The organism is Streptomyces sp. NPDC026062 (genome assembly GCF_055568375.1).
Map to the genome: position 1 here is coordinate 1 of NZ_JBVHOQ010000015.1, position 57,671 is coordinate 57,671.

The window sequence follows — 57,671 nt, forward strand, 5'->3', positions numbered from 1 at the left end:
CATCGCGACCCGCTACGACAAGACCGCCGAGTCCTACCAGGCAGCCGTCACCCTCGCCTCGCTGCTGATGTGGGCGTGACACTTTGACGACAACTCCTAGGACCGGCGGTGAAGGTGCGATGTGGTGCGCGTTCACTAACGTGCCGGGCATGACCAGTCGAGAGCCGGCGCGCAGCCGCGAACAGCGCAAGCAGGATGTGCTCGATCACCTGGAGAAGGACACGGACGCCTGGGTGTCGACCGCCTCGGCCGAAGGAGTGCCGACCCTGGTACCGCTTTCGTTCGTGTGGGACCGGGAGACCTTGCTGATGGCTACCCGGCGCACCAACCCGACGGCGGTCAACGTGACGCCGGACGGGCAGGCCCGGATCGCGCTGGGCCCCACCCGCGATGTGGTCCTCATCGACGCGAAGGCGGAGCTCATCGAGGGCGCGGACCTTTCCGCGGACTCGGGCGACGCCTTCGCCTCGAAGCTCGGCTGGGACCTGCGGGGCCGCTCCGCCTGGGTATACCTGCGTTTCACGCCGTACGCGGTACGGGCATGGCGGGAGGAGAACGAGCTGGCCGGCCGCGAACTGATGGCCGACGGCCGGTGGCTGGAGTGAACGCGCCGTCATGACCGCCCCACCGCCCGCAGTCCCGGCCCGGAACCCGTCACCGCGATCGCACCGTCCCGGTCCGTACGGAGCACCACCGCTCCCCCGGATCTGAGCGCCTCCACCGTCCGCGCGGCCGGATGCCCGTACGGGTTGTCCCGGCCCACGCTCACCAGCGCGAGCCTCGGTCGCGCGCTGCGGAGCAGCTCCGCGTCCTGGTGCGCGGAGCCGTGGTGGGCGACCTTGAGCACATCGACCTTCGGCAACACGGGGAGGCTGCGCAACAGACCCTGTTGGGACGGGGGTTCGAGGTCGCCCAGGAGCAGCAGCGTGATCCCGCCGGTCCGCACGAGCAGGGTGACACTGGCGTCGTTCGGTTCCTCCAGTACGGGGCCGGCAGCCGGGCCCGCCGCAGTGGTCGTGCTTCCGGACGGCCACAGCACCTGCCATGCGAGCGCCCCGATCCGGCGTTGCTCACCGGTTCCGGTGTCCGCCACGGGGATGCCGGCAGCCCCGGCCGTTCTCCTGACGAACGCGGCCTGCTCCGGAGGCTCGTCCAGGCTCGTCGTCTGAATCGCGCTCACCGCTCTGCCCCGCAGCACTCCGGTCAGGCCGCGCACATGGTCGGCGTGGAAGTGGGTGAGCAGCAGCAGCGGGACGCGGGTGATGGCCAGGTCGCGCAGGCACCGGTCGACGAGCCGGGGATCGGGTCCGGCGTCGACGACCACACCCGCGCCGGGCCCTGCCGCCAGCACCAGGGCGTCCCCCTGGCCGACGTCGCACATGGCGAACGCCCAGCCGGGCGGCGGCCATCCGGTCAGCACCCGGGTCAGCGGCACCGGCCGGAGTACGGCGAGGACGAGCAGCAGTGCGGCGGCCGAACAGAGCCAGGGACGGCGTCCGATGCGGCGCGCGAACAGCACCAGGAGCACGGTCAGCGCGGTCAGCAGCAGCGCTCCTGGCAGCCCGTCGGGCCAGTCGGCCTCCGCCCCGGGGAGCGCGGCTCCGGTCCGGGCCACGGAGGCGATCCACTCCGTCGGCCACCCTGCCACCCGGGCAAGCAGCTCGGCTCCCGCCATGGTCACCGGCGCCAGGGCCAGCACGGCGAACCCGAGCACCGTGGCGGGCGCCACCGCGAACTCGGCCAGCAGATTGCAGGGAATCGCCACCAGACTCACCCGGGAGGCGAGCAGCACCACGACGGGCGAGCACACGGCCTGCGCGGCTGCGGCGGCGGCCAGCGCCTCCGCCAACCGCGTTGGCACCCGCCGCCGTTGCAGCGCTGCGCTCCACCGCGGGGCGAGAGTCAGCAGGGCGCCGGTGGCGAGCACCGACAGGACGAAGCCGTAACTGCGCGCCAGCCACGGGTCGTAGAGCACCAGCAGCAGAACTGCGGCGGCCAGCGCGGGAATCAGCGATCTGCGCCGCCCGGTACCGATGGCCAGCAGTGTGATCAGGCCACAGGCCGCGGCTCGCAGCACGCTCGGTTCCGGCCGGCAGACGAGGACGAAGGCGAGGGTGAGTCCGCCGCCGAGCAACGCGGTCCCCCGCAGGGAGATCCCCCACACGGGTGCCAGTCCGCGGCGCTCGGCACGCAGGGCGCTGCCGGGCGGCCCGATGAACAGGACAAGCAGGATCGCCAGGTTGGCACCCGATACCGCCATGAGATGGGTGAGGTCGGTCGCCCGGAACGCCTCCTGGAGTTCCGGTGTGACGCGTGTGGTGTCGCCGACGACCAGTCCGGGCAGGAGCGCCCTCGCGTCGGGGCCGAGACCTTCCGTCGCCGCGCGCAGGCCCGCGCGCAGTCCGCCCGCCGTGCGCTGGAGCCGGGTGGGTGGGCCGATGACGCGAGGCGGCCCCTTTCCCTCGGCGCGCAGCACAGCGGTGGCGCGCCCCCCGCCGTGCAGTGGCGGGGCCAGCCGGCCGCTGACGCGCAGCCGCGTGGAGGGAAGCAGGCGCTGCCACTGCGCGGCAGCGCCTTCGGGTGTGACGATGACCAGTACCGGCGTACGCAGCCGGACGGCCGTGCCGCAGGGGTTCACCAGCCGGACGATCTCGGCGTCCAGGAGCAGGGAGACGGGGGTGCTGTGGTCACCGCGCACCCGGGGGGTCGTGCGGCGGGCATCGGAGGTGAGGGTGATCTCCGCGTCGATGCGCGCGAACTGTCCGGCCAGCCCCAGTACCGGTCCCTGCCGCGCATCGGCCCTGTGCAGACCGGCGGAGGCCGCCCCGGCCGCCGCGCAGAGCAGCACCGCCGCGGCAGCTGTCGTGTGCAGCCGCCATCGGCCACCGCCGTCGCTCTCCTCCCGGTCCTTGCGGTCCTTGCGCACCGCGCGTGCTGTGTGCGTCGTGTGTGCTGTGTGCGTCGCTTGAACCGCGTGTACCGCGCGGGAGGACAGGAAGCCCGGTACGGCCAGGAGGATCATCGCTGCGGCGAGGCAGAGCACCACCCCCGCCGTCACCCAGTGGCCGGGCACGTCCAGGGCCGACGCGGCACCAGCCCAGGCGGCCAGGGCCGGCGGGACCAGTCGTAGGTCAAGGGGCCCTTCCTGCCGCGGGTGGGAGCTCCCCAGCCGACGGCCCGATGCCGTGTGGACGTCCTGCGTGCTCACGGTCGCACCAGTGGCCGGAGATCGGTGAAACGACGGTCACCGATGCCGCTGACCTCGCGGAGCTCGTCGACGGAACGGAAACCTCCGTGCTGGGTCCGGTAGTCGACGATGTGCTGGGCAAGGACGGGGCCGACGCCCGGCAGGGTGTCGAGCTGATCCACGGTCCCGGTGCTGAGGCTTACCGGCCCGGCGGCGGCAGTTGGGGCGGCGGCGCCCGGACCGCCCGAGGCAGCCGGACCGCCCGAGGCAGCCGGGCCGGGCGGGGCGCCCACGATGATCTGTTCCCCGTCCAGGAGGACCCGGGCCCGGTTGAGGCTGTCGAGGTCCACACCCGGCCGGGCGCCGCCCGCCACGCGCAGTGCGTCGGCGACCCTTGCCCCGGCCGGCAGCCGGTGGATCCCGGGTCGCCTCACCTTCCCACTCACATCCACCACGATCTGCCCGCCCGGCCCGGTGGCGGGTGGCGTCCCGGGAGACGGCGTCGGCACGCCGGCCCCGTCCGCCTCACCCCCGCCGCTGCCCGCTTCCGCCTCCGCCAAGGGCGAGTGCGCAGCCTCACTCACGCGCTCCGGAGCAGGTACGGACGCTGGGCGCGCGACCCAGAAGTGCGTCGCGGCAAACACCGCTGCGGCGACCAGGACGACAGTGAGCGCGGCCAGGGTCCTCGGCTCCAGGCCGCACCTGAGCTGGAGCCACAGCGGAAGCCGCTCCCGCAGTCCGGGAAGGACCCGCCGCAGCCAACCCTCGCTCGCCCTCCCCGGAACAGGAACCTGAACAGGAACCGGAACAGGACCGACGGAGGAAGCAGGTGCGTCCGCCACCGCGGAGGCAAGGGGTAACGGCACCTTCCCGGACGCGGGCGTGGGCGCAGGCGTGGGCGGAAGCGTGGACGCAGATCCGGACGCAGGCGCAGGCCCATACGAAGACGTGGACGCAGATCCGGACGCAGGCGCAGGCGCGGGCAGGGGCCCGGGTGCGCTCAGGGGCGACGCCCTGGTGGAGAAGGGAGCCGCCGAAGGCGGATCCACCGTTGAAGAGCGAGCATCCGTCGCCGCACCCGCCACGACCGTCACACCCGCAGCCACCGCCGTACGTGCCGCCACCGCCGCGCCGCCGGGTGGCGTACCCCCGCCTGCCCCCACCACCGGCCGCGCGACCCGCCCCCCGTAGCCGCCGGCCATCAACGCGTCCGCCCGGCTGCGCGACGCCGCGGCCGCAGCGGTGCGCCTTCTCGACCGCCTCCCTCGGCCGGGCCCGGTGCCGGCACCGCTCCGGGCACGACCGTCCGAGACGGGAACACGCCCCGGCCCGCTACCGGCTCCGGCCCCGGACCGGGGCCCGCCGAAGCGGCCGATGCCGATACCCGTAGGGCTACCGCTGCCACGCCCGCCGCTGTCGACACGGCTGACATGGCCGACACGGCCGACGACGGCACGATTGATTGCACGATGTGATCGGGAAGCCATGCCTCATGACGCTAGGCACTTCCGCCAGAACCCGCTGAGCACGCCCAATTCCGGTGGAAAACCTGACCGTTGTGCATAACTCCACCACTCCGAAGAGTGAAGACAGCGGAGACAGCGGAGACAGCGGAGATAAGCCGACAAAGACCAGGACGCCAGAATTGAATCGGCGAGAGAGGAGTCGGCCGACCGAATCAGCGAGGCGAAATCACTGCTCCCAGCAGCCCAGGGCCGGTGTGGGCGCCGATCACCGCGCCCACTTCGCTGACATGCAGATCGACCAGGCCCGGAACACGCTCACGGAGCCGCTCGGCCAGTCGCTCGGCCCGCTCCGGGGCCGCCAGGTGGTGCACCGCGATGTCCACCTGTCCGCTGCCCGCCCGGTCGGCGACGATCTCCTCCAGCCGGGCGATGGCTTTCGAGGCCGTCCGTACCTTCTCCAGCAGCTCGATCCGGCCACCGTCCAGCTGAAGGAGCGGTTTCACGGCAAGCGCCGAACCGAGCAGGGCCTGCGCGGCGCCGATCCGGCCGCCGCGGCGCAGATAGTCCAGGGTGTCGACGTAGAAGTAGGCCGCCGTGCCCGCCGCGCGCTTTTCGGCGGCGGCCACCACCTCGTCCTGACTGCCGCCCGCCTCCGCGGTCTCCGCCGCGGCCAGGGCACAGAACCCGAGGGCCATGGCGACCATCCCGGTGTCCACCACGCGCACCGGCACCGGTGCGTCCTTCGCCGCGAGGAGGGCCGCGTCGTACGTGCCGGAGATCTCCGCCGACAGATGCAGCGAGACGATGGCACCCGCTCCCGCGTCGGCAGCCGCGCGGTAGGCGGCGGCGAAGACCTCCGGGCTGGGCCGTGAAGTCGTCACGGAACGGCGTTTCTGCAGGGCCAGCGCGAGGGAGCGGGCCGAGATCTCGGTGCCCTCCTCCAGCGCCTGGTCGCCGAGAACGATGGTCAGCGGCACTGCGGTGATGCCATGCCGCTCCATCGCCTGGGGCGGCAGGTAGGCCGTTGAATCGGTGACGATCGCGACATGGCGGGACATGAGCGGGAGATTACCTGCCGGGAAGGCGGCTCGGCAGTCCGACCCCGCCCGAATGATCAGTTCCGGTCGCTTCGGACCGCATCCTGCCATCCCCGTTCGCCCGACCGGTCCCCGGCCGTTCCCGCCAACAACGGCCAGGAAGATCCACTACGTCGGACGGACACTGTCGGTTCACGTCCGGACGGACACTGTCAGTTCATGTTCCGCGACCTTGCGCCAGTTCACGTTCCGCAACCGTGCGCCAGTTCATGTTCTGCGGCCGTGCGCCAATCCGTGGTCTCCGGGTGTGCGTCAGTTCGTGGTCTCCGGCCGTGCCGTCTTCCGCCACGGATATCCCGCCCGCAGCCGGGAATCCGGTGCCGTGATGCCCTGCGGAGTCGCCTCCGACGCCCCCTCGCCGCCCGCCGGGTCCCCGGCCGGCGGCTCCTGGACGCGGTCCGCCGGACGCCCCGGTACGGGTTCCTCCGTCGTCCAGTGCCGCAGCGCCCCGGCCTCCACGTCGATCTGTGTGTTCAGCGCCGCCAGATCGTCCTCGGCGAACTGCCGGGCCCGGTCCCGGGCCGCCCACCGCAGCGAATCCGCGGCGTGCGTGATCCGCTCGGTGCGCTCCCTCAGGCCGGGCAGCAGCGAGGCGACCGTCGCCTTGTCGGGTTCGCGCTCCAGCCGCTTCAGATCCTTGTCCAGCTCGCGGCCGTGCACCCCCAGGCGCTCGAACAGCCCCAGCGACTCCGAGAGCGAGGTGTCCTCCACCACGCCCAACCGCAGCGCCTCCTGCGTGGCGCGCATCGAGGTGCGCAGCGAGAGCCGGAGCTGCGCCAGCTCGCGGCCGACACCCACCTGCCCATAGCTCTTGGCCCGCAGCGTGGTGTCCTCCACCGTCCGGCGCGCCTGGGTGATCGTGCGGTCCACGCCGCGCGTGGCCGCACCGATGACCTTGACAGCCACGTAGACGCCCAGCGCCATGAACGCGACGACGAGCAGCCCCAGGATCAGGATCACGGCTTCCATGAGCGCCCCTCGGATGGTGTGACGGCTGACTGCACGGTTTCACCCTCCCCTCCACCGTAAACGGAACAGGCAGGCTGCGGGTTCCGTTGGAACCCCCAGCCTGCCCGTAAGGGAAAGCCCTCACACCGTCAGGGCGACTGCTGCCTCAACCACGACCACGGCCCCGAACACGGCCGCAACCGCAACCACGGCTGTCGGCATCGACCAGGCACAGCGCCCGGCCACGTCGACCAGGAATGTCGACCAGGCAGCGACCAGGCACGTCGACTAGGCCGGAACGATGTTCACCAGCTTCGGCGCCCGGACGATCACCTTGCGGATGCTCGCCCCGTCCAGTGCCGCGACGACGGCCGGGTCCGCCAGGGCCAGCGCCTCCAGCTCGGCGTCCGTGATCGACGGGGGGATCTCCAGGCGAGCCTTGACCTTCCCCTTGATCTGGACGACGCAGGTCACGGTCTCGTCCACCACGTACGCCGGGTCGGCGACCGGGAAGTCCTGGTGCACGACCGACTCGGTGTGGCCCAGCCGGCGCCACAGCTCCTCGGCGATGTGCGGCGCCAGCGGCGCCACCAGCAGCACCAGCGACTCGGCGACGGGGCGCGACAGCGGGCCGCCCGCCTTGGTCAGGTGGTTGTTCAGCTCGGTGACCTTGGCGATGGCCGTGTTGAAGCGCATCCCGGCCATGTCCCCGCCGACACCGTCGATCGCCTTGTGCAGCGCGCGCAGCGTGTCCTCGCCGGGCTCGGTGTCGACGACGGTGACCTCGCCGCTCTCCTCGTCGACGATGTTGCGCCACAGCCGCTGCAGCAGCCGGTACTGACCGACGACCGCACGGGTGTCCCAGGGGCGCGACACGTCCAGGGGGCCCATGGCCATCTCGTACAGACGCAGCGTGTCCGCGCCGTACTCGCCGCAGATCTCGTCGGGCGTCACGGCGTTCTTCAGGGACTTGCCCATCTTGCCCAGGACGCGGGAGACCTTCTCGCCCTCGTAGTAGTACGCCCCGTCACGCTCCTCGACCTCGGCCGCCGGGACCGCGATGCCTCGGCTGTCCCGGTAGACGAACGCCTGGATCATGCCCTGGTTGTACAGCTTGTGGAAGGGCTCGGCGGAGGAGATGTGGCCCAGGTCGTGCAGCACCTTGGACCAGAACCGGGCGTACAGCAGGTGCAGTACGGCGTGCTCGGCACCGCCCACATACAGGTCGACGCCACCGGTCGGCCGGCCCTCGCGCGGGCCCATCCAGTACTGCTCGATCGCCGGGTCGACCAGCTTGTCGGAGTTGTTCGGGTCCAGGTAGCGCAGCTCGTACCAGCAGGATCCGGCCCAGTTGGGCATGGTGTTGGTCTCGCGGCGGTACTTCTTCGGACCGGCACCGTCGCCCAGGTCCAGCGTGACGTTGACCCAGTCGGCGTTGCGCGACAGCGGGGTCTCGGGCTGGGTGTCGGCGTCGTCCGGGTCGAAGGTGCGCGGCGAGTAGTCGTCGACCTCCGGCAGTTCCAGCGGCAGCATCGACTCGGGCAGCGGGTGGGCGATGCCCTCCTCGTCGTACACGATCGGGAAGGGCTCGCCCCAGTAACGCTGACGGCTGAACAGCCAGTCACGCAGCCGGAAGTTGACGGTGCCCTCGCCGACGCCGTGCTCCTTCAGCCACTCGGTGATCCGGGCCTTGGCGTCGACGACGCCCAGGCCGTCCAGCGAGATCTCGTCGTTGGCGGAGTTGACCAGCTTCGCCTCGTACGAGCCGAACGCGTCCTCCCACGTCGAGGCGTCCGTGCCCCGGTCGTCCGACGGCTCGACGACGCAGCGCATCGGCAGCTCGAAGGCGCGCGCGAAGGCGAAGTCACGCGCGTCGTGCGCCGGCACGGCCATGATCGCGCCGGTGCCGTAGCCCATCAGCACGTAGTCGGCGATGAAGACGGGAATCTGCTCGCCGCTGACCGGGTTGGTCGCGTACGCGCCGGTGAAGACGCCGGTCTTGTCCTTGGCCTCGGCCTGCCGCTCCACGTCGGACTTGGCGGCGGCCTGCTTGCGGTACGCGGTGACGGCCTCGGCCGGGGTGGCGTGTCCGCCGGTCCAGACCGGGTGGGTGCCGTCGGGCCAGGCGGCGGGGATGATCCGCTCGACCAGCTCGTGCTCGGGCGCCAGCACCATGTAGGTGGCGCCGAACAGGGTGTCCTGGCGGGTGGTGAAGACGGTGATGGCGCCTGCGCCGTCGACGGGGAAGTCGACGCGCGCGCCCTCGGAGCGGCCGATCCAGTTGCGCTGCTGCAGCTTGATGGCCTCGGGCCAGTCCAGCCCGTCCAGGTCGTCCAGCAGCCGGTCCGCGTAGGCGGTGATGCGCATGTTCCACTGGCGCAGCTTGGCCTTGAAGACGGGGAAGTTGCCACGCTCGGAGCGGCCGTCGGCCGTGACCTCCTCGTTGGCCAGGACGGTGCCCAGGCCGGGCGACCAGTTGACGGGCGCGTCGGAGGCATAGGCCAGCCGGTGGTCGCTCAGGACGTCGGCGCGCTCGGCGGCGCTCAGGGCGCTCCAGTCACGGCCGTCCGGGGTCGGGCGCGCGCCGCTCTCGAACTGGGCGACCAGTTCGGCGATCGGCCGGGCGCGGTCCGCGTCTCCGTCGTACCAGGAGTTGAAGATCTGCAGGAAGATCCACTGGGTCCACTTGTAGTACTCCGACTCGATCGTGGCGAACGAGCGGCGCTTGTCGTGGCCCAGGCCCAGCCGGCGCAGCTGGGCCGTCATGTTCTCGATATTGGCCTCGGTCGAGATCCGCGGGTGTGTGCCGGTCTGTACGGCGTACTGCTCCGCGGGCAGGCCGAAGGCGTCGAAGCCCAGGGTGTGCAGCACGTTGTGGCCGGTCATCCGCTGGTGACGGGCGAAGACATCGGTGGCGATGTAGCCCAGGGGGTGGCCCACGTGCAGCCCCGCACCCGAGGGGTACGGGAACATGTCCATGATGAACTTCTTCGGCCTGGCGGCCAGCTCCGGGTCGCCCGCCAGGTCACCGGTCGGGTTCGGCGCCTCGTACGTACCCTCGGCATCCCAGAAATCCTGCCAGCGTGCCTCGATGTCGGCGGCCATCGCTGCCGTATAGCGGTGCGGCGCAGCCACGTCGGCTGCGGAATTCGTCTCGCTCATGATCCTCAAAGCTCCATCGATCGTCATCTGCCGGCGCCCACGTCTACGGACACTCGTCTACGGAAACGAAAAAGCCCCTCGCACAGGAGGGGACGCCGCGCTGATGCCGACCAGGCATTCTCACCGGTCGGGACTGATCAGCGCGGCTCGCTAAGCAGAAGGCGTACGGCACGCATGGCGTCAGGGTACCGCACGGACCCGGCCCCCATCCGGGCACCGCCGATCCGTGGACACGGCCGGCGGACAACACCGCGGCCATCGATCCGTGGACGACGCAACAGGCGACCGGCCCCGCAGCTACCGATCCGTGGACGACGCAACAGGTGACCGACACCGCGGCCACCGATCCGTGGGCACGACAGGCGGCCGGCCACGCGCCGGAACCACCCGACCTCCGTACGCCGCCGAAACCACCCGGCCTCCGTACGCCGCCGGAACGGCTGACGCTCCACTGCCGGCGGCCGTCGGCGGCACAGCACCGCTTCCGGCGCCGTTCTACCCGACCCCCGGCCGGAGAGCCCTGGATCGCACCCGGAGATCTCGGTGCGCTCCGCGCCGGCCGAGCGGGGCCTGTCCGACGGGCGCGGCTTACCGCTACGGGCCCGGGTGGTGCGGACCGCCGGAGCGCATGATCTCGGGATGACGTCGTCCATTCCGAGTGGCGGGAAGCTTGCCCTGGACCGGACGCTCCACCGGGGCCGCGGCCTCTGCGTGGACCTCGTCCCGGAGCTGATCAGGCTGTGCCCCGACGGATACCCGGCACTCGCGGACGCCGAGGTTCCGACGCATCTGCGCGGACGCGCTCAGCGTGCCGTACGCCGTTGCCCCGCCCTGGCACTCCGGGCCGAACAGCAGGCCCCGGGTCGAACAGCAGGCTCCCGGACGGCCGGCGCCATCTCCGGGCACGGGCCGGAAGGCGCCGGGCAACGGCCGCAGTTGACGTGACGGCCGCCTTGAAACGCACAACGACGGGCGGGCCATCCGATTCGGATGGCCCGCCCGTCGATCTTCACTGTGGAGCTAAGGAGAATTGAACTCCTGACCTCCTGCATGCCATGCAGGCGCTCTACCAACTGAGCTATAGCCCCGCGTTGTCCTGCCCGGTCTCCCTGGCGACATCGAGAACATTACCGGTCACCCCTGCCGTCCACCAAATCGATTCCGGCAGACCCGCCCCCGGCCCCTCTCGGACACCTCCCAGCCCCCTCTCCACACTCTCTCCCGCCCTCCGGCTCCGCGCCCTCTCCGCGCCCCCTCTCCGTCCCTACCGGCTCCGCTCCCGGCGGTTCCGCCCGATCCGGTCAGGCGGTGGCGAAGGAGTAGAAGCGCTTGAGCGTGCAGTGCTCCTCCAGCAGCCGTCCGTAGATCGGCTCCCCCTCCAGCTCCCGGTAGGTCTCGATGGCGTCACCTTTTATGACCAGCGCCCGTGCGCATTCCTCGCACCAGTACTGGTAGTCGGCGTTGACCGGGTCCATGTCCCTGACGATGGGCGTACCGCTGCCGCACCAGTCGCATTTCCGCCTGTGCGCACCCATGCGTCAGCTCCGACTGCGGCCGCGGGCCGTACACAGGGAGACGGCCCCCGCGAGGCCACCGGACGTTCGGCGTCGGAGGAGGGCGGCGTCGGCCGGCGAGAAAAGCACGGCCCGCAGAAGAAGCACGGCCCGCGGGAAGTGAACGGCTCGTGGGAAGTGAACGGCCTGCGCGAGACAGCTGACCCGTGGGAGACGAGCGGCGTGCTGGAAACGAGCGGCGTGCTGGAGACGAGTGGCCGGGAGCGGGCGGGCGACGCCCGTACGGCCCGGGTGGAGGAAGGGCAGGTCCGGGACCTCGTGGCGGCTCGCAGGCATCGCACACTCCTCCCCGTTCGGTCCGTCTCCCCTCCGGCGGTCCGATTCTGCCATGACCCCGCAAGGGGGTCAGCCCGCCGACGATCCCATCCTCCACCGAGGCCGCGGGAACAGGAGGAACAAGCGGTGACCGACGGCCTCGCACACCCGGCCGATGGCTACCTACCGCCGCCGATGACTACCTGCCGCCGCGGCGTGGGACATACGCAAGGATCCCGCCCCCTGATGGGGACGGGATCCTGATTGTGGAGCTAAGGAGAATTGAACTCCTGACCTCCTGCATGCCATGCAGGCGCTCTACCAACTGAGCTATAGCCCCGCTGTTCGCTGTGTTTCCCTGCGTTTCCGCCCTGCGAACAAGAAGAACTTTAGCCTGTGACCAGCCAGAAAGTGAAATCCGGCCGAGGCCGCCCGATGACGCCCTGCGGGCGCCGCCCGGGGACCCGGTCAGGCGTCGTCTCCGAGCACCGGTTCGGGCAGGGTGCCGGCGTTGTGTTCCAGCAGACGCCAGCCGCGGGCTCCCTCGCCCAGCACCGACCAACAGCAGTTGGAGAGTCCGCCGAGCCCTTCCCAGTGGTGCGCTTCCAGACCCAGCAGCCGGCCGATGGTGGTCCGGATGGTGCCACCGTGGCTGACGACGACGAGCGTGCCGCCTTCGGGCAGCTTGTCGGCGTGCGCGAGCACGACGGGGGCCGCCCTGTCGGCGACCTCGGTCTCCAGCTCACCACCGCCGCGCCGCACGGGCTCGCCACGCTTCCAGGCCGCGTACTGCTCGCCGTACAGCCCCACGATCTCCTCGTGGGTCAGCCCCTGCCAGGCACCGGCATAGGTCTCACGCAGCCCCGGGTCGTGAACGACGCCGAGCCCGGTGACCGCGGCGAGTTCGGCCGCTGTGTCCGCGGCCCGCCGCAGATCGGATGCGACGATCGCGTCCGGCTTCAGGGAGGCGAGCAGCCGGGCGGCCCTGCGGGCCTGCCCGACGCCTTCCTCGGTGAGATCGATGTCCGTGGAGCCCTGGAAACGGCGCTCCAGGTTCCACGCCGTCTGGCCGTGCCGCCAGAGGACGATCCTGCGGCCCCTGCCGCCTCCGCTGCCGTTCAGCTCTGCTCACCTTCCGTGCCGCCGGTGAGCTGTGCGTGCTCCTCGGCCTTGCCTCGGGTCTTCACCGCGTCCTCGGGAAGAGCGATCTCGGGGCAGTCCTTCCACAGGCGCTCCAGCGCGTAGAAGACGCGCTCCTCGCTGTGCTGGACGTGGATGACGATGTCGACGTAGTCGAGGAGGATCCAGCGGGCGTCGCGGTCTCCCTCACGGCGGACCGGCTTGGCGCCGAGCTTCTTCTGAAGCTGCTCCTCGATCTCGTCGACGATCGACTTGACCTGGCGGTCGTTGGGGGCCGAAGCCAGCAGGAAGGCGTCCGTGATCGACAGCACGTCGCTGACGTCGTACGCGATGATGTCGTGCGCGAGCCGGTCGGCGGCCGCCTGAGCGGCGGCGTTGATGAGCTCGATGGAGCGGTCCGTGGCGGTCACATGCAGGCTTTCGTCGGCGGTCAGATCAACCTATAGGGTCTCACGGACCGCCGACAGCCCACGCAGTCATCATCCGAAGACCGTTCAGGAGTCGCCCGGCGGCCTCCTGAGCCGCTGCGGAATCACCATCAGCGGGCCCGCGAGCAGGACGGAAACGGCTGCGGGGCAGTCCCGGGAACTGTCCCGGGACTGCCCCGCAGCCACTCCTGGACCGGACCGGCGGACCAGGAGCGGGCCCGCCGGCCGTGCCGCCACCGACCTACTTGATCTTGTAGTCCTGCCCGATGACGACGGACACGTCCGCGTTGCCGGCCGTCTTGCCCTTCTTCGCCGCGCTCGCCGGCAGTCCGAGGGTCGAGGCGACCTCGGTCGCCTTCTTCTTGTCCGCCTCGTCCTTGTAGATGACCTCCGAGGCGGCCACAGCGTCGGACTTCCCGCTGTTGACCACGGTGTAGCCGCCGTTGACCAGCTCGATCCGGGCGGACTCCGTACCGCGGCCGGTGCCCGTGGCGTCCTTGACGCCGACCCGTACCGCCGCGTCCGCGGCCGGGGCCTTGAACGTGCCGCCCAGGATGTCCTTGACGACGCTCTCGGTGGCCGCCTCGGTGAGGGTGCCGTCGCCCTGGACCGGCAGCAGCGCGGTCTTGTAGTCGCCGATCTTGGCGTGCTCGGCGAGCTTGGCCAGGGAGGCACCGAGGTCCTGCTCGGGCAGGGAGGGGTCGAGGATCTGAGCCAGCGTCTCGACGGTGACCGTGGCGGCCTTCGGATCGTCGGAGATCTTCCGCAGCACTCCGCGCATGACCTGCCCGAACCGCATCAGCTGCCTGGCCTCGGCCTCGCCGGGACCGCGGTACGTGGCGTAGGCGACGGCCATCGGTCCGCTGAGCGTCTGCGCCTTGCCCTTCTTCACCAGGGGCGCGGCCCCCTTCTTGGCGTCGGGAACAGCGGTGTCGGTGTCGACCTCGATGTTGCCGACCAGGTCGACGAGGTTCTCCAGATACGGGGTGTCGAGCCGCCATGTGCCGCTGATCTCGGTACCGAGCAGCGATTCGATGGACTCACGGGTTCCGGAGGTCCCGTCGTCGTCCACCGATTTGGCGAGCGTGGTGGTGGCGCCGTCCTCGTCGGCGACGACCAGCGAGTTGGGCAGCAGAACCGTGGTGCCCTGCTTGGTGGTGACGTTGTCGACGAGCAGGGCCGTGGACGTGCCGCCCGCCTTCGTGTTGTGGAGGTGGACCACGATGACGTCGCGCCGCTGCGGACCGGTCGCCGTGGTGCTCTCCTTCTCCGACGCGGAGAGACCGGGGATCTTGTCCGCCGACCACAGGTAGCCGGCACCGCCGAGCACGACGAGTGAGGCGACGACGATCAGCGCGACCATCCGGTTGCGACCGCGGCGGCGTGCCTCCTCGCGCCGTTCGCTGCGGCTCTCGGTGAACTTCAGCCAGTCGATGACGTCTTCGGAGTCCTCGTCGGGCTCCTCTATGAAGGAGAACTGCTCCGTGCGGTAGTCCCGGTCACCCCGGCGCGGCCCCGGAACGCCCGCCTCCGGCTCTGCGGGCGGCTGCGGTTCGGTGGCCCGCTGCTGTTCGGGGGCCCGCTGCGGTGGTGCGGCGGCGGGCGCCTGGGCCTGCTGCGGGATGCCCCACTGCTGCGTGGTGTCGACAGCGGCGGGCTGCTGGCCCGTGTCGTAGCCGTAGCCGCCGTCGTATCCGTAACCCTGCTGCGGGGACTGCTGCTGGGGCGGCTGCTGGTGCTGGGGCGGCTGTGCGTACGGGTCGTACTGCTGCGGAGGCGCGACGGGCTGCTGCTGTTGCTGCTGGGCATACGGGTCATAGCCGTACCCCTGACCGGTCTGCGATGCCTGTGACGTGTGTGACGCCTGCTGCGGAGGCTGCTGGGCCTGGTGCGGCTGGTGCTGCTGCGCGTACGGGTCGTACTGCTGCTGCCCGGGCTGCTGCTGGTACACCGGCTGCCCGTATGCGTCGTAGCCGACGATCTGCGGCTGCTGGTAGTACGGGTCGTACGGATTCTGTCGGTCGTTCACCGGTGCCCCTCTCCGTGGCTCATTCGCCGCGGTACAGCTGGCGCTTGTCGATGTAGCGGACCACACCGTCAGGAACCAGGTACCAGACCGGGTCCCCCTGGGCGACCCTCACACGGCAGTCGGTGGACGAGATCGCCAGTGCGGGGACCTCCACGAGGGAGACGCCCCCCTCCGGCAGCCCGTCGTCCGTCAGCACGTGCCCCGGCCGCGTCACCCCGATGAAGTGGGACAGCGAGAAGAGCTCGTCGGCATCCCGCCAGGTGAGGATCTGGGAGAGCGCGTCCGCGCCCGTGATGAAGAAGAGGTCCGCGTCGCCGTGGACCTCGCGCAGGTCCCGCAGGGTGTCGATCGTGTACGTGGGGCCGTTGCGGTCGATATCGCTGCGGCTGACCGAGAACTGCGGGTTGGACGCGGTCGCGATGACCGTCATCAGATAGCGGTCCTCGGCCGGGGAGACCTGCTTGTGGCTCTTCTGCCACGGCTGCCCGGTCGGAACGAAGATCACCTCATCGAGGTGGAACTGGGCGGCCACTTCACTGGCCGCCACCAGGTGTCCATGATGAATCGGGTCAAACGTCCCGCCCATCACGCCGAGTCGGCGTCTTCCGCGGCCGGTAGGCACTTCCTGCTCTCCCATGCGTGCAGAGCCTACTGGCACAGCTGTACGCCTCGGTCTCAGCGGTCGCGGTTGAAGCGCGTGGTAATCCACAGAAGGAGGAGAAGCGCGACAAACGCACCGCCACCGGTGAGGAGCGGGCTGAGACTTTCGTGATTGCCACCGTGCTCGCCCTCGGCGGCGACGGTGACCAGCTGGTGTGCGGTGCTCGTGAGGCTCATCTTCGGCAGGACCTATCGATCGGGAGTCGGGGGGAAGACGTCGCGGACATCGTATGCGGGTGCCCCGGGCACGCTCACGCCGACTCAGTCGTTGTTGTCGTCGTTGCGGTATCCGCGCAGCAGGAACCAGGCCAGCAGCGCTGCTCCGACGAGCGAGACGATCAGCACGATGCGGATCGTGTTGCCCGGCCCCTGTTCCTCGGATGCGGCGGCGAACAGAGCAACGGTGTGCGGCATGTCGGGCGTCTCCTCAGTTGTCCACAGCCCCCCGCACACCGTAGCCCCAGCACCTACGCTGGGATTTGTCAGGGGGCGAGCGATGTCTCGTACGAACAGGGGGCCCATTCATGACCGACGGCAGCCACGAGAACGACGGCCAGGTGCCGAGCAGGCAGCGCAGGCGTTTCCCGGGAATCTCCTCCCGGGCGTACGAACACCCGGCCGACCGCTCGGCGCTGGTGGCGCTGCGGAAGCTGAGTGGCTTCGACACCGTCTTCAAGGCCCTGAGCGGACTGCTGCCGGAGCGCAGTCTGCGACTGCTCTTCCTGTCGGACTCCGTCCGGGTGAGCGACGCGCAGTTCAGCCATCTCAACGACATGCTGCGGGACGCCTGTTACATCCTGGACCTGGAGAAGGTCCCTCCGATGTACGTCAGCCAGAACCCGCAGCCCAACGCCATGTGCATCGGCCTGGACGAGCCGATCATCGTGGTGACGACGGGTCTGGTGGAGCTGCTCGACGAGGAGGAGATGCGGGCGGTCGTCGGCCACGAGGTGGGACATGCCCTCTCCGGCCACGCCGTCTACCGCACGATCCTGCTCTTCCTCACCAATCTCGCCCTCAAGGTGGCGTGGATCCCCCTCGGCAATGTCGCGATCATGGCGATCGTCACCGCGCTGCGCGAGTGGTTCCGCAAGTCCGAGCTGTCCGCCGACCGGGCCGGGCTGCTGGTCGGCCAGGATCTGCGGGCCTCCATGCGCGGGCTGATGAAGATCGCCGGCGGCAACCACCTCCACGAGATGAACGTGGACGCGTTCCTCGCCCAGGCCGACGAGTACGAGAAGGCCGGCGACCTGCGCGATTCCGTCCTCAAGATCCTGAACGTGCTCCCCCGTTCGCACCCGTTCACCACGGTGCGCGCGGCCGAGCTGAAGAAGTGGTCCGAGACCCGCGACTACCAGCGGATCATGGACGGCCACTACCCGCGGCGCGACGAGGACAAGGACACCTCGGTGACGGACGCCTTCAAGGAGTCCGCCTCGCACTACGCCGATTCGGTGCGCAGCAGCAAGGACCCGCTGATGAAGCTGGTCGGCGACATAGCGGGCGGCGCGGGGGACCTGGGCGGCAAGCTCCGCGACAAGTTCACCGGCGCGGGCGGCGGCGCCAAGGGAAGCGGCGCGGCCGGGAGTGACGCTACGGACGGCTCACAGCGCCCGCCGAGGCCCGGGGACCCTGAGCCCGGGACGGCGGGGAGCTGACGGCCAGCGTCCCGCACAGCGCCGCGGCGGGCCGGCCCTCCTCGTACGGGTCGGTGCCCGCCGGGCCACCGTCGGCCGCCCTTCCACCCGCGAGCAAGGGCCGCAGGGCCCCGGTGGTGTCATCGGTGCAGGACTGCGGTCCTGCCTGGACGTAGCTGGTCCGCACCTCCAGCCGGTGGAGCCGCAGATCGTCCCGGTCGAACCGGAAGCGCATCTCCCGCCGTACGGTGAACAGCGAGGCACCGGCCGCCTGTTGGGGACCCGTGACGGCCGGGCGGAGCACATAGGCGAAGGTGTGGTCCGACACCACCTCCAGGGCGTCGGCACCCGCCTCGCCGTAGCGCAGGGTGCCCCGTACCCGGATCTCCGGATCGGCCGTGACCTCGTCCGGATCGAACCGCACCAGCCAGCCGGACGCGGCGTGCTGCCCGTCGTCGCGCGGGGCGCTCATGCTCCGCTCGAACTGAGTCATCTGGTCCGGGTCGAGCAGTGACTCCACCGGCCGTACGACGCGCCCGCCCAGGACGTCGGGGTCGAGCGAGGAGGCCACCAGATAGTCCTTCGCCGTGGCCAGGGCCGCGTACACCTGGCTGTCGGAGAAGTTCTCCGTCCGTCGGGTCACCGGAAGGCTGATGCCCGCGCCCCCTTTCGGGAACTGGGCTGCGGGGCTGCCCGCGAAGAGTGCGGCTGTGGTGCCGGCGGGCACCGCGCCGCGCGGCGCCAGCGGGACGATCGTCATCCGCAGCGGCTCGGCCCGTCGGGTGACGGGGTTCTGGTAGGGGTGTCGGAGGCCCATGAAGACGGCGGCTCCGAAGGCCAGGGCGATCAGGACGACCAGGGCGAGCGCGGCCCGTGAGCCGTTGCGGGCAGCGCGGCCCGGCAGGCTCCGGACGGCACGGGCGTGCTCCCCCATACGCTCCTGGGCGGAGAACTCCTGCAGCCGGGCAGCCTTGACGAACGACTCGTCGAAGACCAGTGACCGGTACTCGTCCTCGCTGCCGCTCGCACTGTTCTCCGCCGGGCCTTCGGGGGGATCTCCGCGGTCTGCCATGACTTCTCCCGACTCCACGCCACCGACCGGGGCCGAAACGGTGCGCCCCGTCCGGCCGAAAGGCTCCGGGCAGGGCCTGCCCGTCATGCATGGGCATGCGCGGACAAGTGAGAAGCCCCCTCTTCGAGCGGGTGAGGGGTCATATCTTCAGAGTAGGTCGATTGCGGCTGAGGTAAACGCGGCGACGGGCGGGAACTGCCCCGAGGGTTCCCCCGGCCGGGCGGACCCCGACCGCAGACGTCGCAGCGCCCGGAGGCGCGCGCGCCGTGTGGCGGCGGCCCCCGGACGGCACAGCGCACGCGTCGGCGTGCGGCAGCGGCCCGGGACAGCTACGCCGAGCGGGTGAGGGCGTGCGCCTCACACCCCCAGGCAGGGCCTGCGCGTCACACCCCCGGGCAGGGCCTGCGCGTCATACCGTCCGTGTCAGGGTGCGTGAGGGACGGCGGAGAGCATCGGGCGGGAGTAGCCGTCAGCGGCGGACGGGGCCGCGGTGGGCCCGGGTGCGCTGTCCACACCGCTCGTGACCGGTGGCGGGACCTGATCCTGCCGGTCGCCCGAGGTGTTGCGGTAGACGGCGCTGAAGGCCAGCGCCACCATGCCCACACCCATCAGCACGGCCAGCAGCCAGGCCACGGGCCGGTGCCAGCGGGCAGCACCCCGGTAGGGACGCAGAGAGCCGCCGTGCCGGCCGTAGGGCCCGCCGTCGTAGAAGTCGTCATCCGCGCCGAGCGGGTCGCCATAGGCGCCCCTGCGCCCGAAGCCGTCGTCGTAGAGGTCGTCGTCCAGCGGTCCGCCACCGGACCGGGCCCGGTGGGCCTCGGCCTCGGCGCGCGCCTCGGCAGCAGCCAACAGCCGCTCGACGGCGGTCGGTTCATGGAACTCGGCTGCCCGGACGAAATCCTCGTCGAACACCACGGAGGCGAAGTCCTCGTCCGCGCCCCCGCGGTCGTCGTCGGGCTCCCAGCCGTTCGGGAACGGCCTGCCCCCCACGTCGTCCGGCACAGCCTCAGCCTAGACCCGCGGGGTGGTTTTGGGCAGGGCGACGGCGCATCCGCCCCCTCGTGCGGTCACCTCACATGGCCGTCGCCGGTCACGATGTACTTCGTGGACGTCAGCTCCGGCAGCCCCATGGGGCCTCTGGCGTGCAGCTTCTGTGTGGAGATACCGATCTCCGCCCCGAAGCCGAACTGGCCGCCGTCCGTGAAGCGGGTCGAGGCGTTCACCGCCACCGTCGTCGAATCCACCAACTGGGTGAAACGGCGGGCCGCGGCCTGCGAGGTCGTCACGATCGCCTCGGTGTGGCCGGAGGACCAGAGCCGGATGTGAGCCACGGCCGCGTCCAGCGACTCCACGACGGCCGCCGCGATGTCGTACGAGAGGTACTCGGTCTCCCAGTCATCCGGTGTCGCCGCCACCACGGTGGCCTTGGACCCCTCGGCGTACTCCAGGACCCGCTCGTCCCCGTGCACGGTCACCCCGGCCTCGGCGAGCGCGTCCAGGGCCCGGGGCAGGAACGCGTCGGCGACGTCCTTGTGGACCAGGAGCGTCTCCGCGGCGTTGCAGACGCTCGGGCGCTGCGCCTTGGAGTTGACCAGGATGGAGACGGCCATGTCGAGATCGGTCTCCGCGTCCACGTACACATGGCAGTTGCCGGTACCGGTCTCGATCACCGGCACGGTGGACTCCTCGACGACGGTGCGGATCAGCGAGGCGCCGCCGCGCGGAATGAGCACGTCGACCAGGCCGCGCGCCCGCATGAGCTCGCGTACGGAGTCACGGTTCTCGCCGGGCACCAGCTGCACCGCGTCGGCCGGCAGACCGGAGCCGCCGACAGCGTCGCGCAGTACCCGGACGAGTGCGCTGTTGGAGGCGTAGGCGGAGGACGAACCGCGCAGCAGCACGGCGTTGCCCGACTTCAGGCAGAGGGCCGCCGCGTCCACCGTCACATTGGGCCGGGCCTCGTAGATGATCCCGACCACGCCCAGCGGCACCCGGACCTGACGCAGATCGATGCCGTTGGGCAGGGTCGAGCCGCGCACCACCTCGCCGACCGGATCGGGCAGCGCCGCGACGTCCCGCACATCGGCCGCGATGGCCCGGATCCGCTCGGGAGTGAGGGTGAGCCGGTCGACGACCGACTCGCTGGTCCCGGCCTCGCGGGCACGCGCCACGTCCTCGGCGTTGGCCGCGAGGATGTCGCTGGTGCGCACTTCGAGCGCGTCCGCGATCGCCAGCAGCGCGTCGTCCTTCGCCGCCCGCGGAAGTGGCGCGATGTCGGCGGCCGCGGAGCGGGCCCGGTAGGCGGCCTGGGCGACCGGGGACATGTTGTCGTACGGCGAAAGCGTGGTCATGCCCGCAGAGTAGTGCGCACGCTGCGGGCATCCGGCACGTATCCCGTGATGCGAGACGGCCGTCCGGGGACGGCGGCCGGGTCAGTACGGGTGCACGCCCACCGGGGCGGCCGGAGGCGGCCCGTACCCCTCGGCGATGCGCTGGTGGTACGTCTCGCGGTCGATGACCTCCAGGCCCACGATCTCCCAGGGCGGCAGCCCCGCGCTGGACCGGTGCTCGCCCCAGAGCCGCAGGGCGACGGCCGCCGCGTCGTGCAGGTCGCGGGCCTCTTCCCAGTAGCGGATCTCCGCGTGGTCGTTGGCATAGCGGCTGGTCAGCAGGAAGGGGTGGTCGTGCGCGAGCTGTTCGAGGCCGCGTCTGACCTCCTTCAGCGGGAACTCGGCGCCGGAGACACAGAGCGTGATGTGCCACAGCTTCGACTGGGTGCGTTCAGGGCCGCCCAGCCTCGGTTCCGGCCCGGTGGTCCGCTCGTCCCTCCGGTCCACGGGCCTGCTTCCGTCGAAGCCGGCCCCTGCTCCGACGCTGGTCAGGGCGCGACCACCCGTTCCTCGGGGCGGCGCCCCCGGGCGCGCTCGTCTCACCGGCGCCTCCTGTGAATATGTTGCTGTGCTGTGTACCCCGCAGTGTCCCTGCTACAAAGTGGACCAGTCCTCGGCCCGGCGTGGGGCGGTTTTCGTGAAGGTCTCTGCCCGAAGGCTGGACTTTCAGCCGTTTCAGGGGCCGGTCAGGTGTGGAGAAGGACAAGATCGTCCCTGTGTACGACCTCGCGCTCGTAGGCGGGACCGAGTTCGCGGGCCAGGTCGCGGGTGGAGCGGCCGAGAAGCTGCGGGATCTCCTTGGCGTCGAAGTTGACGAGCCCGCGGGCGACCGGCCGGCCCCGCAGATCGCGCAGCTCCACCGGGTCCCCCGCGGTGAACTCGCCCTCGACCGCGGCGATCCCGGCCGGCAGCAGCGAGCTGTGGCGCTCCAGGACCGCCTGCACGGCCCCGTCGTCCAGGGTCAGCGAACCCTGCGGGGTGGAGGCGTGGGCGAGCCACAGCAGCCGGTCCGCGGAGCGGCGTCCGGTGCGGTGGAAGTAGGTGCCCGTGTCACGGCCCGCCAGTGCGTCGGCGGCGTGGCTCGCCGAGGTCAGGACGACCGGCACACCGGCTGCGGTGGCGATCCGGGCGGCCTCGACCTTGGTGACCATGCCGCCGGTCCCGACGCCCGCCTTGCCGGCGCTGCCGATGCTGACCCCGGCGAGATCGGCGGGGCCGGTGATCTCCGCGATGCGAGTGGTGCCCGGGATGCTCGGGTCGCCGTCGTAGAGGCCGTCCACGTCGGAGAGGAGGATCAGCAGATCGGCACGGACCAGGTGGGCGACGAGCGCGGCCAGCCGGTCGTTGTCGCCGAAGCGGATCTCGTCGGTGGCGACGGTGTCGTTCTCGTTGACGATCGGCAGCGCGCCCATGTCCAGGAGCTGGTCCAGGGTGCGGTAGGCGTTGCGGTAGTGGGCGCGGCGGCTGGTGTCGTTGCTGGTGAGCAGGACCTGGCCGACGCGGACGCCGTAGCGGGCGAAGGAGGCGGTGTAGCGGGCGACGAGCAGCCCCTGGCCGACACTGGCGGCGGCCTGCTGCCGGGCCAGGTCCTTGGGCCTGCGGTGCAGGCCCAGCGGGGCGAGTCCGGCCGCGATGGCGCCGCTGGAGACGAGGACGACCTCCCGCTCGCCGCCGCTGCGCACCTTGGCCAGCACGTCGACGAGTGCGTCGACCCGGTCGGCGTCGAGGCCCCCGGCGGCAGTGGTGAGAGAGGAGGAACCGACCTTGACCACGATCCTGCGGGCCTCCGTGACGCCCTGCCTGGCCCCTGACACGTGCATCCCCCATGGTTCGCCTCGCTGGACCCCGCAATCTACGCGAGCGCGGAAACCGGCGCCTTCACGTTCCGCACCGTGGACCCCGTTTCGCCCTGATCCGTACCGTTCCGTATCTGTTTCGCGCCACAACTCGTTGCAGGAGACGTCGGCTCCACGGCCGAACGACCGGCGAACTCCAGGAACAGGACGTGATCGCATGCGCCAGCTCTCCATCCCCGGGGCCTGGGTGCACGAGCCCGAGGTCATCCCGGACGACCGGGGCAGCTTCCACGAGTGGTTCAGGGCCTCGGATCTCGGGGAGGCCGCGGGGCATCCGCTGGGGCTCGCGCAGGCCAACTTCTCCGTCTCCCGCCGGGGCACGCTGCGCGGGATCCACTTCGCCGACGTGCCGCCGGGCCAGGCGAAGTACGTGAAGTGCGTACGCGGCGCCGTGCTCGACGTGATCGTGGACATCCGGACCGGCTCACCCTCCTACACACGCTGGGAGGGGGTCCGGCTCGACGACACCGATCACCGGGCGGTGTACCTCGCCGAGGGGCTCGGCCACGCCTTCATGGCGCTGACGGACGACGCGTGCGTCCTCTATCTCTGCTCCGAGGGTTACGCTCCCGGGCGCGAGCACGGCATCGATCCGCTCGACGCGGACCTGGGTATCGCCTGGCCGTCGGAGATCGCGCCGCTGCTGTCCGGGAAGGACGCCGGGGCTCCGTCGCTGGCCGAGGCGGAACAGCAGGGGCTGCTTCCCTCGTACGAGGAGTGCGAGGCGTACTACGCGCGGCTGCGGGCGGCCGGTCCGCCCCCGGCCCGCCGGCCTCTCGCCCCGGCCGGCCTCTGATCAGGAGCGGTCGGGGACGGTCGGGGACGGTCGGGGACGGTCGGGGGCCGAAGGGCCGGAGGCCCCGCGGGGGTTTCGGCGGTGAGCGGCGGAACCGGCCGGGCCGGCCGGGACGTGCGGCTCAGCGGGGCGCTGCGGGCCGTTCCGCGGCGAGCAGCGCCGGGAACGCCTCGTCCAGTGCCGTGCGCCAGTCCCGGATGGGCTCGATCCCGGCCGCCGCGAACCGCCGCTGCGCGAGCACGCTGAACCCGGGCCGGGGGGCCGGGCGCACGAAGGCCCCGCTGGTGGTCGGGCGGACCCGGGCCGGGTCCGCGCCGAGCAGCCGGAAGATCTCCCGGGTGAAGCCGAACCAGGTCGTGTCGCCGCCGCTGGTGCCGTGGTAGACGCCGGCCGGGGCGGTGCCGTCGAGGGCCGCCTGTCCGAGCCGGACGAGCCGGCCGGCCAGATCGACGGTCCAGGTGGGCTGTCCGCGCTGGTCGTCCACCACGTCGAGGGTGTCCTTGACGCCCTCCAGTCTGATCATCGTGCGGACGAAGTTGGCACCGCCCGCGCCGTAGAGCCAGGCGGTGCGCACGACGTAGCCGGTGTCGGGGAGGGTCGTCAGCACGGCGCGTTCGCCCGCCAGTTTGGTGCGGCCGTAGGCGCTGCGCGGGTCGGTGGGATCGTCCTCGCCGTACGGCCGGGCGCTGTCCCCGGCGAACACGTAGTCGGTGGAGACGTGGAGCAGAACGGTGCCGTGCTCGCGGCAGGCCTCGGCGAGGACGGCGGGGCCGGTGCCGTTGACCCGCAGAGCGGCTTCCTCCTGGCTCTCGGCGTCGTCGACGGCGGTCCAGGCCGCGCAGTTGACCACGACCGAGGGGCGGTGGGCGGCGAACGCCTCCCGGACGCTGCCGGGGTCGGCGATGTCCAGGGCCGCGCGGTCCGCGGCGACCGGGGTGATGTCCTCGTGAGCGAGCGCGGCCATGAGGTCCTGGCCCAGTATTCCGGCGGCCCCGGTGACCAGCCAGACCGTACTCACAGGACCGCCCTCTCCTTGAGCGGCTCCCACCAGGAGCGGTTGTCGCGGTACCACCGCACGGTCTCGGCGAGGCCGGTGCGGAAGTCCTTGCGGGGCTCGTAGCCGAGTTCCTCACGGATCCTGGTGCAGTCGACGGAGTAGCGCCGGTCGTGTCCCTTGCGGTCCTCGACGTAGGTGACGTCCGTGTCCCAGTCCGCGCCGCAGGCCTCCAGGAGCAGTCCGGTGAGCTCCTTGTTGGAGAGCTCGGTGCCGCCGCCGATGTTGTAGACCCGGCCCGCGCGGCCCTTGGTGCGCACGAGTTCGATGCCCTGGACGTGGTCGTCGATGTGCAGCCAGTCGCGGACGTGGGCGCCGTCGCCGTACAGCGGGACCGCCCGGCCGTCGAGCAGGTTGGTGACGAAGAGCGGGATGACCTTCTCGGGGAAGTGGTGGTGCCCGTAGTTGTTGGAACAGCGGGTCACCCGCACGTCGAGTCCGTGGGTGCGGTGGTAGGAGAGCGCGATCAGGTCACTGGACGCCTTGGAGGCGGAGTACGGGGAGTTGGGTGCGAGCGGTTCGCTCTCGGTCCAGGAGCCCTCGTCGATGGATCCGTAGACCTCGTCGGTGGAGACGTGCACGAAGGTTCCGACCCCGGCCCGGTGCGCGGCGTCGACGAGGGTGTGGGTGCCCACGACGTTGGTACGGACGAACTCGGCACCACCGTCGATGGAGCGGTCCACATGCGACTCGGCGGCGAAGTGCACCACCTGGTCGTGCCCGCTCATCAGGGTGCCGACAAGCTCCACGTCGCAGATGTCGCCCCGCACGAACGAGAATCCGGGACGGTCGCGCACCGCGTCGAGGTTGGCCGGATTTCCCGCGTAGGTGAGCTTGTCGAGCACGGTGACGGCGATGTCGCCCGGGCCGTCCGGGCCCAGCAGCGTACGGACGTAGTGGGAGCCGATGAAGCCGGCGCCGCCGGTCACCAGGAGATGGGTCGTCATGAGGAGATCTGCACCTTGCTGTGGTCGCCGAGGACGAGTCGGTGGGCGGACGGGCTGCGGGGTGCGGGGGTCACCTCGACCTCGTGGCCGATGAGGGAGGCCTCCACCCGGCGGACACCGTCGATCGAGGCGCCCCGCAGCACGATGGAGTACTCGATCTCGCTGTCCTCGATCCGGCAGTCCTGGGCGACCGAGGTGAACGGCCCGACGTAGGCGTCGCCGATCACCGAACGCGCGCCGATGATGGCGGGGCCGACGATCCGGCTGCGGGTGACCCGGGCACCCGGCTCGATCCGGACCCGGCCGATGATCTCGCTCTCGTCGTCGACGTGGGCGCCCCGGGTGCACGGCTCGACGGTCTCCAGCACGGTTCGGTTGACCTCCAGCATGTCGGTGACGTTGCCGGTGTCCTTCCAGTATCCGCGGATCGTGGTGGAGCGGACATCGCGCTCCTGGTCGATCAGCCACTGGATGGCGTGGGTGATCTCCAGCTCGCCGCGCCAGGACGGGCGGATCGAGCGGACGGCCTCGTGGATGACGCGGGTGAAGAGGTAGACGCCGACGAGTGCCAGGTCGCTCTTGGGCTCCTCGGGTTTCTCCTCCAGGGCCACGACCCGGCCGTCCCCGTCGAGTTCGGCGACACCGAAGGAGGTCGGGTCGGGCACTTGGGTCAGCAGGATCTGGGCGTCGGGCCGGTCCGCGCAGAACCCCTCGACCAGACCGGCGATCCCGCCGACGATGAAGTTGTCGCCGAGGTACATGACGAAGTCGTCGTCGCCCAGGAAGCGCTGGGCGATCAGGACCGCGTGCGCGAGGCCGAGCGGCTCGGACTGCGGGATGTAGGTGACGTCGATGCCGAACCGGGAGCCGTCGCCGACCGCCGCGCGGATCTCCTCCTCGGTGTCGCCCACGATGATGCCGACGTCGGTGATGCCGGCTTCCGCGATGGCTTCGAGCCCGTAGAACAGCACTGGTTTGTTGGCCACCGGGACCAGCTGTTTGGCCGAGGTATGCGTAATGGGACGAAGCCGGGTGCCTGCCCCGCCGGAAAGTACGAGAGCTTTCACAGTTCTGCCCCCACGGTGAGTCGGGCGTCCTGTCGCAGCAGCTGCGACCTACCCGGGTGACCCTAGTCAGATCCAGGCTCCCAACCGCGCCGAAACAGCTCCGTCAACCCACTTACCGACTCATCCGGAGGAAAAGCGAAGGCCCCCCGTAACCATTCGGTTCAATTTCGCACGCCATTGCCGAAAAAAGCTGCCACACATACGAGCGACATCGAACTCCATATCGAATTCCATGAATTCCGCACCCCTCCCCCACCCCCTCGCCATCAGTAATTACTTCAGTCATTCTTTCCACCGTTCCGAAAGAGCGACAGGGCGACGGAGGCGGGCGGGCACGGGCGACGTCCCCCGCATGGACGCAGTCGCGGACGCGGGTGCCGTAGACGGAGACCGCCGAGGAGAACACCGGGCGACCGGCTCCGGCCGCGGGCGGGCGTCACCCGCATGACACGCACGCCGACACGTCCGGCTCCGCCCGTAACCGTCCACGCCATTCCATGCGCCCCTCCTCCGCATGCGACTCCGCCGAAAGGCGTGCACAGCTCTACCTAAAGGTTCACGCTATGTTCGCGCACATCGAATCGGACAAAAAATAGGATCAGTATTATCGTTCGCTATGAAGCCGAGGCGAACACGGAGCCGCGGCGGTCGGATGCCCATCAATTACGCTGTTCAGGTGTTCAGGTGCTCCACCATGATTCCGCAATGCGAATCGGCACCTTCGCACGGACCTCACAAAAGGATCTCTGGACTGGTGAAGGATGCCTCGACTGACACTCATCGTGCCTGCTTACAACGTGCAGGGGTATGTCCGGGAGTGCCTCGACTCCGTGCTGCGACAGGACTTCACCGACTTCGAAGTCATCGCGGTGGACGACTGTTCACCGGACGGCTCAGGCGCCATCCTCGACGCGTACGCGGCACGTGACACACGGGTCCGGGTCATCCACCTCAGCGAGAACGTGGGGCTGGGACACGCCCGTAATGCCGGAATCGAGCAGGCTGCGGGCGACTACCTGATCTTCCTCGACAGCGACGACACCCTGACGCCCGGATCGCTGAGCGCCATCGCCGAACGCCTCGACGCGACGGACGACCCCGAGATCCTGATCTACGACTACATGCGCAGCTACTGGGACGGCCGGCTGCTGCCCAACCGGCGAGCCGCCCTCCTCCGCGGCGAGCCCGCCGTGTTCACCCTGTCGGAGCGGCCCGAGCTGCTCGATCTGCTGCAGATCGTCTGGAACAAGGCATACCGCCGCGATTTCGTCGCGGCACACGGCTTCCGCTTCCCGTCCGGGTACTACGAGGACGCCCCCTGGACCTACACCACCCTGATCGCGGCCGAACGCATCGCGCTGCTCGACCGCACCTGCGTGCTCTACCGGCAGCGGCGCGAGGGCGGAAATATCCTGCGTACGGTCAGCCGGAAGCACTTCGACGTGTTCGCCCAGTACGACCGCGTATTCGCCTATCTGGACGCACACCCCGAACACGACTCCTGGCGCCTGGCGCTTTTCGGCAAAATGGTCGACCACTATCTCACCGTGATGGAAAAGCCGGGCCGCCTCCCCCGGAATGCGCGGGCCGACTTCTTCCACCGGGCGGCCGCCGACTACCGCCGTCGGCTGCCCGCGGGGTTCGAGCGGCCCGGCGGGGGCCGCGGGTACAAGTACGCGCTGCTCGGCAGGGACTCCTATCTGGCCCTGACGGGTGTCACCCGGGCGAACCGGGTCCGCAACCGGGCGCGGGCGCGCAACAGCGAGCGCGTCAACCGGGCCAAGCGGGCCGCGATGCGGCTGCTCTACCGGTCCCAGCTACGGCTGCCCATCGACGAGAACCTCGCGGTGTTCTCCGCCTACTGGAGCCGGGGCTACGCGTGCAACCCCGCGGCCATCGACGCCGAGCTGGCCCGGCTGGCCCCGCACATCCGCCGGGTCTGGGCGGTACGCGCCGAGCACGTGAGCCGGATGCCCGAGGGTGTCGAGGTGGTCGTCGTCGGCTCCCGCGAATACTGGACGGCGCTGGCCCGCGGCAAGTACTTCGTCAACAACGTGAACTTCGCGGACGCGCTGGTCAAGCGCGAGGGCCAGATCCACCTGCAGACCCACCACGGCACCCCCCTGAAGACGATGGGGCTCGACCAGGCCGACTACCCGGCCTCCACGAGCATGAGGATGGAGGACCTGCTGCGGCGGTGCGACCGCTGGGACTACAGCCTTTCGTCCAACAACTTCTCCACCTCGGTGTGGGAGCGGGTGTATCCGTGCTCCTACACCTCGCTGGAGACGGGCTATCCGCGCAACGACGTGCTGGTCCGCGCCGGAGCGCCGGAGGTCGCACGGGCCCGCCGCGGAATCGGTGCGGCGGACGGCTCCACGGTCTTCCTCTACATGCCGACCCACCGTGAGTACCAGAAGGAGTTCACCCCTCGGATCGACCTCGCGCAGCTGGCCGAGGAGCTCGGGCCCGACGTCACGCTGCTGGTACGGGGCCACTACTTCTACCGGCCCTCAGGGCGGCTCGCCGAACTCCTGGCCGGCGGCCGCGTGATCGACGTCTCGGCCCACCCGAGCGTGGAGGAGCTCTACCTCGCGGCCGACGCCCTGATCACCGACTACTCGTCGGCGATGTTCGACTACGCCAACCTCGACCGGCCGATCGTGATCTTCGCCGACGACTGGGACACGTACAAGGCCGTCCGGGGCAGCTACTTCGATCTGCCGGCCGAGCCCCCCGGCGCGGTGGCCACCAGCCAGGAGCAGCTCACCGACATCATCCGGTCCGGCGCGTGGCAGAGCCACGAGTCCGCCGCTCTGCGCAGCACCTTCCGTGAGCGATTCTGCGACTTCGACGACGGCCGGGCCTCGGAGCGCGTCGTCCGCAGGGTCTTCCTGGGCGAGGAGGACCTCCTTCCCGTCGTACCGCTCGCCGACCGCGGGACGGCGCCCACCCCAGCCCAGGCGCTCGAGCTGTTCGAGCGGGTCTGACCCGAAAGGAATCCGCAGCCATGGCCCCTCGTCTCAGCGTCATCGTGCCGATCTACAGCGTGGAGCAGTATCTGCCCGCCTGCCTGGACTCGCTGGCCGCGCAGACGCTCAAGGACCTCGAAGTCATCATGGTGAACGACGGGTCCCCCGACGGCTCGGCCGCCATCGCGGCCGCGTACGAGGCCCGCGACCCACGATTCCGGCTGGTCAGCAAGGAGAACGCGGGACTGGGTGCCGCCCGGAACACGGGACTCGGACTGCTCGCGCCCGAGAGCGAGTTCATCGCGTTCGTCGACAGCGACGACATGATCCCGCCGGACGCCTACCGCCTCATGCTGGCAAGCCTGGACGAGAGCGGTTCGGACTTCATCACGGGCAATGTGCTGCACATCAACAGGACCAAGGTGTGGCAGTCCCCGATGCACCGCATCCTCGCGGGCGGCGCCGTCCAGCGGACCCATGTGTCCGTGAACAGGAAGCTCCTCAACGACAAGATCGCCTGCAACAAGGTCTTCCGGCGCTCGTTCTGGGAGAAGCACGGGCTGGCGTTCCCCGAAGGGGTGCTCTACGAGGACGTCCCGGTCATCGTGCCGGCCCAGTTCCTGGCCGAGGCCGTCGACATCATCAGCACCCCCACGTACTACTGGCGGCTGCGGGAGGGCGAGGGCACCCCGTCCATCACCCAGCGCCGAACCGAGCCGAAGGCCGTACGCGACCGTTCGGCCGCGGTGGAGTCGGTGAGCCGCTTCTTCGGCGCGCAGCCCGGGGAATTGGCCGCGACGCTGAAGCGCGAGTACGACCGCACCGTCCTCAAGGGCGATCTGCGGATCTTCCTCAATGTGCTCCCCGAGGGGGACGAGGAGTTCCGCGCCGAGTTCCTGCGGGTCATCAACCGCTTCCTCAACCAGGTGGATCCGCAGGTGGTCATGGAGCTGACCGCAACCCAGCGGGTCAAATGGCTGCTGGTGCGCAAGCACGCCATGACCGAACTGGTCGAGCTGATCAACTCCGAGCGGCGCGGCGACCCGATCGAGATCGAGGGGCGGATCCGCAAGTACGCGAGCTTCTCCGCGCTGGACCACCGGGCCGGCCTGATACCGAAACGAGCGCGCCGGATCGACCCCGACCTCACGCCCCGTGCCCCGCTCCAGAAGGTCACCTGGGAGAACGGCAGGCTCCGGCTGTCCGGCCACGCGTGGATCGACCGGATCGACCAGTCGACGAAGCACAGCGCCGTCAAGGTTCTGGCGCTCAAGAAGCACGGCTCACGACGGCGTACGGTGCTGCCCCTGCGCAACGTCTACAGCCCCGAGTGCACCGCGCTGTCCCCCCGGAAGCAGAACAACTACGACTGGGCGGGCTGGGAGCTGCTGTTCGACCCCGCGAAGCTCCGCAAGGGCGGCCGGTGGGTGGAGGGCACCTGGCACGTCGGCCTGGGCATCGCCTCGGCCGGACTGGTCCGCAAGCGTGCCGTGCACGCGAGTGGAGCGGGCGCGGCCAACCACGCGCCGTACCAGTGGCTGGACGAGGACCACCGGCTGCTCCCCAACACTTCCACGGGGACCCTGAAGCTGCGTGTCGAGCGGGTACGCGCCCTGATCACCGGGCACCGTGCCGTGGACGAGAGCGTCGAGATCGAGGGCAGGATCCGCGTCCCGCTGGCGGCGGACGAAGCGGTCGGTCTGGAGGTCTCCAACCGCAAGAGCGGCGAGGTCATCTCCTACCCCGCCGTCCTGGAACCCGGTCCGGACGGCCACGCGTCCTTCCGGGTCCTGGTGCCGCTCAAGGATGTCGCGCTGCTGCCCGAGCACCAGGACATGGCCGACGAGGGAACCGCTCCCGAGGGGGCCCATCCGGCCCTCGCCTCACGGCGCAACTGGAGCACCGAGCTCGTCGCCACCGCCCCCGACGGAACGGAGCGCCGCTTCGGCACCGTGGTCCGTGACGGACTCGCCGACCTCCAGATCCGGCTCCCCGCCACCCTCGCCCAGGCCGCCGAGCGGAACGAACTCGCGCTGATCGCGGGAAGCAACGGCTATCTGAAGTTCTCCGGACGCCCGGTCCAGGCCAGGATGACCGAGGTACGGATGGCCGAGGGCGAGTACACCGTCCGGGGTTCCATGCCGGACGGTCTGCGCGAGGCCTCCTTCCTCATCAAGGCACGTGACTTCTTCGACGAGAAGACCGTGCCGCTGCGGGTCCTCCCGGACGGTTCGTTCGTCGCCGGGTTCACGCCCTCGTCCATGCCCGGCCCCAACGGCCCCCGCCCGCTGAAGAGCGGCCGGTGGAACTTCTGCCTCCGGCCCGGGGACGGCAGCCCCGACGTCCCCTTCGTCATCGACCGGCTGGCCGTGCCCTCCTTCCCGGTCTCCGGCGAACACGCAGGCCGGGAGTACCACTTCGAGTCCCGCTGGTACGACTTCCCCCAGCTCCAGTGCCCCTCCGACCTGACCATCCTCGAACGCGGCCGCTACCGGCAGGACAGGCTGCACCGCGAGGTGTACGAGGCCGGCCGCGAGAAGCCGCTGCGCGACGCCGTGCTGTACATCAGCTACAACGGCAAGCAGTACTCCGACAGCCCCCGCGCCATCCACGAGGAACTGCTCAGGCGCGACGCGGACGTACAGCACCTGTGGCTGGTCAGGGACGGACAGGTGAACCTGCCGCCCACGGCCGCGAAGATCCGCTTCTGGGGAGCCGAGTGGTACGACGCGCTGGCGCGCTGCCGGTACATCGTGACCAACGCTCATCTCCCGCACTGGATCGAGCGCCGGCCGGGACAGGTCATCGTCCAGACCTGGCACGGCACCATGCTGAAGAAGATCGGCCTGGACATCGACGCGCCGAAGTTCAATCCGCAGTACCACGCCCAGCTCCAGCAGGAGTCGCGCAGCTGGAACATGCTGGTGTCCTCCAACCGGTTCAGCACCCCGATCCTCAAGCGGGCCATGGGATACGACGGCGAGATCGTCGAGACCGGCTACCCCCGCAACGACTACCTCTACGCACCCGACCTCCAGGCACGGGCCAAGGAGATCAAGGCACGCATCGGGCTGCCGGACGGCAAGAAGGTCGTGCTCTACGCCCCCACCTGGCGCGATGACCTGGCGCACCGGCAGGGGCAGTTCAAGTTCGATCTGCGTCTGGACACCGGGCAGGCGCGGGAGCGTCTCGGTGACGATCACATCCTGCTGATCCGTCGCCATTCCAACGTGGTGGACAGCATCCCCGGGGCAGGCAACGGATTCGTCTTCGACGTGTCCGAGTACCCCGACATCGCCGATCTGTATCTCGTCGCCGACATCATGGTCACGGACTACTCGTCCGTGATGTTCGACTACGCGCACCTCAGGCGGCCGATGCTCTTCTTCACCTACGACCTGGAGCACTACCGGGACCAGCTGCGCGGCTTCTACTTCGACTTCGAGAACGACGCGCCCGGCCCGCTGATCGGCACGTCCGAGGAGCTGATCGACGCGATCCGCGACATCGACGAGGTGGCGTCAGCACACGAGGAGCGCTACGAGCGGTTCCACAGGCTCTTCTGCGACCTGGACGACGGCCATGCCTCGGGCCGGGTGGTGGACCGGATGCTGGAGAAGGCGAAGGAACTCGCCGACGAACGCGAGTAGCGAGCGGCGCGAACAGCCGCGGCGGAGGGCCGCCGCACACGCGGAAAGCCGGGCACGGCCGGATGATCCGGCCGTGCCCGGCCTTCAGGAAGCCCGAGCCCTTACGCGAACGGGTCGAACTCCTGGTACTCCTTGCTGGCCTCGTCGCGCTCCGACTCGCGGTCGCGGCGGCGCTGAGCGGCCGGACGCGGCTCCTCCAGACGGTGGTCCTCGCCACGGCGGCCGAGCATCTCCGCACCGGCGCTCACCGTCGGCTCCCAGTCGAAGACGACCGCGTTGTCCTCGGCGCCGATGGCCACGCCGTCGCCCGCCCGGGCACCGGCCTTGCGCAGTTCGTCCTCGACACCGAGCCGGTTCAGCCGGTCCGCGAGATAGCCGACCGCCTCGTCGTTGTTGAAGTCGGTCTGGCGCACCCAGCGCTCCGGCTTCTCGCCGCGCACCCGGTAGATGCCGTCGTCCTCCAGCACCACGGTGAACCCGGCGTCGTCGACCGCCTTGGGGCGGATGACGATACGGGTCGCCTCCTCCACCGGCTTGGCGGCACGCGCCTCGGCGATGACACCGGCCAGTGCGAAGGAGAGCTCCTTGAGGCCGGTACGGGCGACCGCCGACACCTCGAAGACGCGGTAGCCGCGGGCCTCCAGGTCCGGGCGGATCATCTCCGCGAGATCCTGGCCGTCCGGGATGTCGATCTTGTTGAGGACGACGATGCGGGGCCGGTCCTCCAGCCCCCCGTAAAGCTTCAGCTCCTCCTCGATCATGTCGAGGTCGGAGAGCGGGTCACGGTCGGACTCCAGCGTCGCCGTGTCCAGTACGTGTACGAGCACCGAGCAGCGCTCGACGTGCCGCAGGAACTCCAGGCCGAGGCCCTTGCCCTGGCTGGCGCCCGGGATCAGGCCCGGTACGTCGGCGATGGTGTAGACGGTGGAGCCCGCGGTGACCACGCCCAGGTTCGGGACGAGGGTCGTGAAGGGGTAGTCGGCGATCTTCGGCTTGGCCGCCGACAGAACCGAGATGAGCGAGGACTTGCCGGCGCTCGGGTAACCCACCAGGGCCACGTCGGCGACGGTCTTGAGCTCCAGGACGATGTCCCGGCTCTCGCCGGGCTCGCCGAGGAGCGCGAAGCCGGGGGCCTTGCGGCGGGCGGAGGCCAGCGCGCCGTTGCCGAGGCCGCCCCGGCCGCCCTGGCCGGCGACGAACATGGTGCCCTGGCCGACGAGGTCGGCGAGCACATTGCCCTCGCGGTCCAGCACGACGGTGCCGTCCGGCACGGGCAGGATCAGGTCCTGGCCCTCCTTGCCGGTGCGGTTGTCACCGGCACCGGGCTGGCCGTTGGTGGCCTTGCGGTGGGGGTGGTGGTGGTAGTCGAGGAGCGTGGTGACGGCCTGATCGACGATCAGGGTCACATCGCCGCCACGGCCGCCGTTGCCGCCGTCCGGGCCGCCGAGCGGCTTGAACTTCTCACGGTGAACGGAGGCACAGCCGTGGCCTCCGTTACCCGCGGCGACATGCAGCTCGACGCGGTCCACGAAGGTGGTCATGGGTGAAACCTCCAGTTACATACATGAAGAAATGTCTCGCTCGTGCGCCCCTGTAGGAGCAACACGCGAAAGGCGGACCCACTTCCCGTAACAGGAAGTGAGGTCCGCCTCCACGTCATACCGCTCGACGAGCGCCGAAAATCAGCCGGCGATCGGAACGATGTTCACGACCTTGCGGCCACGGTGCGTGCCGAACTCGACCGCACCGGCGGCGAGGGCGAACAGCGTGTCGTCGCCGCCACGGCCGACGCCCGTGCCCGGGTGGAAGTGGGTGCCGCGCTGGCGGACCAGGATCTCACCGGCGTTGACGGCCTGACCGCCGAAGCGCTTCACGCCGAGCCGCTGAGCATTGGAATCGCGCCCGTTCCGGGTGGACGATGCGCCCTTCTTGTGTGCCATGTGTTCTCAGTCCCTTACTTCGCAGCCGCGGGGATACCGGTGACCTTGATCGCCGTGTACTGCTGGCGGTGACCCTGGCGACGGCGGTAGCCGGTCTTGTTCTTGTAGCGAAGGATGTCGATCTTCGCGCCCTTGTGGTGGTCCACAATCTCGGCCTGGACCTTGATGCCGTCCAGCACCCACGGGTCGCTGGTCACAGCGTCGCCGTCGACAACGAGCAGGGTAGAGAGCTCTACCGTGTCGCCAACATTGGCGGTGGGAATCTTGTCAACCTCAACGATGTCGCCGACAGCAACCTTGTGCTGGCGACCACCGCTGCGCACGATGGCGTACACGCGGATCTCACTCTCACTCGAAGCGGAAACCTCTGAAGCCAGCAGCTCACACGGGTCCGGGGACCCGTGATGATCCGGATTGGACGAGCGGCCTCTCCCGGACGAGCGGGAGGTGAGTGCTCAGAGGTGTGGCGAAACAAACGCCGAGGGTCAAGATTACGGGGACCTGTACAGCCCGGTCAAACCGGGCTCCGTTCCCGGCCCGGGGTCAGGCCGCGATGGCTCCGACGTAGTCGGCGTAGGCGTCCCGGATCCCGTCCGGGGACAGGTCCAGATGCTCCAGGATCGTGTAGCGGCCCGGTCTGGTGCGGGGCGCGTAACCGACCACCGAGACGAATTCGTCCGCGCTGAACCCGATCTCCTCCGCAGTGACCGGCAGCCCGTGGCGCCGCAGCGTCTCGGCCATCCGTACGGACTCCTGGTGCGCGCCGCGCAGATGCATCGCGAACGCCGCGCCCAGACCGCACTGCTCACCGTGGCTCGCCGCCCGCTTGGGGAAGAGCAGGTCGAAGGCGTGGTTGATCTCGTGGCAGGCACCGGAGGCAGGACGGCTGTCCCCCGCCACCGACATCGAGATGCCGGTCAGCACCAGCCCCTCGGCCAGCACCTGGAGGAAGGCGTCGTCCCCGAGAGCTCCGGGGTGGCGCAGTACGGCCTCGCCGGCCTGCCGGGCCATCGCGGCGGCCAGTCCGTCCATGTCCTCGCCGTTGATCCGGTGGGCGAGCTCCCAGTCCGCCACCGCTGAGATGTTCGAGAGCGCGTCGCCGATCCCGGACCGCACGTACCGGACCGGCGCCTCACGGATGATGTCGAGGTCGATGACGACGGCGATCGGGTTCGGGACACCGTACGAGCCCCGGCCCGCGTCGTTGTCCAGCGTGGCCACCGGTGAGCACAGCCCGTCGTGGGACAGGTTCGTCGCCACGGCTACGAGCGGCAGCCCCACGCGCGCCGCGGCGAACTTCGCACAGTCGATGATCTTGCCGCCGCCGAGGCCGACGACGGCGTCGTACCGGCCCGACTTCATGGCCTCCGCGAGCTTGACGGCGTCGTCCAGCGTGCCGCCGCCCACCTCGAACCAGGAAGCACCGGGCAGACTGTCCGAGAGCCGTTCGCGCAGCGCCCGTCCGGAGCCCCCGCTGATCGCGATCGCCAGCTTGCCCGAGCCGGAGATCCGCTGATCGGCGAGGACGACCGCCAGATCGGACAGAGCGCCGGCCCGGATGTCGACGACGACCGGAGCGGGGATCAGCCGGGTCAGTACTGGCACGCGATCTTCCTGCCCTTGGCCAGGTCCTCGTGGTTGTCGATCTCGACCCAGTCGACCTCGCCGATCGGCTCCACGTCGACCGTGAAGCCGCGGTTGACGAGCTCCTGGTAGCCGTCCTCGTAGTAGAGGTCCGGGTCCCGCAGATACGTCGTCCTCAGCGCGTCGGCCAGCTCCTCGGCCGCGTCGCCCTCGATGAGGGTGACGCCGATGTACTCACCGGTGGCCTCGGCCGGGTCCATCAGCTTCGTGATCCGCCGTACCCCCTTGCCGGGGTCGACGACAACCTTCATCTCCTCGTCCGCCAGCTGCTTCACCGTGTCGAGGGCGAGAATGATCCTCTTGCCCCCGCCGCGCGCGGCGAGCAGGGTCTTCTCGACGGAGACCGGGTGCACGGTGTCGCCGTTGACGAGGATCACACCCTCCTTGAGGGCGTCACGGCCGCACCACAGGGAGTAGGCGTTGTTCCACTCCTCCGCCTTGTCGTTGTCGATCAGCGTGAGCGTGACACCGTACTTCGCCTCCAGGGCGGCCTTGCGCTCGTACAGGGCTTCCTTGCGGTAGCCCACGATGATCGCCACATCGGTCAGACCGACCTCGGCGAAGTTGCCCAGGGTCAGGTCGACGACGGTCAGGCTCTCCTCGTCCCCCTCCGGTCCGACCGGCACCAGGGCCTTGGGGAGCGTGTCGGTGTAGGGGCGCAGGCGCCGGCCCGCGCCGGCCGCCAGAATCATGCCGATCATGAAGGTTCTCCTTGCAGATGAACGCGGGGTGGGGGGAGCGGCAGGCGCCGGAACGCAGCAGGCCGGTCCCCTGGGGGGACCGGCCCGACTGCGTCAAAGCGCGGTGCGAAGAGGTCAGACCTCGTCGGCCGAAGCCGTGACGCCGGACGACGACTGCTCGGCCGCCACCGTCTTCTTCGCCGCCGCCTTCTTGGCCGTCGTCTTCTTCGCGGCGGTCTTCTTGGCCGCCGTCTTCTTCACTGCCGCCTTCTTGGCCGTGACCTTCTTCGCGGTCTTGCGGGCCGCCTTCTTGGCCGGTGCCGGTTCGGCCTCGGCCTCGGCTGCGGGCTCCGGCGCGGCAGCGGGCTCGGCGCCCGTCACCACGACGACCTCGGCGTCCACGGCGCCTGCGGGGGAACCCGCGGGCGCGGTGGCCTTACGGGTCGCCCGGCGCCGGGCACGCGGCGGTGCCGGCTCCTCGGCGGGGGCCTCGACCGGCGGCGCCTCGACGACCGGGTCCTCGGCGGCAACCGGGTCGGCGGCCGGCACCGGCTCCTCGGCGACGGGAACCGCGACCGGCTCGGCGGCCGGAGCGGGCGAACCCGCCGGGGCGGTCGCCTTACGGGTCGCCCGACGGCGCGTACGGCCCTGCGGCGCCTCGGCCGGGACCTCGGCGACCGGGGTCTCGGCCACGGGCTCCGGCTCCACCACGGGCTCCGGTGCCACGACCGGCTCGGCCACCGGGGCCGGGGCGGTCGCGGACTTCGGTGCCACGACCGGCTCGGCCACCGGGGCCGGGGCGGTCGCGGACTTCGGGGCACCGGCCGGGGCCGTCGCCTTACGGGTCGCCCGGCGACGGCCACGGCCGCGTGTGGCGGCTGCCTCGGCCTCTGCCGCGCTGCTGTACAGCTCCTCGTCCGCGACGAACTCCGGCTCGGGAAGCGCCACCGGAGCGGCCACCTCGGCAGCCACCTCGGCCTCGGTCTCGACGTCGGTGTCCGTCTCGGAGACCTGCTCGTGGTCGTGGTCGTGGTCGTGGCCCGAACCGCCGCGGCGCTTCTTGGCACGCTTGCCGCCGCCACCCGCCGATGTGGGCTGCTCCATGTGCACGATCACGCCACGCCCGTTGCAGTGGACACAGGTCTCGGAGAAGGACTCCAGCAGACCCTGGCCGACCCGCTTGCGGGTCATCTGGACCAGGCCGAGCGAGGTGACCTCGGCGACCTGATGCTTCGTACGGTCGCGTCCCAGGCACTCCAGCAGACGCCGCAGCACCAGGTCCCGGTTGGACTCCAGCACCATGTCGATGAAGTCGACGACGACGATGCCGCCGAGGTCGCGCAGCCGCAGCTGGCGCACGATCTCCTCGGCCGCCTCCAGGTTGTTCTTGGTGACGGTCTCTTCCAGGTTGCCGCCCTGCCCGGTGAACTTGCCGGTGTTGACGTCGACGACGACCATCGCCTCGGTCTTGTCGATCACCAGCGAGCCGCCGCTCGGCAGGTAGACCTTGCGGTCCAGCGCCTTCATGAGCTGCTCGTCGATCCGGTACGTCGCGAAGATGTCGACCTCGGAGGTCCACCGCGAGAGCCGGTCCGTCAGGTCGGGCGCCACGTGCGAGACGTAGCCGTAGATGGTCTCCCACGCCTCGTCACCGCTGACGATGACCTTGGAGAAGTCCTCGTTGAAGATGTCGCGGACGACCCGGACGGTCATGTCCGGCTCGCCGTAGAGCAGCGTCGGCGCGTTGGAGCTGCCGCTGCTCTTCGACTTCTTCTGGATGTCCTCCCACTGCTGCTGGAGACGCTCGACGTCGCGGCGCAGCTCGTCCTCGCTCGCGCCTTCCGCCGCGGTACGGACGATGACGCCCGCGTCCTCGGGGACGATCTTCTTGAGGATGGTCTTGAGCCGGGCGCGCTCGGTGTCGGGCAGCTTGCGGCTGATCCCGGTCATCGAGCCCTCGGGCACGTAGACGAGGTAGCGGCCGGGCAGCGAGACCTGGCTGGTCAGGCGGGCGCCCTTGTGGCCGATCGGGTCCTTCGTCACCTGGACGAGGACGGACTGGCCGGACTTGAGCGCGGTCTCGATCCGGCGCGGCCCGTGAGCCATGCCGAGCGCCTCGAAGTTGACCTCACCGGCGTACAGGACGGCGTTGCGGCCCTTGCCGATGTCGACGAAGGCGGCCTCCATGGACGGCAGGACGTTCTGGACCTTGCCCAGGTAGACGTTGCCGACGTAACTGGTGGCCTGCTCCTTGTTGACGTAGTGCTCGACGAGCACGTTGTCCTCAAGGACGCCGATCTGGGTGCGCTCGCCGCTCTGGCGGACGACCATCACGCGCTCGACGGCCTCGCGACGGGCGAGGAACTCCGCCTCGGTGATGATCGGAACCCGGCGGCGGCCCTGCTCGCGGCCCTCGCGGCGGCGCTGCTTCTTCGCCTCCATGCGGGTCGAGCCCTTGATGGACTGGACCTCGTCGAAACCGGTGCCGGGCTCGCGCTCCTCCTTCTTGCGCGGCTCCCGGACCTTGACGACGGTGCGCTCCGGGTCGTCCGTGCCGTTCTCGGCCTCGGACGAGGCGTCACCGCTGCGACGGCGGCGACGGCGGCGGCGCCGGCTGCTGCTCGATCCGGAGGCGCCGGACTCGTGGTCGTCCTGCTCGTCGTCGCCCTCGTCCTCGGACTCCTGAGCACGCGTCTGCTCGTCGTCGGAGTGCTCGGCGGCGTCGTCCGCGTGCTGCTCGGCGGCGTCGTCCTCGGCGGACTCGCCACGACGGCGGCGGCGGCCACCGCGACGGCGACGGCGCGACGGACGGTCGCCGTACTCGTCGGTCTCCTCCCCGTCCTGCTCGGCGTCGCTCTCGTTCTCGGGCTCTTCCTCGGCCTGCTCCTGGACCGGAGCGGCGGCCGGGGCGGGCGCGGCGGCGGGCTCGGCCTCGGCGGCCTCACCGCGACGGCGGCGACGGCGGCGCGAACCACCCTGCGGCGCGGCCTCGGCGGCCGGCTCGGCGGGAGCGGTGGTCTGCTCCTCCACCGTCCCGGTCTCGTCCTCCAGCTCCTCGTCCTGTGCGACGGGGGGCTGCGCGGCGGCCGCGGCAGCCGCGGTCTCCGGGGTCTGGAACATCGGCTCGGCGAAGACCGGCGCCTGGAACACGGCGACGGCGGGGCGCGTCGCCCGGCGGCTCTTGCGCGCGGGCTCCTCGGCCTTGCCGGTGAACTCGGGCCGGCCCGCGGCGGCGGTGGCACGGCGACGCTGACGGCCGCGCGGGGCGGCCTCCTCGACCTCGGTGCTCTCGGCGGCCAGCTCCTCCACGGCTTCCTCGGGCAGGCTCTCGCCCGGCTGGGTCTCGGTGCGCGCCTCGACGGCCTCCGTGACCTGCGGGGCACCTGCGGGAGAGGTCGCCTTGCGGGACGCACGCCGACGGCCGCGCGGGGCCTCGACAGGCTCGGCCGGCTCTGCGGGCTCGGCCGTTTCGGTGACCTCGGCCTGCTGCGCCGGCTCGGCGGCGGCCTCGGCCCGGGCGGCCTGCGGCGCACCGGCGGGCGCGGACGCGCGGCGCCGGGTACGGCCACGGGGCGCCTCGGCGACGGCGGGCTCGGCCGCGGCGGGCTCGGCGGCCTCGGCCGCGACGGCCTCCTCGACGATCTCGGCCACCTCAGCGGCCTGCGGCGCACCGGCGGGCGCGGTCGCCTTACGGGTCGCGCGACGACGCGCACGCGGCGCGGGCTCCACGGCCTCTTCCTCGGCCGGCGCGGCGGCGGCCGGCTCCACGGCCTCGGCGGCCTGCGGCGCACCCGCGGGGGCGGTCGCCTTACGGGTCGCCCGACGACGCGCACGCGGCGCCTCGACCGGCGCGGCGGCTTCTTCCTCGACCGGCGCGGCGGCCGGGGCGGCCGGCTCCACGACCTCGGCGGCCTGCGGCGCACCGGCGGGCGCGGTGGCCTTGCGGACGGCCCGGCGGCGCGCACGGACGGGCGGCGCGGCCTCGGCCTCGGTGGTGTTCTCCGTGCTGGCTTCCGACACTCCGGCGTCAACGGCCGGTATGGCCGGCCCCTCGGCTCCGGCCTGTGCGCCGGCCGTCGGCGGGCCCGCCGGGCGGGAGGCCGCGCGGCGCCTGCGGCGCGGCGGCAGCTTGTCCCCGGGGGCGTTGTTCTCTTCTGCGTTCCCGGCCGTACCGGGTTCGATGGACTGAGGCATGCGGGCGGTTCTCCCGTCGGGCTCCCGGGCGCCGCGCCTGATTCCGGTCCGGCACGGTCCGCGTGTGTACGCGGTACCGCCGTCCGGGGCGCGGGCGCCGCACGGGAACTGAATGTCTGGCTCGCCGGTTCCGTACACCTGGTGTGCACGGCCTGGCGAAAGTCTTATGGGTCAGCGCGCGGCCCGGCCCAGGTGGCTCCCGAGTCCGAGGGCTGCGCTACAACGACCGCCTTACGCGGAACCCGCACCCTCGGGCGCTGTCGCGGCGGCGGTCCCGGTGGCCGTGGGTAGAGCGGCCGGGGCTGCCTCGCGGTCAGGCGCGAGCGGGTCGGTCACCGTGCCGGACTCCTCGTCGAAGAGCCCCTGCGCCAGCCTGGTCACCGCTGCGGGGACCGGCGGCGCCAGGTCGGCCACAACGCGGAGACCGGACAGGACGTCGTCAGGCCGAACGGCAGGTGTCACGTGCCGAACAACCAGCCGCAGTATCGCACAGGCCCTGTCCCCGGGCCTATCAGGCTGATGATCAAGGGCCTGCAGGTCGACGACGGCCGACCGGGCGTCGAAGCTCCGCATGCCGTTCTTCGTACGGCGCTCGACCTCGACACTCTCCGCCGCGTTGAACGCGGCGACGGCCTTCTCGGCATCCTCCACGGCGACCCCGTTCAGCCGCATCTCCCAGATGGAGGCGGTGAGCCGGTCGGCGAGACCCGAGGTACGGGCCTCGACGGCGTCGGTGATGTCGAGACCGTCCGGCAGCGAGTCGTTGAGCAGTTCGCGCAGAGTGCCCGGATCACGGGCCTCGGTGAGGGCGATCTCCAGGAACTCGGCCTCGCTGCCCGTACCGGTGGGCGCGGCGTTGGCGTACGACACCTTGGGGTGAGGGGTGAAGCCCGCCGAATAGGCCATGGGCACCTCGGAGCGGCGCAGCGCCCGCTCGAAGGCACGCTGGAAGTCACGGTGACTGGTGAACCGGAGGCGGCCGCGCTTCGTGTAGCGCAGTCGGATGCGCTGCACTGCCGGTGCGGGCGGCGGGCCTTCGGGCTGTCGCTTGCCCAGTGGTTCTTCTCCTCGGTGCGGAGCGGACGCGGTGGAACGCCGCCCTCGAAATACGGGTGGCCCCGGGGTGTCCGGTCCGGCTCACCCCTGCCGGGCGGATTTCTCTTTCCGCAGGGAGATCTCTGGTTCGGACGCCGCGCTGGGCACGATCGTTGTACTACCCAGAGTACGCGCAGACAGGCCTTCCAGTTCCCGGGGCCGGGGTGCGCGGGGCGCGCCCACCAGCGCCCGCCATGCGTCGCGCCTGGCCTGCCGCACGGTCTCGCGGGCCGTGCGCAGCGTCTGCCGGGCCGTCCGGCCCACCGCGAGGACGGCGCGCCGGGCGGGGGCGAGCACGGCGTCGCGCAGGAAGTGCCCGACCGGGGTGCACACCGTGCGGTAGACCCAGGCGGCCGGCGCCCCGACGAGATGCCACGCCAGCCAGGCCAGTGCCCGGCCCACGGCCCGCGAGATGAACCCGGCGATCCGCCAGGCGACGCCGAACGCGGCGGCGATCTCCCGGGCGACGGGGGTCAGGATCCGCCGGTACACCCAGGCCACCGGGGCGACGAGAACCACCGCGACCAGCCAACGGACGCCGTCCCACAGCCCCCGGAAGCCGGCTCCGATGCCACGGATCAGGGTGCCGAGGAGCCAGCTGATGCCATGCCCCAGCGGGGTGAGCAGACGCCGGTACGTCCACACCAGCGGCAGCACGATCAGGTGCTCCACGGCCCATGCGGCCGCCGACCCCAGCGGCTTCAGCACATACCGCCGCAGAAGGGCCGCGGGCGCGACGAAGAGGGCTCCGAGCAGCCACCTCAGCGCGGTGCCGATGCCATGTGCGGCGGGGAGCAGGAGCGCCCGGTGCACCCACTGCAGCCCGTGTCCCAGCGGGGTGAGCATCCACGCGTACAGCCATGCGAGCGGAACCCCGATCCCGTACCGCACCCCGGGCACCACCGCGTACCGCCACAACGCAACCCACGGCCACACGAACACCGCCGCAGCCACCCACACCAGCCCATGGCCCAACGGCGTCAGCACCCGCGCGTACAGCCAGCTGGCCGGAGTCATCACCAGGGCCTCGAAGAGCCACGCGAGCGCCCGGCCCAGCGGGCGGAAAAAGGCCAGGTCGGCCGCGCGGGCACCGGCGACGAGTGCGTCCCACACCAGCCGGACCGGCAGGACGAGGACCAGGACGACGATCCGCACCGGAATTCTGACGAGCGTGGTCAGACAGCCGTCGCCGCTCTCGTACTGGGCGGGCGCCTGGTGCTTTCCGTATTCCATGCACTCCATGACGCGAAGGCCCGGCCGGGGGTTTCTTCCGTTCCAGTGGTCGTCGCAACACCCCAGTTCAGGGGATGCGATGGACTTCAAGATCCGGGAGATTCGGACGGCTCAAGGGCCGAAGAAGCTGCTGCGTGAGCGGGAGACATACTTCCGGCTCATGCAGCAGGGCTTCAGCAACGAGCACGCGTGCCAGATCGTCGGCGTCAACTCGAAGACCGGGCGCCGGTGGCGCAATGGTCGCAGCGCCGACCGCAAGCAGAAGGCGGCACCGCCGGTTCGACCGGTAGTGCCGCCTTCCGGCGCGTCCCGGTACTTGCACGAGGCAGACCGGATCTACATTGCCGACCGGCTGCGGGAGAAGGCATCGGTCCGTGCGATAGCCGCCGAGCTGGGCCGCAGCCCGTCCACGGTCAGCCGGGAGATACCTCGCAACCGCACGGACGGGACCCGCGGCCAGTGGCACTACCGGCCGTTCACCGTCGCCACCGACGTCCCGGTCCACTTCTGCGACCCCGCCAGCCCCTGGCAGCGCGGTTCGAACGAGAACACCAACGGCCTGCTGCGGCAGTACTTCCCCAAGGCCACCGACCTGACGGTCCACACCCGCGACGACCTGGACGCCGTCGCCGCCGAGCTCAACGGCCGCCCACGCAAAACGCTCGGCTGGGAAACCCCAGCCGAGCGCCTGCATAAACTGCTCGCGGCCTGATCAACACGACCACGTGTTGCAACGACCCCTAGAAAGCGCCTTTGGAGGCTGCGGCCCGCAAGGGCAACGTCGGTGGGCGGCCGTCCGTCTTGGATGACGACAAGCTCGCCGTAGCCCGTGCCCGGCACGCCAAGGGCGACAGCGTCACGGCCATCGCCAAGGCTCTGGGAATCGGCCGCGCCACGTTGTACCGCCACCTCGGAGAGAGCGCCTGAGACAGGCGCACAGGGACACAGACAGGCCCCCGGCATCACGTCGGGGGCCGCTGTCATGCGCGGCCTGTCAGGCACTGACCTCTGAGTGAAGGGGAACCGGTGGCCGAACGCCCGTGAGTGACTCCGCCCGAGCGAGAAGGTGCGGGGCCAGGTCCGGGTACCAGCCACGGGCTACCGCTTGCAGCATCTCCGCCAGGGCCGCAAGCTCTCCGACTCGGCCGGCTGGGGTGTCCAGGACCGAAGCGAACTCCAGGCGGATGCGGTCCGCCACATCGGGAACGAGCAGGCTGTTCGCGTGAAGAAGACCCGCGTCGTAGCCGTAGGGCACCAGGCCCCACCGCTCCCAGTCCAGCAGGGTCAGGGGCATGGTCGTGAGGTTGCCCCAGTGCAGGTCACCATGACCGGTCACCCGCTCCACCTTGGCCGGGGCAGGGATGCCGAGGAACTGGGGGAAGGCGCGTTCGATCCACCCGTCCCGGACGGTGACCTTTACTCCCTCCGCCGCAGCGAGCATGGCCAGGGCTCGGCGCAGGTCGGCCCACCACTCGGCAGGCAAGCCGGGGTCGCGGTCCAGGTCGGCCCGCTCCGGGGACACGACGGGGTGCGTCACGTAGTCGAGGACTTCGGCCTCGAAGGCCCACTCCCCGTCAGTCCAGTCGTGCACCTCGTAGAGGCGCGGGCGCGGGACCGCGTCAGGCACCAGCAGGGAGGCACCCACGATGCCCTCTCCCTGCTTCCTGCCTTCGTTCCTCCTGGCCGTCCGGCCCACTCGTAGCCACCGCTCCCCCGCCTGCCGACCGAGGGTCACCCCTTGGAACCCCCAGGCCAGCGGACCCGTACACGTGAGACCCAGAGCCTTCGCCGCCCTGTCGTGGGCAGCCTCCATCAGGGTCTGTACGTCCTCACTCGGCGGCGAGTTCATCGGTCACCCTCCTCAGTTCCTCGGCCGTCAGCGGCGCAGCCAGAGGCTTCGCCGCATCGTCCCAGTGTTCGCGGGTGCTCGCGGAAGTCAGGACGACATCGAGGCCGGGGCACGATCCGGCAGCCAGCAAGGCAGCGGCTGCGGCCGACAGGCCGGGACGGATGAAGTTCACCAGATCGGGTGTCATGGCATCCAGCAGTTCGCCGCCGTGCAGAGGGGCGGAGCCGAACGTGATCAGCCCCGCGTCCTTCGCCTGCACCAGCGGTCCGCCGCCGCCGAGTGTCTGTCTGATCAGGTCGTCCATGATCAGGCTGACGGGCGTCTGCAACCCCGTGAAGTGGTGCTCGGCGGAGCCCGCCGCCTGTCGGGCGAGCGCAAGCAACTCGGGAACCGTGAACGCTTCGGAGGTCAGGCCCGTCCAGGTGGCGACGCCGTACCCGTCGATCTTGCCCGCATGGGCGAACTCTTCCAGCGCCGTGAAGGCTTCCCGTACACGCCGGTGCAGAGCGGCACGGTCGAGGCCGCGCCCGTGGTGCTCGGGGTTGTGCACGAACACCAGGTCCACGCGGCTGAGTGTGGCCAACGAACGCTCCGTCTGCCAGCGAACGAAGCCCGGTTCAAGGCTGTACCGGCTGGCCGTCTCTTCCCGGGTGAGCACGCCTTCAGCCAAGGCGGTGCGGCCTTGCTCCTCCGTGAAGAACCCTGTCTTCGTGGCCACCCGAACGGTGGGGTACTCGCCGAGAACCGAGCGCAGCGCCTCGTGTGCTCCCCCGTGGGCGTAGTTGGGTGCCGTATCCACCCAGGGGCTACCAGCAGCCAGGGCGGTGCGTGCCGCCTGACTGACGGCACGCACGCGGTATGTCCCCAGGGAGAGAGCGGCAGTCACAGCGCGGTCCCCACGACCGCGACGGCGTGGCCCTCGACGAGGGCCGAGACCAGCTCGGCCACGTCCTTGATCTCCAATCCGGCGGAGTCGGCCATCTCCCCGAGCGTGGTCGGCAGACCGGTCAGCAGCGTGCCAGGACGGGAAGGGCCGAATCGGCGAAGTCCCAGGCGGTACCGGCCGCCGAGAACGTGACCGTGCTGTGGGTGGGATTCGCCGTCAGGCGGCCCCGAGGGGCGGTCAGCTTGACCGTGATCTCAGCACGTGCGGGCAGCCCGTCCACGTAGGGCAGCGAGGGAATGGCGTGCCCCAGGTCAGTCGTATCGATGGACTCCGCCCACCGCTCCACCAACCAGGGATCGGCCAGTTCGTTCAGCACCTCACCGCGTAGCGCGGCGATGAAGTCGGAGTGCTCACTCAGTGAGGCAAACCGCGGGATGTCCTTGCGCAGCGCGAGGGACGACCGGAGCTGATCCACGACCCAGAGCATGAGGTCCGCGCCGGTGTGCGGGACCATGCCGAACGTCAGGTGCATCGATTCCGTCCCCTGGTCAGCCGTGACCGCGTGCCACCAGCCGCGCGGCAGGTAGAGCACATCGCCGGGAGCGAGCACGATGTCCGCCACCGGGTCACCCTCGGGAGTCTCCGGCGACTCCACGTCCCGGAAGGTCGGAGCCTCACGGGTGGAGCCGTACAAGCGCCACCGCTTCGAGCCATGGACCTGCACCACCACGACATCGTGGTCGTCCCAGTGCAGGCCGAAGCCCTCCCGATCGGTCCAGGACGCGTACGCGTTGGCCTGCACGGACGTGCCGAGGAACCGTTCAAGACCTTCGGCAGCCGCACCCACGACGGGGTGGATCTTCTCGACCGCATCGAGAACCAGCGACGCCCCGTCCCTGAGCTGGGCGTGGAAGTCGGCCGGCTGGATGCGCGACCAGGTGACCGCGCGGCGGTTCGTGGTCGGGATCGCGTAGCGGTGAAGGGGGACCATCTCGCCGTCGACGGACAGGCGCAGCCGAGGCGGCTCCAGTCGTTGCGTCGCGATGATCCGGTTCAGGTCGTCCCAGGAGAACAGACCCGCCGTGTCGGCGGTGCTGGGGAAGTGCGCGTAGGAGCGGTGGTACGTCTGGGCGAGGAACGTGTCCCCGCCCAGACGCCCCGCCCACGAAGCGGCATCAAGCATCGTGGGCAGCCCCGTCAGTCGTTGCCGTCAGAACGCCCGCTACTGACGTCCGACTCCTGCTCGGCACGCGTCCGCGCGGCCACGATCTTGCGCTTCGCGACGAGCAGGCCACCCCCCTCGGGGGCCACCGATCCGGTGTTCTCTTCCACCATCGGACTTACCTCTCTACTCGGAAACACCCGCCGGGAATCCGGCGGGAGGAAATGGGAGGGCAGCAGCCTTCGAGGCCGCCACCGCGTTGCAAGGGCTCCGGCGAGGAACACGGCCGAGCCGCCGAGGACCATGGCCAGGCAGAGCGGACCTGCGTACCAACCGAAGCGGCGCAGCACCCAGTTCCGTAAGCCAGACCTCACGCCGTCCTCGGCTCGATGTCAGCCGGGCGGAGCGACGTGGCGGACAGCGAGTCGTGCCCCGTACAGCGGGCACACCCGCAGGGCGGGTATCGGCCCGGGTCGGACAGGATGACGAACGGGTCACCCTCCCGAACCCGGGTGCTCTGCTGCCAAGTACGACCCGAGTCGCGGGATACCCGAAGGCTCATGAGAACGCGGCGATCAGTGCCGAGGTCCACGGCCCGAGTGGAGCCGAAGCCATCGTTCGCCATGCCGTTCTGCGTTCCCATGTCCGCACCCTTCCGCAGGTTCTCGCCCGTGCCGCTTGCGACAACCCCAAGGAAACCGCCGGGAGTCCGGACCCTCCACGGCATCAATGCGGCAGTCTTGACGCAGATCCGTGCACGGCAGCGACGTAGGTTCAGGTCATGGGAAGGGGCCGCCATGGGACTGGCGGAACGGCGCAAGACCCTGGGCTACAGTCAAGAGAAATTGGCTCAGTTACTCGGGGTGGACCGAACAACGGTCGGACGCTGGGAGAGCGGCAGGATCGAACCCCAGCCACCCCAGCGACGGGGCTTGGCCAATGCCCTCGAAGTCACTCTCATCGAGCTTGACGCCCTCCTGCCGCAGCCACGAGCCGCCAGCCAGGAGGCCACAGGGCAGCAGTCCAGTGACCATCCAGGCGCGGGAGACCCCGACGACATGATCCGCCGCGAATTCCTCCGCATCCTCACAGTCAGCGGAGCACTCACCGCCTTGCCTCTGGATGAGGCCGAAGCCCTCACGGACGGGGTGCGCAGGGGCGCACCATCCGACTTCGCACGGATGAACAGCCACCATCGAGATCAGCAGTGGCCACGCTTCCCGACTGTCCCGAGAGCAGAAAGGCCGGTTCGTCGCGACCTGCTGGACCGCTCAGATGTTCAAGCACTTCGAGGACCCGAAGCCCGGCTACGTCGCCGACTGGCCGGACCTCCCGAAGTGGCAGCAGGAGACCGACGCCGACATCTTCGAGGCCATCGAGAAGGCTGCCTCCTGATCCTGGCCGCTTGAGACAGCCCCCGGAGCGAGCGGTGCATACCCACCGGACCGGGGGCTGAGCCTTACCCAGGACCGCCACGCGGACGCCTGCCGGGCGAACAGCCCCCCGAGGGTGGCCATCCGACGCGGCGGGTGCGTACAGCCCCTCTCGCAGCCGGTGAGCCCGCCTCACTCAGGACAGGCGAGAGGCGCCCGGCTGTGACTGCCCGGACGCCTCTGTTCAGCTACACCCACTCGACCGCCGAGACGATGCCCGGATCTTGCCGAGGAGCAGGGAGCGGCGTGCGCCGCACAGGGCGAGAAGCCTGCTCCCGCTCCTTCGTCCCGAGCCCTCTCAGGATCTCGGAACTCTCCGCCTCGCTCATGCCAGCGAGCGTCTCAGCCATCCTCTGGACGGCATCGCCGCTGGTCACGGCTACTTCTTGACCTCAAGCGGGAGCAGCTTCTTCCCCGTCGGTCCTACTTGTGGCCATGTGTCGAACTGAGGGCACACTCCACAGTCGAAACACGGCGTCCAGCGGCAGTCCTCGACCTCGGTCTCGTCGAGCGAGTCCTGCCAGTCCTCCCAGAGCCAGTCCTTGTCGAGGCCGGAGTCCAGGTGGTCCCAGGGCAGGACCTCCTCGTACGTCCGCTCGCGGGTGGTGTACCAGTCGACGTCCACGCCGAAGTCCGGCAGCGCCTTTTCGGCGCTCTTCATCCACAGGTCGTAGCTGAAGTACTCGCGCCAGCCGTCGAAGCGGCCGCCGGCCTCGTAGACGGCCCGGATGACCGAGCCGACGCGGCGGTCGCCGCGCGAGAGCAGGCCCTCGACGATGCCGGGCTTGCCGTCGTGGTAGCGGAAGCCGATCGAGCGGCCGTACTTCTTGTCGCCGCGGATCTTGTCGCGGAGCTTGGTCAGCCGCGCGTCGGTCTCCTCGGCGCTGAGCTGCGGGGCCCACTGGAACGGGGTGTGCGGCTTGGGAACGAAGCCGCCGATGGAGACGGTGCAGCGGATGTCGTTCTGTCCGGAGACCTCGCGGCCCTTGGCGATGACGTTGACCGCCATGTCGCCGATCTGGAGGACGTCCTCGTCGGTCTCGGTGGGCAGGCCGCACATGAAGTACAGCTTCACCTGACGCCAGCCGTTGCCGTACGCGGTGGCGACCGTACGGATCAGGTCCTCCTCCGAGACCATCTTGTTGATGACCTTGCGCATGCGCTCGGAGCCGCCCTCGGGGGCGAAGGTGAGACCGGAGCGACGGCCGTTGCGGGTCAGCTCGTTGGCCAGGTCCACGTTGAACGCGTCGACGCGGGTGGAGGGCAGCGAGAGGCCGATCTTGTCCTCGGTGTAGCGGTCGGCGAGGCCCTTGGCGATCTCACCGATCTCGGTGTGGTCCGCGGAGGAGAGCGAGAGCAGGCCCACTTCCTCGAAGCCCGTCGCCTTGAGGCCCTTCTCCACCATGTCGCCGATGCCGGTGATGCTTCGCTCCCGCACGGGACGCGTGATCATGCCGGCCTGGCAGAAACGGCAGCCGCGGGTGCAGCCGCGGAAGATCTCCACGGACATCCGCTCGTGCACGGTCTCGGCGAGCGGAACGAGGGGCTGCTTCGGGTAGGGCCACTCGTCGAGGTCCATGACGGTGTGCTTGGACACGCGCCACGGCACGCCGGACTTGTTCGGCACGACGCGGCCGATGCGGCCGTCCGGGAGGTACTCGACATCGTAGAAGCCCGGAACGTAGACACCACCGGTCTTCGCGAGGCGGAACAGCACCTCCTCGCGGCCGCCGGGGCGGCCCTCGGCCTTCCAGGCGCGGACGATCTCCGTGATCTCCAGGACCGCCTGCTCGCCGTCGCCGATGACCGCGCAGTCGATGAACTCCGCGATCGGCTCGGGGTTGAACGCGGCGTGCCCGCCCGCGAGGACGATCGGGTCGTCGATCCCCCGGTCCTTGGCGGAGAGGGGGATGCCGGCCAGGTCCAGGGCGGTGAGCATGTTGGTGTAGCCGAGCTCGGTGGAGAAGCTCAGCCCGAAGACGTCGAACGCCTTGACCGGACGGTGGCCGTCCACGGTGAACTGCGGGACCTTGTGCTCGCGCATCAGCGCTTCGAGGTCGGGCCAGACGCTGTACGTACGCTCCGCGAGGACGCCCTCACGCTCGTTGAGTACCTCGTAAAGGATCATGACGCCCTGGTTGGGGAGTCCGACCTCGTACGCGTCCGGGTACATGAGGGCCCAGCGGACGTCGCACTCGTCCCACGGCTTGACGGTGGAGTTCAGCTCACCGCCGACGTACTGGATGGGCTTCTGCACATGCGGGAGCAGAGCTTCGAGCTGTGGGAAGACCGAATCGACAGACATCGCGAACTTTCGAGAGCCGGCAGGGGTGACCATCCAGCGTACCGCGCTGCTCAGCCTCCGGACGCCGACCGGATGTCCGCCCGGGAGGCCCGCGCCCACACCGCCGGCAGCTCCCGCTCGCGCGCCGAGGCGGCAGCCTCCTCCTGCCCGTACAGCACCCCCCAGGTGAACGAGGACTCCCCCGCCGCGTGGGCCTGGACGGCGAGGGCGCGCAGGGCCTCGCGGGCGACGACGCTGTCCTGGTGGTCGCCGAGGACGCCCTGGACGGCCTTGAGGCGCTTGACGGCTCTGCGGGCCGGTTCGCCGAGGGCGGGGCGGGCGGCCTCGGCCGCGTACCGGGCCCGCTTCGCCGCCTTGCGGGCGTCGTGCAGGGCGAGGTCGCGGCCGGGGCCCGGCGGGAGGTCCAGGGCATGGCCGACGCGGGCGGCGAGGCGCCTGTGGTTCTTGTGCACGGCGTGGGCCAGCACCTTGCCGGGCGGGCGGGCAGCCCGGGGCAGCAGCGGCGGGGCGGCGAGGAGCGCGTCCAGGGTGTCCAGCAGCGCGAGGTAGCGGGCGCCGTCGAGTACGGCGACGGTACGGCGGCGGGCGGCGCCGCGGCGGACCGTGGACCGGATCCGCAGCCGGGCGCGGACCGGGCCGAGGGCCAGGGTGCGGGGCAGCTGGTCGAGCCCGGCTCGCAGGCGGGCGTCGAGGACCTCCTGGTCACGGTCGACACCGAGCTCCGCCGCGAGCCACTTCAGGTCCTCGCAGACGGGGTCGGTGACCGTCCGGTCGAGGACCTCGCGGTAGGTGCGGAGCGCGCTGCGGAGTCTGCGGGTGGCGACGCGCATCCGGTGCACGGAGTCGGGCAGGTCCCGGCGCACGGCCGGGTCGAGGGCGATGATCGCCGCGACCTGGTGGCGGGCGTAGGCGAGGACGTGGTCGCCCGCGGTGCGCGGGGGTGCGACGGGCTCGCGCCGCCGCTGTCCCTTCTTCTCCTTCTTCTCCTTCTTCGGCGCGGTCTCGGCCAGGGCGCGGGAGAGTTTGGACGGGGACGCGGAGGGGTGTATCCCGGCCTTGCGCAGCCGCTTCCCGACGGCGTCGAGGAAGGCCGGGTCGCCGTCGTCGGCGAGTTCGACCTCGATCTCGGTCCAGGTGGCGGTGGCACTGCCGTCGTGCAGCCGTTCGGCCCGGACCTCGTCGACGCTGAGTTCGGCCAGGAGTACGCCGTCCGGGCCGGTGAGCAGGTGGACGTCGCGGGCGGAGCGCAGCCGTACGACGGGGACGACGCCCGTGTTCCGGACCCGGGAGCGGATCAGTGCGGCAAGGACGGGCGGCAGGGTGTCGGAGAGCGGAGCGCGGATCTCGTCGCGGATGCCCGAGGCCACCGGGAACTTCAGATGCCAGCCGGCGTCGTCCCCGCCGGTGCGGCGGCGCAGGGTGAGGGAGCCGGCGGCGAGCCGGAAGTCCTCGGTGTCGTAGTAGACGGCGTCGAGCTCCATGACGCCGCGGTGGTCGACGGCCGCGACCCCGGCCGTCCGGGTCAGGTCGGGCAGCCGGGTGGCGCCGGTGGCTTCGTACTTCCGCTCGATCTCACGCTTCGAGTCCGCCATGCATCGAATCTAAGCGCTCCGGCGCTCACGCAGTAGTCCGGCGCCGGGCGGGTCCCGCGCGGTGGGGCAGGGGCCATTTCCTCCCAACTCCCCTTCCCCGGCGTTAAAGTCGGACCGAGACCACGCGTTCGTGCGTGTACGGGAGGGGGCCCATGTCCAGCACCGCCGGTGACGACTTCAAAGGGATCGAGCTCAATGCCGCCATTCAGGCGCTGCACGACCAGCTCGTCACCGCCTCGGCCGGCAGCGGCGCGCGCGGCATCCACTTCGAAGTCAGTGACATCGAAGTGGAATTCGCCTTCGAGTTCCGGCGCGAGACCAAAAGCGGCGGCAGGCTGAAGGCCTGGGTCGTGGAGGGCGGTGCGGATCACACACGGTCCGGCGGTACGGCCCACCGTGTGACGTTCAGCCTGTCGCCCCAGGACGCGGTGACGGGGCGCCGGTCCCTGATCGGCAACTCCGACCTGGGTGATGCGGACGACTTCGGTCCCCCGACGGCATGACCGAACAGACCCAGGCCCGGACGCTGGTCGTCCGGGCCGCCGAGCAGGGCAGCGGAGTCCTCCTGTCCTCGTGTCTGGTGCTGACCTGTGAGCATGTGCTCGGCGACGGTCATGGGATCCGGGTCATCAGCGCCGAGTCGGGCGACCCGGTCGAGTGCCGGGTCATCTGGTCCGACGCCCGGCTGGACGCGGCGCTGCTGCTGGCCGAGCGCACCCCGCTCTCCCCGGCCTCGGCGGAGCACCTCACGGAGCTGCGCCTGGGCAGGCTCGCCGAGGACGGTGTGTCGTGCACGGCCATCGGCTTCCCGCTCGCCATGCGGGACGGGCGGCGGCTGCGCCGCGACACCGAGTCCGGTACCGCCCTGACAGCCACCTATATGGCGGGAACCCGCCCCCGGATGGACCTGAAGCTGAACGGTCCGGCCGCCGCGGACCGCGCCGACCGGCTCAACCCCCTGGCGGGATTCTCCGGCGGCCCCGTCTTCGTGGGCGACATCCTGGTCGGGCACACCGTCGAGCTGCCCGACGGCCGCAACAACATCCGTCTGGTCTTCGTGCCGGTGCACGACATCCTGGCGTCGGAGGCGGCCCGCGCCGCGTGGCAGGAGCACGCGGGTGCCGTGCCGCCGGTCGAGCCCGTACCGGTGATGAGCCGCGCGGACCAGGAGTACGAGGCCCAGTACAAGGCGGAGGTCCGGCGGAAGTTCCGCACACGAGGTGTCATCGGGCTGGAGATATCCGGGCCCGGGGCGGAGCAGGTGGATCTGGACCCCTCCTACATCCGGCTGCGGGCGAAGGAGAAGAAGCAGGACGAGGCGGCCGAGCAGGACGGCCCCGAGAAGCAGCAGTTCGGCCCGGCGCAGGGGGTCCACGCCCTGCTTGCGGCGCACCCCCGGGTGCTGCTCACGGGAAAGGCGGGCAGCGGGAAGACCACGCTCGTCTCCTGGCTCGCCCGCAGCTGCGCGTCCCCGGTGCAGGACGAGGGGATCAAGGAGCTCCGGTCCAGGATTCCGCTCGTCATCAAGTTGCGGGAGGTCCACGCGCGCGGTCTGACGCTCCCCTCGCTCGACCGCGTCCACGAGGCGCTGGGTTCGGCGACTCCGCGGCCACCGGAGAACTGGGCCCGGCGGGTCCTGGACGGCGGGCGGGGAATCCTGCTCGTCGACGGTCTCGACGAGATCCCCGTCGCCGAACGGGAACGTGTGCGGCAGGAGCTCGACCAGTGGCTGGACGGCCGGGACGTCCGGTGTGTGGTGACCTCGCGGCCCGGCGCGTTCGACCGGGGCAAGTGGCGTGAGTCGTCCGGATTCACGGAGCTGCGTTTCGAGGACCTGGACACCGGCGAGGTCGAGCAGTTCGTCGGTCACTGGTACCGGGCCGCGCATCGTATCCACGGCGATCGCGGTGACTGGCGCACCGCCGCCGACGACCTCACCCGGCAGATCGCCGGGAGCACCGAGCTGGCGGACCTCGCCAGTTCCCCTCTGTTGTGCGCCGCTCTGTGCGCCCTGCACCGGGCCGAGCAGCGGGAGCTGCCCACCCGGCTCTGGGACCTGCTGGACCGCACCCTGGCCATGCTGCTGGGCCGTCGTGACCACGACCGGACCATCGCGTCGCCCGAGGGCGTGACCCTGAACGAATCCGGGCACCGCGGCTACCTGATGCCGGTCGCCGCCTGGATGGTGCGCGGCGGGCAGAACGCGATCACCCGGCAGCAGGCGCTGTGCCAGATCGGTCTGGCCGCGGTGGAGGACAGGGGCAGGTGGTCCGACGCGGAGATCCTGGAACAGCTCGTCCGGCGCACCATCCTGCGGGTCCCTTCGTGGGCCGACGGTGTCTACGAATTCGTCCACCGGACCTTCCAGGACTTCCTTGCCTCGGCGGAGATCGCCAGGACCCTGAACGTGTCGGAACTCGTGCGGAACGCCGAGGACAGCGGCTGGCAGGAGGTCATCAAGCTGAGCCCCGGCCACTGGCGGAAGACACCCGCGCTCCAGGAGCAGCTGATCGACGGGCTGCTGAAGCGCGGCGACGAACAGCACGGGGAGGACGCCGAGGGGACGAGAACCGATCTGCATCTCCTCGCGGTGGCCTGCGCGTTCAACTGCGACGCTCTCGAAGCGGGTGTCGAGAGCCGCGTCAGGCAGGCGCTGAAGGAGCTGCTGCCGCCCTCGCAGAACGTACCGACGGATTCCCTCGGCTCACTCGGCCTGCCGTTGATCCGCTACCTGGGCCCGCCCGAGGCACTCTCCTCGGACAGCGCGGAGGATCTGGCGTACATCGTCGGCAAGATCGGCGGGGAGGCCGCCCTGCCGCTGGCCGGCCGTCTGGCGGCGCTCGGCCTGCCGGGGGTGGGCGGCAAGCTCGCCGATTCCTGGCAGGACTTCCCCACCTCGCGGTATGCGCGCGAGGTGCTGGCCCGTGCCGATCTCAGGGAGGCGTCGCTGTCCGTCTACAGCGTGACCGAGCTCGCGGAGTCCGCGGTGCTGCGGCCCGTGCGGGAGATCTGGATCCGCGAGGACTTCCCGCCCGGCCTGCTCGCGGAGCACCTCTCCCCGGGCTTCTCCGAGCTGGACTTCGTCCAGTCCGAGCTGAGAGATCTGAGCCTCGTGGGCGAACACGGTGACGCTCTGGAGGTTCTCTGGCTCAGAGAGCCGTCAGCGGCCGACGACCTCTCGGCGCTCGCCCGTTGCCGCAAGCTGCGCAGGCTGTACATCGAGCCCGGCAATGCCGCGGACGCTTCGTTTCTCCGGCACCTGCCGGACCTGCAGCGCCTGGAGTTCCAGCGGCCCGCCACCGGGGAGTCCGTCGTGGACCACCTGGTCAGGCCCTCGCAGCTGGAGTCGCTGTCCGTCGTGGCCCCGGCGGTCTCTTCCCTGCGGACGGCCGTGCCGCTGCCGACCCTGCGGATGCTCACTCTGCTCGATGTGGAGGACTGGACGGACCTCTCGGCCGTCCCGGCGTCCTTCCCCTACCTGAACCATCTGTCGCTCATACTCCGTCCGGGCCGGGCGGAGCCCCTGGAGCTCGCTCCCCTCCACCGGATGCCCGGCCTGTCCGTGATGCTCGACACCGAGGCCGTCCCCGCCCTCGAAGTCCGGGGCGCGGAGCCGTTCGGGGACCGTCTGACGCGCTACCCGCTCATCGGCTTTCCCCCGCACGCGTCAGGCTGACATCGGCCGCTGCACCCGGATCGACTGGAGCAGTCCGATGGCCACCCAGACGGCGAACATCGAGGAGCCTCCGTAGGAGACGAACGGAAGCGGCAGCCCGGCGACGGGCATGATGCCGAGCGTCATGCCGATGTTCTCGAAGGCCTGGAAGGCGAACCAGGCGATGATTCCGGCGGCGACGATCGTGCCGTAGAGCTCGGTGGTCTCGCGGGCGATGCGGCAGGCACGCCACAGGACGACGCCCAGCAGGACCAGGATCAGTCCGGCGCCGAGGAAGCCGAGTTCCTCACCGGCGACGGTGAAGACGAAGTCGGTCTGCTGCTCGGGGACGAACTGCCCGGTGGTCTGGGTGCCCTGGAAGAGGCCGGTGCCGGAGAGTCCGCCGGAGCCGATCGCGATACGGGCCTGGTTGGTGTTGTAGCCGACGCCGGCCGGGTCCAGCGCCGGGTTGGCGAAGGCGGCGAACCGGGCGATCTGGTAGTCGTCGAGCAGCCCGAGCTGCCAGATGGCGACGGCTCCGGCGACGCCCGCGCCGAGGATGCCGAAGACCCAGCGGTTCGACGCTCCGGAGGCCAGCAGCACGCCGAGCACGATG

44 protein-coding genes, 2 tRNA genes and 3 pseudogenes (1 of these 49 running past the window's edge) are annotated in these 57,671 nt (G+C 70.6%); 12 read left to right on the forward strand and 37 right to left on the reverse strand.

Features of this window, described 5'->3' with window-relative positions:
* Positions 1-149 precede the first annotated feature (149 nt).
* The gene (locus tag ACZ4LX_RS15800; RefSeq protein ID WP_467644230.1) at positions 150-605 is read left to right on the forward strand and encodes a pyridoxamine 5'-phosphate oxidase family protein; all 456 of its coding nucleotides are present in this window, start codon (positions 150-152) and stop codon (positions 603-605) included.
* 8 nt (positions 606-613) lie between these two features.
* Here ACZ4LX_RS15800 and ACZ4LX_RS15805 read toward each other — a convergent pair whose 3' ends face one another.
* From ACZ4LX_RS15805 to leuS, 5 genes are all read right to left on the reverse strand, one after another.
* Positions 614-3,208: a ComEC/Rec2 family competence protein gene (locus ACZ4LX_RS15805; protein ID WP_467644232.1), complete on the reverse strand. Its 2,595-nt coding sequence runs from the start codon at positions 3,206-3,208 to the stop codon at positions 614-616.
* A complete protein-coding gene (locus ACZ4LX_RS15810) occupies positions 3,205-4,674 on the reverse strand; it encodes a ComEA family DNA-binding protein (protein ID WP_467644234.1) in 1,470 nt (489 codons plus the stop codon). Before ACZ4LX_RS15810 ends, ACZ4LX_RS15805 begins: the two co-directional genes overlap by 4 nt.
* 191 nt (positions 4,675-4,865) lie before the next feature.
* Complete coding sequence (locus ACZ4LX_RS15815) at positions 4,866-5,711, reverse strand: DegV family protein (protein WP_467644236.1); 846 nt, start codon at positions 5,709-5,711, stop codon at positions 4,866-4,868.
* Between the two features lie 291 nt (positions 5,712-6,002).
* Positions 6,003-6,719 (reverse strand): hypothetical protein, encoded by a 717-nt coding sequence (locus tag ACZ4LX_RS15820; protein ID WP_467644238.1) that lies wholly within the window; start codon positions 6,717-6,719, stop codon positions 6,003-6,005.
* A 267-nt stretch (positions 6,720-6,986) separates the two neighbouring features.
* Positions 6,987-9,860, reverse strand: a complete 2,874-nt coding sequence (gene leuS, locus ACZ4LX_RS15825) for a leucine--tRNA ligase (RefSeq protein ID WP_467644240.1) — start codon at positions 9,858-9,860, stop codon at positions 6,987-6,989.
* A 639-nt stretch (positions 9,861-10,499) separates the two neighbouring features.
* On the opposite strand from leuS, the gene ACZ4LX_RS15830 reads away from it, so the two are divergent.
* Positions 10,500-10,805 carry a ferredoxin gene (locus ACZ4LX_RS15830; RefSeq protein ID WP_467644243.1) on the forward strand — a complete coding sequence of 102 codons (306 nt, stop codon included), beginning with the start codon at positions 10,500-10,502 and terminating at the stop codon, positions 10,803-10,805.
* 70 nt (positions 10,806-10,875) lie between these two features.
* Here ACZ4LX_RS15830 and ACZ4LX_RS15835 read toward each other — a convergent pair.
* The 9 genes from ACZ4LX_RS15835 to ACZ4LX_RS15875 form a co-directional block, all read right to left on the reverse strand.
* Positions 10,876-10,948, reverse strand: a tRNA-Ala gene (locus tag ACZ4LX_RS15835).
* A 213-nt stretch (positions 10,949-11,161) separates the two neighbouring features.
* Positions 11,162-11,395: a hypothetical protein gene (locus ACZ4LX_RS15840; protein ID WP_326736146.1), complete on the reverse strand. Its 234-nt coding sequence runs from the start codon at positions 11,393-11,395 to the stop codon at positions 11,162-11,164.
* 561 nt (positions 11,396-11,956) lie between these two features.
* Positions 11,957-12,029: transfer RNA gene (locus ACZ4LX_RS15845), tRNA-Ala, on the reverse strand.
* Between the two features lie 128 nt (positions 12,030-12,157).
* On the reverse strand, positions 12,158-12,811 hold the full coding sequence (locus ACZ4LX_RS15850; RefSeq protein ID WP_467644598.1) for a histidine phosphatase family protein: 654 nt from the start codon (positions 12,809-12,811) through the stop codon (positions 12,158-12,160).
* Positions 12,808-13,239: a ribosome silencing factor gene (gene rsfS, locus ACZ4LX_RS15855; protein ID WP_148018649.1), complete on the reverse strand. Its 432-nt coding sequence runs from the start codon at positions 13,237-13,239 to the stop codon at positions 12,808-12,810. The genes ACZ4LX_RS15850 and rsfS overlap by 4 nt, the downstream gene beginning before the upstream one ends.
* Before the next feature lie 259 nt (positions 13,240-13,498).
* Entirely contained in the window at positions 13,499-15,286 is a 1,788-nt protein-coding gene (locus tag ACZ4LX_RS15860; RefSeq protein WP_467644247.1) for an LCP family protein, read from the reverse strand.
* Positions 15,287-15,305: 19 nt separating this feature from the next.
* Positions 15,306-15,923 (reverse strand): nicotinate-nucleotide adenylyltransferase, encoded by a 618-nt coding sequence (nadD, locus tag ACZ4LX_RS15865; RefSeq protein ID WP_467644250.1) that lies wholly within the window; start codon positions 15,921-15,923, stop codon positions 15,306-15,308.
* 38 nt (positions 15,924-15,961) lie between these two features.
* The gene (locus ACZ4LX_RS15870) at positions 15,962-16,123 is read right to left on the reverse strand and encodes a hypothetical protein (protein ID WP_187285139.1); all 162 of its coding nucleotides are present in this window, start codon (positions 16,121-16,123) and stop codon (positions 15,962-15,964) included.
* 84 nt (positions 16,124-16,207) lie between these two features.
* Positions 16,208-16,360, reverse strand: a complete 153-nt coding sequence (locus tag ACZ4LX_RS15875) for a hypothetical protein (protein WP_467644253.1) — start codon at positions 16,358-16,360, stop codon at positions 16,208-16,210.
* Between the two features lie 110 nt (positions 16,361-16,470).
* Here ACZ4LX_RS15875 and ACZ4LX_RS15880 point away from each other — a divergent pair, with 110 nt between their 5' ends.
* A complete protein-coding gene (locus ACZ4LX_RS15880) occupies positions 16,471-17,604 on the forward strand; it encodes a M48 family metallopeptidase (RefSeq protein WP_467644255.1) in 1,134 nt (377 codons plus the stop codon).
* Here ACZ4LX_RS15880 and ACZ4LX_RS15885 read toward each other — a convergent pair.
* The 5 genes from ACZ4LX_RS15885 to proB form a co-directional block, all read right to left on the reverse strand.
* Positions 17,540-18,655 carry an SCO2583 family membrane protein gene (locus ACZ4LX_RS15885; protein ID WP_467644257.1) on the reverse strand — a complete coding sequence of 372 codons (1,116 nt, stop codon included), beginning with the start codon at positions 18,653-18,655 and terminating at the stop codon, positions 17,540-17,542. The genes ACZ4LX_RS15880 and ACZ4LX_RS15885 overlap by 65 nt on opposite strands.
* A 423-nt stretch (positions 18,656-19,078) precedes the next feature.
* Entirely contained in the window at positions 19,079-19,657 is a 579-nt protein-coding gene (locus ACZ4LX_RS15890) for an SCO2584 family spore wall biosynthesis protein (RefSeq protein WP_467644260.1), read from the reverse strand.
* Between the two features lie 65 nt (positions 19,658-19,722).
* A complete protein-coding gene (locus ACZ4LX_RS15895; protein WP_467644263.1) occupies positions 19,723-21,006 on the reverse strand; it encodes a glutamate-5-semialdehyde dehydrogenase in 1,284 nt (427 codons plus the stop codon).
* Between the two features lie 81 nt (positions 21,007-21,087).
* The gene (locus ACZ4LX_RS15900; RefSeq protein WP_467644266.1) at positions 21,088-21,588 is read right to left on the reverse strand and encodes a hypothetical protein; all 501 of its coding nucleotides are present in this window, start codon (positions 21,586-21,588) and stop codon (positions 21,088-21,090) included.
* A 143-nt stretch (positions 21,589-21,731) separates the two neighbouring features.
* Positions 21,732-22,817, reverse strand: coding sequence for a glutamate 5-kinase (gene proB / locus ACZ4LX_RS15905; RefSeq protein WP_467644602.1), 1,086 nt, complete (start codon positions 22,815-22,817; stop codon positions 21,732-21,734).
* Between the two features lie 241 nt (positions 22,818-23,058).
* On the opposite strand from proB, the gene ACZ4LX_RS15910 reads away from it, so the two are divergent.
* Positions 23,059-23,697 (forward strand): dTDP-4-dehydrorhamnose 3,5-epimerase family protein, encoded by a 639-nt coding sequence (locus ACZ4LX_RS15910; RefSeq protein WP_467644268.1) that lies wholly within the window; start codon positions 23,059-23,061, stop codon positions 23,695-23,697.
* 121 nt (positions 23,698-23,818) lie between these two features.
* Here the strand turns inward: ACZ4LX_RS15910 and rfbD are convergent, their stop codons facing one another.
* The 3 genes from rfbD to ACZ4LX_RS15925 are packed head-to-tail and all read right to left on the reverse strand — an operon-like array spanning position 23,819 to position 26,765.
* Positions 23,819-24,715 (reverse strand): dTDP-4-dehydrorhamnose reductase, encoded by an 897-nt coding sequence (gene rfbD / locus ACZ4LX_RS15915; RefSeq protein WP_467644270.1) that lies wholly within the window; start codon positions 24,713-24,715, stop codon positions 23,819-23,821.
* Entirely contained in the window at positions 24,712-25,698 is a 987-nt protein-coding gene (gene rfbB / locus ACZ4LX_RS15920) for a dTDP-glucose 4,6-dehydratase (RefSeq protein ID WP_467644273.1), read from the reverse strand. The genes rfbD and rfbB overlap by 4 nt, the downstream gene beginning before the upstream one ends.
* Positions 25,695-26,765 (reverse strand): glucose-1-phosphate thymidylyltransferase, encoded by a 1,071-nt coding sequence (locus ACZ4LX_RS15925; protein WP_467644277.1) that lies wholly within the window; start codon positions 26,763-26,765, stop codon positions 25,695-25,697. Before ACZ4LX_RS15925 ends, rfbB begins: the two co-directional genes overlap by 4 nt.
* A 761-nt stretch (positions 26,766-27,526) precedes the next feature.
* Between ACZ4LX_RS15925 and ACZ4LX_RS15930 the strand changes: the two genes are divergently transcribed.
* Both ACZ4LX_RS15930 and ACZ4LX_RS15935 read left to right on the forward strand, forming a co-directional pair.
* Complete coding sequence (locus ACZ4LX_RS15930) at positions 27,527-29,755, forward strand: bifunctional glycosyltransferase/CDP-glycerol:glycerophosphate glycerophosphotransferase (protein ID WP_467644280.1); 2,229 nt, start codon at positions 27,527-27,529, stop codon at positions 29,753-29,755.
* A 20-nt stretch (positions 29,756-29,775) separates the two neighbouring features.
* Positions 29,776-33,387 carry a bifunctional glycosyltransferase/CDP-glycerol:glycerophosphate glycerophosphotransferase gene (locus ACZ4LX_RS15935; RefSeq protein WP_467644284.1) on the forward strand — a complete coding sequence of 1,204 codons (3,612 nt, stop codon included), beginning with the start codon at positions 29,776-29,778 and terminating at the stop codon, positions 33,385-33,387.
* A gap of 101 nt (positions 33,388-33,488) precedes the next feature.
* On the opposite strand, the gene obgE is transcribed toward ACZ4LX_RS15935, so the two are convergent.
* From obgE to ACZ4LX_RS15975, 8 genes are all read right to left on the reverse strand, one after another.
* Positions 33,489-34,928: a GTPase ObgE gene (obgE, locus tag ACZ4LX_RS15940; RefSeq protein ID WP_467644287.1), complete on the reverse strand. Its 1,440-nt coding sequence runs from the start codon at positions 34,926-34,928 to the stop codon at positions 33,489-33,491.
* 141 nt (positions 34,929-35,069) lie between these two features.
* Entirely contained in the window at positions 35,070-35,327 is a 258-nt protein-coding gene (gene rpmA / locus ACZ4LX_RS15945) for a 50S ribosomal protein L27 (protein ID WP_018103204.1), read from the reverse strand.
* Positions 35,328-35,341: 14 nt separating this feature from the next.
* Positions 35,342-35,662: a 50S ribosomal protein L21 gene (gene rplU, locus ACZ4LX_RS15950; RefSeq protein WP_145763481.1), complete on the reverse strand. Its 321-nt coding sequence runs from the start codon at positions 35,660-35,662 to the stop codon at positions 35,342-35,344.
* Between the two features lie 208 nt (positions 35,663-35,870).
* Positions 35,871-36,932, reverse strand: a complete 1,062-nt coding sequence (locus ACZ4LX_RS15955) for an iron-containing alcohol dehydrogenase family protein (protein ID WP_467644300.1) — start codon at positions 36,930-36,932, stop codon at positions 35,871-35,873.
* The gene (locus ACZ4LX_RS15960) at positions 36,920-37,672 is read right to left on the reverse strand and encodes a phosphocholine cytidylyltransferase family protein (RefSeq protein WP_467644305.1); all 753 of its coding nucleotides are present in this window, start codon (positions 37,670-37,672) and stop codon (positions 36,920-36,922) included. The genes ACZ4LX_RS15955 and ACZ4LX_RS15960 overlap by 13 nt, the downstream gene beginning before the upstream one ends.
* A gap of 114 nt (positions 37,673-37,786) precedes the next feature.
* Positions 37,787-41,845, reverse strand: coding sequence for an Rne/Rng family ribonuclease (locus tag ACZ4LX_RS15965; protein ID WP_467644310.1), 4,059 nt, complete (start codon positions 41,843-41,845; stop codon positions 37,787-37,789).
* Between the two features lie 231 nt (positions 41,846-42,076).
* A complete protein-coding gene (locus ACZ4LX_RS15970; protein WP_467644313.1) occupies positions 42,077-42,859 on the reverse strand; it encodes a TIGR03936 family radical SAM-associated protein in 783 nt (260 codons plus the stop codon).
* Between the two features lie 123 nt (positions 42,860-42,982).
* Complete coding sequence (locus ACZ4LX_RS15975; RefSeq protein WP_467644315.1) at positions 42,983-44,173, reverse strand: hypothetical protein; 1,191 nt, start codon at positions 44,171-44,173, stop codon at positions 42,983-42,985.
* Between the two features lie 160 nt (positions 44,174-44,333).
* Here ACZ4LX_RS15975 and ACZ4LX_RS15980 point away from each other — a divergent pair, with 160 nt between their 5' ends.
* On the forward strand, positions 44,334-44,885 hold the full coding sequence (locus ACZ4LX_RS15980) for an IS30 family transposase (RefSeq protein WP_467644605.1): 552 nt from the start codon (positions 44,334-44,336) through the stop codon (positions 44,883-44,885).
* Positions 44,886-44,926: 41 nt separating this feature from the next.
* Positions 44,927-45,100 (forward strand): helix-turn-helix domain-containing protein, encoded by a 174-nt coding sequence (locus ACZ4LX_RS15985; RefSeq protein ID WP_467644319.1) that lies wholly within the window; start codon positions 44,927-44,929, stop codon positions 45,098-45,100.
* A gap of 67 nt (positions 45,101-45,167) precedes the next feature.
* Here the strand turns inward: ACZ4LX_RS15985 and ACZ4LX_RS15990 are convergent, their stop codons facing one another.
* The 4 genes and pseudogenes from ACZ4LX_RS15990 to ACZ4LX_RS16005 form a co-directional block, all read right to left on the reverse strand.
* Positions 45,168-46,022, reverse strand: a complete 855-nt coding sequence (locus ACZ4LX_RS15990) for a hypothetical protein (protein WP_467644320.1) — start codon at positions 46,020-46,022, stop codon at positions 45,168-45,170.
* Positions 46,003-46,908 (reverse strand): aldo/keto reductase, encoded by a 906-nt coding sequence (locus ACZ4LX_RS15995; RefSeq protein ID WP_467721197.1) that lies wholly within the window; start codon positions 46,906-46,908, stop codon positions 46,003-46,005. The genes ACZ4LX_RS15990 and ACZ4LX_RS15995 overlap by 20 nt, the downstream gene beginning before the upstream one ends.
* Positions 46,905-48,091, reverse strand: a pseudogene (locus tag ACZ4LX_RS16000) (JmjC domain-containing protein). Before ACZ4LX_RS16000 ends, ACZ4LX_RS15995 begins: the two are co-directional and overlap by 4 nt.
* Before the next feature lie 14 nt (positions 48,092-48,105).
* Positions 48,106-48,243 carry a hypothetical protein gene (locus ACZ4LX_RS16005; RefSeq protein ID WP_169435287.1) on the reverse strand — a complete coding sequence of 46 codons (138 nt, stop codon included), beginning with the start codon at positions 48,241-48,243 and terminating at the stop codon, positions 48,106-48,108.
* Positions 48,244-48,867: 624 nt separating this feature from the next.
* On the opposite strand from ACZ4LX_RS16005, the pseudogene ACZ4LX_RS16010 reads away from it, so the two are divergent.
* A pseudogene (locus ACZ4LX_RS16010) lies at positions 48,868-49,035 on the forward strand (helix-turn-helix domain-containing protein); the annotation flags it as partial.
* Positions 49,036-49,264: 229 nt separating this feature from the next.
* Positions 49,265-49,465, forward strand: a pseudogene (locus ACZ4LX_RS16015) (hypothetical protein); the annotation flags it as partial.
* 417 nt (positions 49,466-49,882) lie between these two features.
* Here ACZ4LX_RS16015 and ACZ4LX_RS16020 read toward each other — a convergent pair.
* Both ACZ4LX_RS16020 and ACZ4LX_RS16025 read right to left on the reverse strand, forming a co-directional pair.
* A complete protein-coding gene (locus ACZ4LX_RS16020; RefSeq protein WP_467644326.1) occupies positions 49,883-51,808 on the reverse strand; it encodes a TIGR03960 family B12-binding radical SAM protein in 1,926 nt (641 codons plus the stop codon).
* A 50-nt stretch (positions 51,809-51,858) separates the two neighbouring features.
* Positions 51,859-53,400, reverse strand: coding sequence for a CYTH and CHAD domain-containing protein (locus tag ACZ4LX_RS16025; RefSeq protein ID WP_467644328.1), 1,542 nt, complete (start codon positions 53,398-53,400; stop codon positions 51,859-51,861).
* A gap of 152 nt (positions 53,401-53,552) precedes the next feature.
* On the opposite strand from ACZ4LX_RS16025, the gene ACZ4LX_RS16030 reads away from it, so the two are divergent.
* Both ACZ4LX_RS16030 and ACZ4LX_RS16035 read left to right on the forward strand, forming a co-directional pair.
* Complete coding sequence (locus ACZ4LX_RS16030; RefSeq protein WP_467644330.1) at positions 53,553-53,903, forward strand: trypco2 family protein; 351 nt, start codon at positions 53,553-53,555, stop codon at positions 53,901-53,903.
* The gene (locus tag ACZ4LX_RS16035) at positions 53,900-57,076 is read left to right on the forward strand and encodes an NACHT domain-containing protein (protein WP_467644332.1); all 3,177 of its coding nucleotides are present in this window, start codon (positions 53,900-53,902) and stop codon (positions 57,074-57,076) included. Before ACZ4LX_RS16030 ends, ACZ4LX_RS16035 begins: the two co-directional genes overlap by 4 nt.
* Here the strand turns inward: ACZ4LX_RS16035 and rodA are convergent.
* Positions 57,068-57,671, reverse strand: partial view of a rod shape-determining protein RodA gene (rodA, locus tag ACZ4LX_RS16040; protein ID WP_467644335.1) — the 3' portion only. Its footprint extends 587 nt past the window's final position; 604 of the gene's 1,191 nt are visible here — the last part of the coding sequence; its start codon lies off the right edge, out of view; the stop codon is at positions 57,068-57,070. The two genes, ACZ4LX_RS16035 and rodA, sit on opposite strands and share 9 nt — an antisense overlap.

Bases quoted from the DNA above. Each gene is read 5' to 3' on its own strand.
- ACZ4LX_RS15800 (WP_467644230.1), top strand. From the start codon at position 150: ATGACCAGTCGAGAGCCGGCGCGCAGCCGCGAACAGCGCAAGCAGGAT.
- ACZ4LX_RS15810 (WP_467644234.1), bottom strand. From the start codon at position 4,674: ATGGCTTCCCGATCACATCGTGCAATCAATCGTGCCGTCGTCGGCCGT.
- ACZ4LX_RS15815 (WP_467644236.1), bottom strand. From the start codon at position 5,711: ATGTCCCGCCATGTCGCGATCGTCACCGATTCAACGGCCTACCTGCCG.
- ACZ4LX_RS15820 (WP_467644238.1), bottom strand. From the start codon at position 6,719: ATGGAAGCCGTGATCCTGATCCTGGGGCTGCTCGTCGTCGCGTTCATG.
- leuS (WP_467644240.1), bottom strand. From the start codon at position 9,860: ATGAGCGAGACGAATTCCGCAGCCGACGTGGCTGCGCCGCACCGCTAT.
- ACZ4LX_RS15830 (WP_467644243.1), top strand. From the start codon at position 10,500: ATGACGTCGTCCATTCCGAGTGGCGGGAAGCTTGCCCTGGACCGGACG.
- ACZ4LX_RS15840 (WP_326736146.1), bottom strand. From the start codon at position 11,395: ATGGGTGCGCACAGGCGGAAATGCGACTGGTGCGGCAGCGGTACGCCC.
- nadD (WP_467644250.1), bottom strand. From the start codon at position 15,923: ATGGGAGAGCAGGAAGTGCCTACCGGCCGCGGAAGACGCCGACTCGGC.
- ACZ4LX_RS15870 (WP_187285139.1), bottom strand. From the start codon at position 16,123: ATGAGCCTCACGAGCACCGCACACCAGCTGGTCACCGTCGCCGCCGAG.
- ACZ4LX_RS15875 (WP_467644253.1), bottom strand. From the start codon at position 16,360: ATGCCGCACACCGTTGCTCTGTTCGCCGCCGCATCCGAGGAACAGGGG.
- ACZ4LX_RS15880 (WP_467644255.1), top strand. From the start codon at position 16,471: ATGACCGACGGCAGCCACGAGAACGACGGCCAGGTGCCGAGCAGGCAG.
- ACZ4LX_RS15885 (WP_467644257.1), bottom strand. From the start codon at position 18,655: ATGGCAGACCGCGGAGATCCCCCCGAAGGCCCGGCGGAGAACAGTGCG.
- ACZ4LX_RS15895 (WP_467644263.1), bottom strand. From the start codon at position 21,006: ATGACCACGCTTTCGCCGTACGACAACATGTCCCCGGTCGCCCAGGCC.
- ACZ4LX_RS15910 (WP_467644268.1), top strand. From the start codon at position 23,059: ATGCGCCAGCTCTCCATCCCCGGGGCCTGGGTGCACGAGCCCGAGGTC.
- rfbB (WP_467644273.1), bottom strand. From the start codon at position 25,698: ATGACGACCCATCTCCTGGTGACCGGCGGCGCCGGCTTCATCGGCTCC.
- ACZ4LX_RS15930 (WP_467644280.1), top strand. From the start codon at position 27,527: ATGCCTCGACTGACACTCATCGTGCCTGCTTACAACGTGCAGGGGTAT.
- ACZ4LX_RS15935 (WP_467644284.1), top strand. From the start codon at position 29,776: ATGGCCCCTCGTCTCAGCGTCATCGTGCCGATCTACAGCGTGGAGCAG.
- obgE (WP_467644287.1), bottom strand. From the start codon at position 34,928: ATGACCACCTTCGTGGACCGCGTCGAGCTGCATGTCGCCGCGGGTAAC.
- rpmA (WP_018103204.1), bottom strand. From the start codon at position 35,327: ATGGCACACAAGAAGGGCGCATCGTCCACCCGGAACGGGCGCGATTCC.
- ACZ4LX_RS15960 (WP_467644305.1), bottom strand. From the start codon at position 37,672: ATGATCGGCATGATTCTGGCGGCCGGCGCGGGCCGGCGCCTGCGCCCC.
- ACZ4LX_RS15965 (WP_467644310.1), bottom strand. From the start codon at position 41,845: ATGCCTCAGTCCATCGAACCCGGTACGGCCGGGAACGCAGAAGAGAAC.
- ACZ4LX_RS15975 (WP_467644315.1), bottom strand. From the start codon at position 44,173: ATGGAATACGGAAAGCACCAGGCGCCCGCCCAGTACGAGAGCGGCGAC.
- ACZ4LX_RS15980 (WP_467644605.1), top strand. From the start codon at position 44,334: ATGCAGCAGGGCTTCAGCAACGAGCACGCGTGCCAGATCGTCGGCGTC.
- ACZ4LX_RS15990 (WP_467644320.1), bottom strand. From the start codon at position 46,022: ATGAACTCGCCGCCGAGTGAGGACGTACAGACCCTGATGGAGGCTGCC.
- ACZ4LX_RS16005 (WP_169435287.1), bottom strand. From the start codon at position 48,243: ATGGTGGAAGAGAACACCGGATCGGTGGCCCCCGAGGGGGGTGGCCTG.
- ACZ4LX_RS16020 (WP_467644326.1), bottom strand. From the start codon at position 51,808: ATGTCTGTCGATTCGGTCTTCCCACAGCTCGAAGCTCTGCTCCCGCAT.
- ACZ4LX_RS16025 (WP_467644328.1), bottom strand. From the start codon at position 53,400: ATGGCGGACTCGAAGCGTGAGATCGAGCGGAAGTACGAAGCCACCGGC.
- ACZ4LX_RS16030 (WP_467644330.1), top strand. From the start codon at position 53,553: ATGTCCAGCACCGCCGGTGACGACTTCAAAGGGATCGAGCTCAATGCC.
- ACZ4LX_RS16035 (WP_467644332.1), top strand. From the start codon at position 53,900: ATGACCGAACAGACCCAGGCCCGGACGCTGGTCGTCCGGGCCGCCGAG.